The 57,671-nt window shown below is 69.7% G+C and carries 32 protein-coding genes and 4 pseudogenes (1 of these 36 running past the window's edge); 21 read left to right on the top strand and 15 right to left on the bottom strand.

The features are described from left to right. The 9 genes and pseudogenes from ABT092_RS20015 to ABT092_RS19975 form a co-directional block, all read left to right on the top strand. Positions 1-1,268, top strand: a pseudogene (locus ABT092_RS20015) (PHP domain-containing protein) (its annotated part extends 652 nt beyond the left edge of the window); the annotation flags it as partial. 142 nt (positions 1,269-1,410) lie between these two features. Further along, positions 1,411-2,854: pseudogene (locus tag ABT092_RS20010) on the top strand (NF041680 family putative transposase). A gap of 57 nt (positions 2,855-2,911) precedes the next feature. Continuing rightward, on the top strand, positions 2,912-4,498 hold the full coding sequence (locus tag ABT092_RS20005) for an integrase (RefSeq protein WP_351245629.1): 1,587 nt from the start codon (positions 2,912-2,914) through the stop codon (positions 4,496-4,498). Continuing rightward, positions 4,495-6,465 (top strand): hypothetical protein, encoded by a 1,971-nt coding sequence (locus tag ABT092_RS20000; protein ID WP_351245627.1) that lies wholly within the window; start codon positions 4,495-4,497, stop codon positions 6,463-6,465. The genes ABT092_RS20005 and ABT092_RS20000 overlap by 4 nt, the downstream gene beginning before the upstream one ends. Beyond that, a complete protein-coding gene (locus ABT092_RS19995) occupies positions 6,462-8,648 on the top strand; it encodes a site-specific integrase (protein WP_351245625.1) in 2,187 nt (728 codons plus the stop codon). The genes ABT092_RS20000 and ABT092_RS19995 overlap by 4 nt, the downstream gene beginning before the upstream one ends. Beyond that, a complete protein-coding gene (locus tag ABT092_RS19990; RefSeq protein ID WP_351245623.1) occupies positions 8,638-8,907 on the top strand; it encodes a hypothetical protein in 270 nt (89 codons plus the stop codon). The genes ABT092_RS19995 and ABT092_RS19990 overlap by 11 nt, the downstream gene beginning before the upstream one ends. A gap of 35 nt (positions 8,908-8,942) precedes the next feature. Continuing rightward, a complete protein-coding gene (locus ABT092_RS19985) occupies positions 8,943-9,098 on the top strand; it encodes a hypothetical protein (RefSeq protein ID WP_351245621.1) in 156 nt (51 codons plus the stop codon). 126 nt (positions 9,099-9,224) lie between these two features. Then, positions 9,225-10,325, top strand: a complete 1,101-nt coding sequence (locus tag ABT092_RS19980) for an ImmA/IrrE family metallo-endopeptidase (RefSeq protein ID WP_351245619.1) — start codon at positions 9,225-9,227, stop codon at positions 10,323-10,325. 10 nt (positions 10,326-10,335) lie between these two features. After that, on the top strand, positions 10,336-11,535 hold the full coding sequence (locus ABT092_RS19975; RefSeq protein ID WP_351245617.1) for a hypothetical protein: 1,200 nt from the start codon (positions 10,336-10,338) through the stop codon (positions 11,533-11,535). On the opposite strand, the gene ABT092_RS19970 is transcribed toward ABT092_RS19975, so the two are convergent. From ABT092_RS19970 to ABT092_RS19955, 4 genes and pseudogenes are all read right to left on the bottom strand, one after another. Then, positions 11,520-12,134, bottom strand: a complete 615-nt coding sequence (locus ABT092_RS19970) for a hypothetical protein (RefSeq protein ID WP_351245615.1) — start codon at positions 12,132-12,134, stop codon at positions 11,520-11,522. The genes ABT092_RS19975 and ABT092_RS19970 overlap by 16 nt on opposite strands. Before the next feature lie 51 nt (positions 12,135-12,185). Then, positions 12,186-12,476, bottom strand: a complete 291-nt coding sequence (locus ABT092_RS19965) for a hypothetical protein (protein ID WP_351245613.1) — start codon at positions 12,474-12,476, stop codon at positions 12,186-12,188. Positions 12,477-12,598: 122 nt separating this feature from the next. After that, the gene (locus ABT092_RS19960) at positions 12,599-13,573 is read right to left on the bottom strand and encodes a DNA polymerase Y family protein (RefSeq protein ID WP_351245611.1); all 975 of its coding nucleotides are present in this window, start codon (positions 13,571-13,573) and stop codon (positions 12,599-12,601) included. Positions 13,574-13,579: 6 nt separating this feature from the next. Then, a pseudogene (locus ABT092_RS19955) lies at positions 13,580-17,035 on the bottom strand (DNA polymerase III subunit alpha). A gap of 484 nt (positions 17,036-17,519) precedes the next feature. Here ABT092_RS19955 and ABT092_RS19950 point away from each other — a divergent pair. From ABT092_RS19950 to ABT092_RS19930, 5 genes are read left to right on the top strand one after another with little or no spacing between them, the layout of a single operon-like run. Further along, positions 17,520-20,570 (top strand): DEAD/DEAH box helicase family protein, encoded by a 3,051-nt coding sequence (locus ABT092_RS19950; RefSeq protein WP_351245609.1) that lies wholly within the window; start codon positions 17,520-17,522, stop codon positions 20,568-20,570. Then, on the top strand, positions 20,567-21,919 hold the full coding sequence (locus tag ABT092_RS19945) for a restriction endonuclease subunit S (protein ID WP_351245607.1): 1,353 nt from the start codon (positions 20,567-20,569) through the stop codon (positions 21,917-21,919). Before ABT092_RS19950 ends, ABT092_RS19945 begins: the two co-directional genes overlap by 4 nt. Beyond that, positions 21,916-23,415: a class I SAM-dependent DNA methyltransferase gene (locus tag ABT092_RS19940; RefSeq protein ID WP_351245605.1), complete on the top strand. Its 1,500-nt coding sequence runs from the start codon at positions 21,916-21,918 to the stop codon at positions 23,413-23,415. Before ABT092_RS19945 ends, ABT092_RS19940 begins: the two co-directional genes overlap by 4 nt. Continuing rightward, positions 23,399-25,090 carry an AAA family ATPase gene (locus ABT092_RS19935; protein WP_351245603.1) on the top strand — a complete coding sequence of 564 codons (1,692 nt, stop codon included), beginning with the start codon at positions 23,399-23,401 and terminating at the stop codon, positions 25,088-25,090. The genes ABT092_RS19940 and ABT092_RS19935 overlap by 17 nt, the downstream gene beginning before the upstream one ends. 5 nt (positions 25,091-25,095) lie before the next feature. Continuing rightward, the gene (locus ABT092_RS19930; protein WP_351245601.1) at positions 25,096-26,214 is read left to right on the top strand and encodes an HNH endonuclease family protein; all 1,119 of its coding nucleotides are present in this window, start codon (positions 25,096-25,098) and stop codon (positions 26,212-26,214) included. A 252-nt stretch (positions 26,215-26,466) separates the two neighbouring features. Here ABT092_RS19930 and ABT092_RS19925 read toward each other — a convergent pair whose 3' ends face one another. Beyond that, positions 26,467-30,495 (bottom strand): helix-turn-helix domain-containing protein, encoded by a 4,029-nt coding sequence (locus ABT092_RS19925; RefSeq protein ID WP_351245599.1) that lies wholly within the window; start codon positions 30,493-30,495, stop codon positions 26,467-26,469. A gap of 553 nt (positions 30,496-31,048) precedes the next feature. Here ABT092_RS19925 and ABT092_RS19920 point away from each other — a divergent pair. Further along, the gene (locus ABT092_RS19920) at positions 31,049-33,796 is read left to right on the top strand and encodes an AAA family ATPase (protein WP_351245597.1); all 2,748 of its coding nucleotides are present in this window, start codon (positions 31,049-31,051) and stop codon (positions 33,794-33,796) included. A 324-nt stretch (positions 33,797-34,120) separates the two neighbouring features. Here ABT092_RS19920 and ABT092_RS19915 read toward each other — a convergent pair whose 3' ends face one another. From ABT092_RS19915 to ABT092_RS19900, 4 genes are all read right to left on the bottom strand, one after another. After that, positions 34,121-34,510: a hypothetical protein gene (locus tag ABT092_RS19915; protein ID WP_129832995.1), complete on the bottom strand. Its 390-nt coding sequence runs from the start codon at positions 34,508-34,510 to the stop codon at positions 34,121-34,123. A gap of 465 nt (positions 34,511-34,975) precedes the next feature. Continuing rightward, the gene (locus ABT092_RS19910; RefSeq protein ID WP_351245595.1) at positions 34,976-35,272 is read right to left on the bottom strand and encodes a hypothetical protein; all 297 of its coding nucleotides are present in this window, start codon (positions 35,270-35,272) and stop codon (positions 34,976-34,978) included. Positions 35,273-35,570: 298 nt separating this feature from the next. Beyond that, the gene (locus tag ABT092_RS19905; RefSeq protein ID WP_351245593.1) at positions 35,571-36,002 is read right to left on the bottom strand and encodes a hypothetical protein; all 432 of its coding nucleotides are present in this window, start codon (positions 36,000-36,002) and stop codon (positions 35,571-35,573) included. Further along, on the bottom strand, positions 35,999-37,942 hold the full coding sequence (locus tag ABT092_RS19900) for a hypothetical protein (protein WP_351245592.1): 1,944 nt from the start codon (positions 37,940-37,942) through the stop codon (positions 35,999-36,001). Before ABT092_RS19900 ends, ABT092_RS19905 begins: the two co-directional genes overlap by 4 nt. A gap of 390 nt (positions 37,943-38,332) precedes the next feature. On the opposite strand from ABT092_RS19900, the pseudogene ABT092_RS19895 reads away from it, so the two are divergent. Both ABT092_RS19895 and ABT092_RS19890 read left to right on the top strand, forming a co-directional pair. Beyond that, positions 38,333-39,889, top strand: a pseudogene (locus ABT092_RS19895) (helix-hairpin-helix domain-containing protein); the annotation flags it as partial. Then, complete coding sequence (locus tag ABT092_RS19890; protein WP_351245591.1) at positions 39,886-40,917, top strand: DNA polymerase Y family protein; 1,032 nt, start codon at positions 39,886-39,888, stop codon at positions 40,915-40,917. The pseudogene ABT092_RS19895 and the gene ABT092_RS19890, both read left to right, overlap by 4 nt. 115 nt (positions 40,918-41,032) lie before the next feature. On the opposite strand, the gene ABT092_RS19885 is transcribed toward ABT092_RS19890, so the two are convergent. Both ABT092_RS19885 and ABT092_RS19880 read right to left on the bottom strand, forming a co-directional pair. Further along, positions 41,033-41,542 carry a flavin reductase family protein gene (locus ABT092_RS19885; protein WP_351245590.1) on the bottom strand — a complete coding sequence of 170 codons (510 nt, stop codon included), beginning with the start codon at positions 41,540-41,542 and terminating at the stop codon, positions 41,033-41,035. Then, positions 41,539-42,534: an LLM class oxidoreductase gene (locus tag ABT092_RS19880; RefSeq protein WP_351245588.1), complete on the bottom strand. Its 996-nt coding sequence runs from the start codon at positions 42,532-42,534 to the stop codon at positions 41,539-41,541. Before ABT092_RS19880 ends, ABT092_RS19885 begins: the two co-directional genes overlap by 4 nt. A gap of 90 nt (positions 42,535-42,624) precedes the next feature. On the opposite strand from ABT092_RS19880, the gene ABT092_RS19875 reads away from it, so the two are divergent. Then, positions 42,625-43,230 carry a TetR/AcrR family transcriptional regulator gene (locus tag ABT092_RS19875; protein WP_351245586.1) on the top strand — a complete coding sequence of 202 codons (606 nt, stop codon included), beginning with the start codon at positions 42,625-42,627 and terminating at the stop codon, positions 43,228-43,230. A gap of 55 nt (positions 43,231-43,285) precedes the next feature. Here ABT092_RS19875 and ABT092_RS19870 read toward each other — a convergent pair whose 3' ends face one another. After that, positions 43,286-44,017: a TioE family transcriptional regulator gene (locus ABT092_RS19870; RefSeq protein WP_351245584.1), complete on the bottom strand. Its 732-nt coding sequence runs from the start codon at positions 44,015-44,017 to the stop codon at positions 43,286-43,288. Positions 44,018-44,074: 57 nt separating this feature from the next. Here ABT092_RS19870 and ABT092_RS19865 point away from each other — a divergent pair, with 57 nt between their 5' ends. Continuing rightward, positions 44,075-45,280 carry an erythromycin esterase family protein gene (locus ABT092_RS19865; RefSeq protein WP_351245582.1) on the top strand — a complete coding sequence of 402 codons (1,206 nt, stop codon included), beginning with the start codon at positions 44,075-44,077 and terminating at the stop codon, positions 45,278-45,280. Between the two features lie 336 nt (positions 45,281-45,616). Here the strand turns inward: ABT092_RS19865 and ABT092_RS19860 are convergent, their stop codons facing one another. The 3 genes from ABT092_RS19860 to ABT092_RS19850 form a co-directional block, all read right to left on the bottom strand. After that, complete coding sequence (locus tag ABT092_RS19860; RefSeq protein ID WP_351245580.1) at positions 45,617-47,392, bottom strand: diflavin oxidoreductase; 1,776 nt, start codon at positions 47,390-47,392, stop codon at positions 45,617-45,619. Further along, positions 47,389-52,926, bottom strand: coding sequence for a glutamate synthase-related protein (locus ABT092_RS19855; RefSeq protein ID WP_351245578.1), 5,538 nt, complete (start codon positions 52,924-52,926; stop codon positions 47,389-47,391). Before ABT092_RS19855 ends, ABT092_RS19860 begins: the two co-directional genes overlap by 4 nt. A gap of 231 nt (positions 52,927-53,157) precedes the next feature. Next, positions 53,158-56,427 (bottom strand): S8 family serine peptidase, encoded by a 3,270-nt coding sequence (locus ABT092_RS19850; RefSeq protein ID WP_351245680.1) that lies wholly within the window; start codon positions 56,425-56,427, stop codon positions 53,158-53,160. A gap of 379 nt (positions 56,428-56,806) precedes the next feature. On the opposite strand from ABT092_RS19850, the gene ABT092_RS19845 reads away from it, so the two are divergent. Next, positions 56,807-57,130: a hypothetical protein gene (locus tag ABT092_RS19845; protein ID WP_351245576.1), complete on the top strand. Its 324-nt coding sequence runs from the start codon at positions 56,807-56,809 to the stop codon at positions 57,128-57,130. A gap of 46 nt (positions 57,131-57,176) precedes the next feature. Further along, the gene (locus ABT092_RS19840) at positions 57,177-57,542 is read left to right on the top strand and encodes a cupin domain-containing protein (protein ID WP_351245574.1); all 366 of its coding nucleotides are present in this window, start codon (positions 57,177-57,179) and stop codon (positions 57,540-57,542) included. Positions 57,543-57,671: the final 129 nt, after the last annotated feature.

The raw sequence follows: 57,671 nt of genomic DNA, 5'->3' as shown, positions 1-57,671 counted from the left end.
CGGTGCTGAGCAACGCCGTACGGTACGCCGACCCCGGGCAGGGGGCGGTGGCGGACGTGCTGGACTCCGCCCGCCGTCTGGTGCCGATCGACCCCCGGGGCACGCTCGACAGCGGCGAACGGTGGCTCAAGCCCGCCGACCGCATGGCCCGGATCGCCGGACGGGTGGCCGAGGCCGCCGGGCACCGGGCCGCCACCGCGCGCCGGCTCCTCGACGTGACGGAGGAGACCGCCACGGCCTGTCGCGTCGACCCCGAGGACGACCTGGGCCTCGGCCGGGTGCACTTCCCCGAACCTCAGCTCGTCGGGGCCGGGCGACGCACCCCCGAACGGGTGCTGCGCTCGCGCTGCGCCGCCGCGGTCCTCCGACACCGCTACGACCGCAAGCGCGGCTACTGGGAGCGCCTGGAGGACGAACTGCGCCTGATCGAACAGCGGGGCCTCGCCTCGTACTTCCTCACCGTGGCCCAGGTCGTCTCCGACACCAGGGAGCTGGGCATCAGGGTGGCGGCCCGGGGTTCCGGAGCGGGGTCCCTGGTCACCCACCTGCTCGGCATCGCCACCGCCGACCCGGTCGAGCACGGGCTGCTCATGGAGCGCTTCCTGTCCGTGTGGCGGGAGGAACTGCCCGACATCGACATCGACGTGGAGTCCGCCCGCCGCTCCGAGGTCTACCGGGCGATCCTGGACCGCTTCGGCCCCGAACGGGTGGCCGCGGTGTCCATGCCGGAGACCTACCGGGTACGGCACGCGGTGCGCGACGTGGGACTCGCCCTCGGCCTGGACCCGGCCGAGGTGGACCGCCTCGCGAAGTCCTTCCCCCACATCCGCGCCCGGGACGCGCGCACCGCCCTGCGGGAGCTCCCGGAACTGCGCGGCATCGACCCGGACGCGTACGGGCCGCGCCTGTGGGACCTGGTCGAGGGGCTCGACGCACTGCCGCGCGGCATCGCCATGCACCCGTGCGGCGTCCTGCTCTCCGACGCCACCCTGCTGCGCCGCACCCCCGTCGTGCCGACCAGCACCGGGGGCTTCCCCATGTCCCTGTTCGACAAGGAGGACGTGGAGGACCTCGGGCTGCTCAAGCTCGACGTCCTCGGCGTGCGGATGCAGTCCGCGATGGCCCACGCCGTCGCCGAGGTCGAGCGGACCTCCGGGCACCGCATCGACCTGGACGACCCCGCACAGGTGCCGCCGGACGACCCCGCGACGTACCGGCTCATCACCTCCGCGCAGACGCTGGGGTGCTTCCAGACCGAGTCGCCGGGCCTTCTCTACTGTCTGAGCTTGACGTTTAACCACGCAGGTCACTCGTCCTGCTGACCTGCGGGTCTTCCCGGGACGGCGGGGGCGGCCGTTCTCCACGCTTCGAGATGTCGAGTAACGAAGCACGAGAGAACGGCCGCTGCCCATGAGTCTGCCCGTCGATGCGCCCGGAAGCGAGGCCTTGGGTCTGCTGTCCCGCTTTCGGGTCGAGTTCTACGAGTGTCTGTACAAGCGGGCCGACGCGCTCTTCGAGCTCACCGACGCGGTGCTGTGCGCGGACGGGCCGGTGAGGACGTTGGTCGAGCTGTCGCTGGCCGGCGAGCACCGGCGAGGGCACGGTGCCCTGTACGCCGCCCTGGACCGGGGCTGGCTGGAGCCCGCGCGGCTGCGCCGCGTGCTGGCCGGCCTGCCGCTGCCGAGAGCGGCCGACGGGCGGATCGTGCTCGCCGTGGACGTGTCCCACTGGCTGCGGCCCGACGCGCCGACCAGCGACGAGCGGCTGTTCTGCCATGTCTACGGACGAGGTGACCGCAGCAGTGACCAGTTCGTGCCGGGCTGGCCGTACTCCTTCGTCGCCGCCCTGGAGACGGGCCGCACCTCCTGGGTCGCTCTCCTGGACGGTCCGCCTGGGCCGGGCGGACGATGCCACCCAGGCCACGGCCCGCCAACTCCGCGACGTCGTCGACCGGTTGGCCGCCGCGGGCCAGTGGCGGCCAGGCGATCCCGAGATCCTGATCGTCATGGACTCCGGCTACGACACCGCCTACCTCTCCCACGCCCTGAGTGACCTCCCGGTCGTGCTGGTCGGACGGCTGCGGTCGGACCGTGTCATGCTCCGCGATGCAGGCCCCGCCCGCTCCGGGCCCCGCGGCGGCCGGCCCCGCCGCCACGGCGGCGTCCTCACCCTCGCCAGGCCCGACACCTGGCACACCCCCGACCTCACCACCTCCACCGCGACCACCCGCTACGGCACCGCCGAGACGAAGGCCTGGGACCGGATGCACCCCCGGCTCACCCACCGCGGTCCCTGGCTGGAGCACGCCCACGAGGAACTGCCATTCCTGCACGGCACGTTGATCCGGCTGGAGGTCGGGCACCTGCCGGGCGACCGCGACCCGAAACCCGTCTGGCTGTGGTCCTCGGCCGACAGCGCCGCACCCGCTGACATCGACCGCTGGTGGCAGTCGTTTCTTCGCAGATTCGACCTGGAACACACCTTCCGCCTCATGAAACAGACCCTCGGCTGGACCGCACCGAAGATCCGCCACTCGGACACCGCTGACCTGTGGACCTGGCTGATCATCGCCGCCCACACCCAGCTCCGCCTCGCCCGCCCCCTCACCGAGGACCGCCGCCGGCCCTGGGAACGGCGCACCGAACCCCGCCGCCTCACCCCGGCCCGAGTCCGCCGCGGGTTTCGCAACCTCCGGGCGACCACGGCCCGTCCGGCCGCAGCACCGAAACCGTCCCGGCCAGGACCGGGACGGCCCCTCGGCTCGAAGAACCAGCACCGGGCCAGGCACCACGACGTCGGCAAGACCGTCAAACGCGCCGACTCGATCAAGAAACACAAAGCTCAGCAAGGATAAACGTCAAGCTGAGTCACTGTCGGTTTTTGACTCGGACATCGGCGCGGAGGAATCTGCATGGAGGAGCCCGAGGGCTCATGGGCTGTCGAGTTCTACGACCTCAGCCGGGACTTCCCTGTCCCTGCGAGCGACGTGGATCTGGGACAGCTGGGCGACGTACACGAAATAGCACGCGAGAACGGTGCTCGGGACGGCACGCCGATCATCTGGTCGAAGCGGCACGGCGCGGATCCGTGGATCAATCTCTTCTTCCGTGCTGACGAGATCGTATCCAAGCAGCGGACCACGTGGCGCCGGTACGCGTACGCGCTCGTCGTCTGGCTGAACTTCCTGGAGCAGCGGGGGCGGCTCTGGTACGAGGCGAGCAAGCGTGACTACACGGACTTCAAGCACTGGCGGATGGCTGACACCCGCAATTACTGGCGGGTGGAGGGGACGTCGTTCGACACCGACAGGGCGGGGCTGAAGAGGTTCTACGGGTGGGCCTGTGGCGAGTACGAGGTCTTCAATCCGATTCCTTCCCAGTCCGTCCAGTCCGGTGGCGGCTTCGGGCAGGGGACGGGGCGGCGGGATCCTTCCCGTCCGGCCGGAGCGCCTCGACGGCAGGTGAAGTGGCTGCTGCGCAAGGCTTTCGAGCAGTGGAAGGACGTGGGGCTGAGGGGCTACGGGTTCGACGGTCTGCGCCCGGAGAACTGGCACGGCTTCAACGAGGACCGCAACACGGCGTTCGTCGAGGGGCTGTGGGGTACGGGGCTGCGGCTTGAGGAGTGGGCGAGCGTCCTGGACGTCGAGCTGCCGCCGGCTCCTGTGACGAACAGGTACCCGAAGGCGTGGCTGTCGCAGTCCTGCGCCAAGGGGCGCCGCCATGGACGTAACTACCGGATTCCGCGGGCGGTTGTGAAAGCCGTGACAGGTTACATGGATCCGATGGAGGGCTCGCGGGCGGAGGCGATCGGGCGGGCGCAGCGGGCCGGCCGGTACGATCGGGTGCCGGGCCTGGTGATCGTGACCGGGCACAATTCCCGGTCGAGGACACTCAAAGTACGGACTCCGCACGGGGGTTCCGCGACCGTGTCTCTCGACGTCCAGGGGCCGGAGGAACGGCTGCGGTTGTTCCGGGAGACGCAGGACGGGCTGGAGCCGCTGGCCGTCTGGCTGAGTGTCGATGGCATGCCGCACAGGGCTCACAGCTGGGAGAACACGTTCGCCACCGCCAACTCCCGGGTCGCCCAGGCGTGGGCGCGCTCACGATGGCCCGGGTTCGATGACCTGGAGGCGAAGGAGCGGGAGAGACGGGCCGCCCAGTGCCCCCTGTGGGCCCGGCCGCACATGCTGCGGCACTCCTACGCGCTGGTCTGGTACTCGATCCTGAGCGCCGTGTGGGAGCAGCGCCTGCAGGGGTTCGGCGACATCTGGTACCAGTTGGCCACGATGCTCGGACATCGCAACCCGCAGACCACCAGGGACTGGTACCTGGCGCCCTTCACGGCGCTGGAAGTCGACTACTTGATGGCGTTGGTCGACGGTGACCAGCGGGAGGCCGTCGACATCCTGCTGGGGAGGATCGCCGCGGACAGTGAGCTGGTCCTGTCCCCGGTTCCTGAGGACGGGGAGCTGCTCGACGATCCGGAGGGCGACGCGTGAGCCGGAGGGGCCGTAAGGCGAGCGTTCCCCCCGGGAACTGGCATTCACCGGAGCGGCTCGTTGTCACGGAGGACGAGTGCAGCGTCTTCTTCGTCGAGGAGAAGGGACGGCGCAGCAAGGTCTACGACTTCACGAAACTACAGGTCGGTACCGGCATTCAGCGGTGGCTGGCCCGGTCGTTCGCGAGGGCCACCGGACCGGATTCCGGAGTCAATCGGGTCAGTGCTGCCGAGGGCCTTTGGAACGGTGTGCAGCTCCTGGCGAAGCATCTCGGGAAAGTTGACCCGCCGGTGCACCAGCCCGCGCACATCACTGCGGTCCACATCAAGGAGAGCTTGCTTGCCGTCCCACTGGGCTCCAAGAAGGGCCACACAGAGCGACTGCGGGCCATCTTCCGCGCTGACAGGGAACTGCCGGCCGAAGCGCGGAACGCGATCCTGCATGGGAGGCTGCCCGCGTACGAGTCGAAGGTGCAGCCGTACAGTCACGACGAACACCAGGAGCTCATGACCGCGGTTCGTCACGACATCCGCGTCGCCCGTGACCGGATCCAGGAGGGTCGGGAACTCCTGGCTGCGTACCGCCGTGGCGACCTCGGCCCACCGGGACGTTTCAACCATGCCGAGAAGCTCGGCCGCGCGCTGGACACCCTCGACCGGACCGGGGACGTGCCGCGGCGGGTGACGCCGTCGTCGCCGCAGGGCGGGATCCCCTCCTGGGTGCAGGCGTTGGGCGGGGTCTTTGGACTCGTGTCCCGGCTGACGCTGACGCGCACGGAGACAGTGGCGTTCTGCTTGATGCTCATCGATCTGACCAGCGAGAACTTCGGCACGATCGGAGAATGGCCAGCGGCGCACTTCCGTCCGGACGGTGGCCTTGGAGAGCCCGCAGTGGCTCTGGTGGACGAGGTGAAGCCCCGTCGCGGTCCGTCGCTGGAGTTCATGGTGAAGCCGTTGGAGGACGTGCCCGCATCGCTTGCCGACGTGCTGCAGACGGACGACGGCGACAAACATCTGTACCGCTCCGCCTTCCGCGTCTACCAACTGCTGCTGGACCTGACGGAGTTCGCAAGAAGCCTCGGTGGAGAGACGCACGCTTTCTGTTACCCGAAAGTCCGCGCTAAGGGAGGTCTCGCGTGGGGGCACGGCACCCATCGGAGCGGGATCGTGGCCTGGGCTGCAGGGCACGGCTTCAGCCCGGAGAAGAGAGCCGACCGTCCCGAGGGCGAGGGAGAGGGTGGGGCACCCGGCGAACTCCCCGACGATCATGCGGCGACCGGACAGGACGGAGGGAAGGAGGAGGCCGAAGAGCCAGAGGACCAGGGGCTGTCGGTCAATGTGCACCGGCTTCGGCGGGCGGCGCTGGAACGCGGGGGACGACCCGTGGCACACACCAGGGAGATGTACCAGAACTATCTGCGGACGAGCCGGCCGGCGGTCCAGCGCGGGCGCACGGTCATGCGCGAAGCGCTGGAGGAGGAGGTCGCCAAGGCGCGGGTGGTGCAGGAGATTCCTGTGCTGACGGACGCTTTCCTTGTGCACGCGGCCGAGGCTCCGGAGCAGGCCGCGGTTGATATCGGCGTGGACACGAAGACTCTCGCCCAGCTGATCTCGGGTGAGCAGGACACGGTGCTGGTGGGCTGTACGGCCCCGGAGGACAGCCCGTTCACGGGGCCCGGAAAGCCGTGCGGCGCCTCGTTCCTCGATGACTGCCTGCGCTGCGAGAACGCATGTGCGCTGCCCCACCAACTGCCGGTCCAGGTCGAGGCGCACGGTCGCCTCAAGCATCTGAAGCGCGACCTCGATCCGCGCCTGTGGGCCCACCTTCACGCCGAGACATTCGCTCGTCTGTCCAACCTGCTGGGGCACTACACCCTGGCCGAGCGCTCCAACGCCCGGGACCGCGTCACGGCCGCCGAGCGGACGCTCGTGGATGACCTCATCAGGGGAAGGATGGACCTGCGATGACCACCGTGTCGACGTCCGGCGCCTCGGCCGGGGCAGCCCTTCTGCCGGGACCGGACACTGTGGTCCTGGCTCACCGACCGCTCCGCGACTCTACGGACAAGGCCACGCTGTCCCGGTTCGGTGATCCGGTCTGGCGCCTGGGCCCGGGGCTGCTCGACGATCAGTTGTGCCCGGTCAGCGAGAACTGGCCGCGCCTGATGCCCGACTCCTTGCGGGAAGCCTTCATGACGTGCGCATGGGTCGCGCTGAACACCAACTGGCCCGCTCAGCTCCGGCCGGCACTGATCAACGAGCAGCCCGAGGTCCTGACGATCCACAAATGGATCATGTCCATGTCGGTGTTCGCCGCGTGGCTGGATGCCCGCGGGTTCACGCGCTTGTGCGATGTCAGCAGCCGCGATCTGGGCCTGTACAAGACCCACGTACTTGCCCTGGCCAACTCCGCCGAGGACAAGAGGCGCCTGCTGCACGCGGTCCGGGTCGTCTGGGGCTACCGGGAGGCGCTGCCCGAGGAACACCGCCTCCCGCGCCGCAGGCCCTGGGGTACCGCTTCGACGGATGACCTGGTCGGCGTCAAGCGGGTTCAGAGCCGGTACAACAAGACGCCGCGCATCGATCCCACCACCATGGATGCCTTGCTGGCGTGGGCGCTTCGGATGGTCGATGACTTGGGGCCCGACATTCGCGACGCGGCCCGGGAAGCACGGCTGCTCTTGGACGGGCGGCATCCGGCGACCCTGGCAGCACGCGACCGGTTCGGCTCCAGCCCCTTGAAGGAGCGCCTCAGGGTCTACGTAGCCGAGCTGCAACGCGCGGGCCGCGGACTGCCCGGCACGAAACGCCGCGAGCGCCACGGCGGTCAGCTCGGAGTAGATCACCAGCACATTGCCCGCATGGTGGCGACCGCCGGACCCTATGTGAAGCCGTATGACCGCCTGCTGCTGTCCATGGCCGAGGAGTACGGCCTTGAACTGGAATCCGACGCCTACTTCCTCGGCCCGATCACCGGCACCTTCCAGGGCGCCCCGTGGCGCGACCGCCCGATCGGCGTGCGTGAGATCAACCAGCTGGTGCGCTACCTGACGGCCGCCTGCTTCATCGTGATCTCCTACCTCTCCGGCATGCGCAGTGGCGAAGTCCTCCAGTTGCGCCGTGGGTGCCTGAGCGAGGACGAGCACGGCGGACTCGTCCTGGTCGGACGGCGGAGCAAAGGCTCCGAGCACGATCCCGCCCCCGACCCGGAGGAGACGGAGGAACGGCCGTGGGCCGTGGTCGGCGCGGTCGCCCCCGCCGTGAAGATGCTGGAGTCACTCTCCGGCGCCGAGTTGCTTTTCCCGCCGAGCCGGCAACGCACCACCACGGTCCGCTCACGACGGAAGCAGTCCAAGCCGTCGGGCACGATGAACGACGACATCCGGGAGTTCATGGCCTGGGTGAACACCCAGTTCTCCGGCCGGGACGATCCGGCCATTCCGCCCGACCCGACGAAGGACATCCACGCGGCACGCTTCCGCCGCACGCTTGCCTACTTCGTGGTGCGACGCCCGGGCGGCCTCGCAGCGGCGCAAGCGCAGTACGGGCATGTCCGGGCCAAGGTGACACTCGGTTACGCCGGAGACGCCGACACCAGCTGGATGGAGGACCTTGCCCTCGAGGAACTTGAGATGGTCAGCGAGCAGGTGGACGAGGACCTGCGGGCGCTCGACGAGGGTGAACATGTCAGCGGCCCGTCCGCACGGGAGTACCGGCACCGGGTCCGTAAGTCTGCGGCCGTGTTCGCGGGCCGCGTCGTCATTCAGGCCGACAACGCCCGACGTCTGCTGTCCAGCAAGCATCCCGACATCCATCACGGGCAGGGCATGACCTGCGTGTGGCGATACGAGACCGCAGGGTGCCGAGAGGAAAGGGAGGCGGCCGGAGTGGCTGTGCAGGGACCGGATGAGCCGCTCTGCCGCACCGCATGCGTCAACCTTGCCTACACCGACCGAGACATCGAGGACAAGAAGAGAGAGCTCGCCCGGCACGAGGCCGCCGCAGCCGACCCGCTGTCGCCGAGGCCACTGAGGGACCGGGAGGCGGCGAAGGCCGCCCAGGCGCGTGCGGTGATCACCGCACATGAACGGGGACGGCGCGGAAACCGCCGACAGGAACCCGCAGGAAAGGAGCGGCTCGATGGGGCGTAGACCTCGGGACCGGGACAGAGACGCCGCCGCGATCAAAGCGGCGGCCGAACGGCTGCTGGCTGGCACACCCCTGCGCTCGGCCTCCGGCAAGCTGACCGCCACCGAACTCATCGTCGAGTCGGGACTACGCCGGGACGTGGTCTACCCGCACCACCAGATCTGGTCGACGAGTTCCGGCTCCGAGCCAAGGCGCAAGACCGTGTCCCCACTGCGGCTCAGGAACTCGCGGAACGGTACACGGCCGCAGTCGAGGAACTGAAGGAGACGAAGCGACAGCTCGCAGAGGAACGACAGTTGACCGCGTTCCTGCGCAGGACCGTCGTAGAGCTCTCGGTCGAGGTGGAGAGCGTCCGCCTGGAGCAGGAGGACGCCCTCGACGCCACGGTGGTGCGCCTGCCCCGGCGACGCGGCCCAGGCCGCAGATTGCCATCGGCGACCCCGGAGAGCTGAACAGCCGCAGCCCCTATCCGACCTGCGTGAACGGACCCTTCCTCGCGCAACCGTCGGCCGCACCAAATGCGGAATATTTCGAGGTGTTATTCTGAGGTTCAGATTGAGGTCGGAGGAGGTGAAGTCATGGCCGGCAGGCAAGCTCATCCTGGGATGCTCGTCCTGCTGCGTGAGTCCCGCGGACTCACGCAGGTTGAGGTCTCCTCGGCCATGACCAAGGCCTCGCCCCTGGGCGCGACGGGGGTTTCGCAGGGATACGTGAGCCGGGCGGAGTCCGGGCGGCTCACCGTCGGCGACGGCCGGCTGGAGTGGTACGCGGCCGCGCTCGGCTACCCGGAAGGCTTGCTCTGCCTGGATCCGCAGTTGGGAGGGGTGGGCGTCGGGCTGATCCATCACCGCAAGAAGGCCGCCCTCTCCGCTCCCGCGTTGCGCCAGGTGCATGCTCAACTTGCCTTGACACGTATCCAGTTGTCGGGAATCGCATCGGCCGCGAAGACCTCTCGTGGGACGGGTTCTGCTTTTCTGCGGGTTCCGCTGGACACACTCACGACTCCGAAGGACGCGGCCCGAGAAGTACGCAAAGCGTGGAAGCTGGCCCCCGGACCGGTCCCGAACGTGATCGAGGCAGTCGAGAAGGCCGGCGCCCTGGTGACCGTCCGCGATCTCGGCAGCGACCTCCTGGACGCTGTCAGCCAGTGGGATGGCGTGGAACCCCCACTGTTCTTGGTCAACGGCCGGGCTCCCGGCGACCGTTGCCGGTTCAGTGTCGCCCATGAACTCGGCCATTTGATCATGCATGCGGAGCCCGGCAGCGGGCCCCAGCAGGAGAAGCAGGCCGATAGCTTCGCGGCGGAGCTTCTCATGCCGGCGGCGGACATCCGGAACGCCTTCAAGGCCGGCGTCGATCTACAACGGCTCATGGAGCTCAAGCGGACCTGGCGGGTGTCCATGAGCGCACTGTTGCGCCGCGCCCTGGACCTGAACGCGTTGACCGAGTGGCAGCACCGCACACTCGTCATCGAGATGTCCGCACTCGGCTATCGCACAGCCGAACCTGTCGAGATCCCCCGTGAACAGCCCCGGACCGTCCCCGCACTCGTACGGACATTGCTCGACGAGCACGGGCTTACTCTCGAATCGGCAGCAACCTGCGCCCGGTTGCTGCCTGAGGACTTCCAGCACTTGTACGTCGAAGGTCACCGCACGTCACCGTTGCCGTCGCATTGAAGGACCGTCCATGACCGACGCTTCCGCTGTCTCTCCCCGCCCCTCCGGATCCGACGCTGCGTCGGACGGCATCGGTCTTCTGCGCGGCCGCATGCTGATCCAGACCCGCCCCACCTTCGTCAAAAAGGTGTCGGAGCAGATCGCTCCCAGCCTCAGCGGATTGCTTCTGTGCGGCGACGGCGCCATGCGGACCGCGCAGCGGATGCGCCGGGACGAGGCGTACAACGGCGTCCTGCTCGCCGATCCCGCCTGCTACGAACAGGCAGTTGCCACCGAGGAGTCCCCGTTCCCCGAGAGTGAGGCGGAGGGGTTTTTCCTCAACGACCCGCTGGAGGTCTCCCTCTCCCGGCAACGCGCGGTCGGCGTCACCGCGCCGATCACCCCGACCGGATACATCCAGGCCGAGGACTCCGACGCGCTTCGTGCTGCCGTCCTCCGTATCAAGGAACTCGACGACCCTTCGGTGATCTTCGCGGTGCCGATCGACGTGGCCTGGCTCCGGAACGAGGAGTCGACGAAACAGCTGATCGGCTACCTCCAACTGACATCAGGCCCCAAGGCGATCATGCTGGGCGGGCAGATGGACCCACTCGCCAGGTACGCGAAGGCGGTCTCCCACCTGCGCATGCTGGTCACCCAGGTCCCGGACGCCGCCCTGGTCCGCGCCGACCTCGCCGCCTTCGGCGCACTGGCGGCCGGCGCGCTCTTCACCGCCTTCGGCGCGAGCGGCAGCCTCCGGCATGTCATCGCTCCTGGGGAGAAGGCACAGACCAGCAGGAAAGGGGGCGGCGGACCCACCGCACCGCACGTACTCCACCCCGAACTGATGGACTTCTACCTCGGGGACAATCTGGCGAAGAAATACGGCGGCACCTCCGCGCCGATCTGCGACTGCTACGCCTGCGAAGGCCGCTCCCTGGATGCCTTCACCAGCAACCACACGCCACTGCCCGCCCAGGCCGCGGCCCACAACATCGCCGTGCTCATGGGCTGGCTCCGCGATCTCTGTGCGATCCCCTCGGGGATCGCACAGGAACAGTGGTGGCACGACCGATGCCGCCGCGCCGTCGATCAGTACCCGCTGCTGAACGCCGCCCTGCGCCAGCCCGGCACGTTCAAGGTGCCCGAGCAGCTCAACCGGTGGGCTCTGGCCGCACCCGAATCCGCGCCTGTCCCGCTCGAAGCCCCGGAAGCTCAGCGCACCCGCTGATACAACTCCTCGACGAACCACCAGGCCGCCGCGGTGTGGCGCTGCGGCCGGTAGGTCTCGGGCTCCAGCACCATCTCGATCTCGTCGCCCGTGTCGATGAGAACCCCGATCCCGTAGAAGTCGGCCTCCGCCAGGACTTCGTCCAGGCGTGCAGGGCGGCGGCTGAGTAGCATGGCGCGACGGCAGAACGGGGCGAACCGTCCCGCTCTCTCCAGCCCCTGCCGCCAGCCAGAGGCCGGCACCACTGCGAGATCCACCTGCAAGGGGCGCACCGCGCGCCGCGTCACCGTTCTCCGGTCCCGGTCCGCCGCTCCGGCAGGAAGCGAGCGCAGCGCGCGCCTCTCATGCTGATCCAGTGAGCCAAGTGGGAGCGGCATGCCGACAGGAAGCGACAGCAGCGTCTCCAGCGGGTGCATTCGGTCCAGGCGCCCCGCACCACTTTGCCGCCGACGCTCGTCCTCGGCGGCGTCCAGGCGGTAGAAGAACACCGCCTCCACGCCCATGACCTGGGTGAACGCAGTCTTCCCGCCCGGTTCCACAAGCTGGGCAGGCACCGTTTTCACCGGGCCGCCGCGCACGGAACTCACCGAGGTCATCATGGCCTCCACCCTGCCTCACCCGGCCGCGACCGCAAACACCGGCCCCGTCGGCTATCCAACCTGTTCCGTTCCTGTCACCGCTGCCAAACGATGCAAGAGACCTGCCAGGTGCTGCCAGAGCTCGTCATCGTCGCTGCGCCGGTAGCGCTTACGTCGCTCGCCCGGATCCTGCGGAAGGCTCACGGCCAGCCCAGCCTGCACCAATACATGGATCGGTGCCTGATAGAGGCTGGCCGAGATCCCGTGGGAAGTTGCCAGATCTCCCATGGAGACACCCCGGTCGTCCGCCTGTGCCAGCGCCAGCAGCACTTCGGCCCGGTAGCGATTGCCGAAGAGACTCACCGAGAGCTCACGCAGCCCCTCGGGCCCACTTTGAAACATGATTCATGATTCGTTAATCACGTTTCCTCTGTCAACCCGCCGGGCCGACGGGTTCCGCGCCGGCCCGGCGGGCAGTACGGCACTCACCGCAGGCCCGCGGTGCTCGCGGGGCGTACCGCCCCCTGACCGAAGCGGGCCCGTGCCCGGTCGGCGGCGGCCTCGATGCGGCGGGTCTTGTCGTCGTCCGGGCCGAAGGTGAGCTGCCGGGAGACGGAGGCGGCGTCGCCGAGGTCGCTCGCGCGCAGGGTGAGGGAGCGGACACGGGCCCGCTGCAGCCCGAGCGTCAGGTGCAGGGCGTGGGCCCCCGCGCGGAGTTGGGGGCTGTGTGCGGTGGACTCGGGCAGGGTGCGGCTGCGGGTGGTCGTCGAACGGTCGGCGTACTGGACGGTCAGCGTCAGCGCACGGCAGGCCTGCCGCTCGCCGCGTAGGCGGGCGCCGAGCTGTTCGGCGAGATGGGTCAGGGCGGCGCGCTGCCGGGCGGCGTCGAGTTCGTCGCGTACGAAGTGGTGCTCGGCGCTGAGGGTGCGGGGCGGGGCGCCGGTGGTGACGCGGCCGGCGTCGATACCGGCCGCGCGCTCACGCAGCACCCGTCCCGTCGCCGTGCCCAGGATGCGCTGGAGCGTGAGCGGCGGCGTGGCGGCGATCTGGTCGGCGGTGTGCAGACCGTACGAGGACAGAGCGCGGGCGGTGGCAGGCCCCACGCCGGGCAGCGCGGCGGCGGGCAGGCCGGTGAGAAAGCGGGTGATGGTCTCCGGATCGTCCGGTACGGCACGGATGGCGCCGGGCTCCCCGCGGTGCGCGACGAGCCGGGCGAGCAGCGGGTTGGGGCCGATGCCGACCGTCACATCGAGGCCGAAGACGGCGGCCGCACGCATCCGGATCAGGCCCGCGAGCCCGGCTGCGTCCCGGCCGAAGTAGCGGGTGCTCCCCGACACATCGGCGAGCGCCGCGTCCGGCGGCAGCGCCTGCACGACAGGCGTGAACTCCCCCAGCGTGTGGATGAGTTGACGGTAGGTGACGTCGGGCTGCGGGTCGCCGAAGTGGACATAGAGGATCATCGGCGGTCACCCGGCGCTTCCGGGGCTCGCATGATGGAAGGACCTTCCGGTAAGGGTGTCGAGAGCGGTCAGGGCGGTGGCGGAGGGCGGGGTGCCGGGCGGCTGCAGGTCGGCCCAGGGGTGCAGGGCGTAGCCGGTGGACTGGGTAAGGGTGCGGCGCGGTCCCGTCGTGCGCCCGGCGGGTGCGGGGCGGGTGAGACGGTCGGCGACGGCGGCGGGGCCGCCCTCGCGGTACAGGCCGACCAGCTCGGCGAGGTCCCAGGCCGCGGTGCCGGTGATGCTGAAGGCGCGCGGCGGGCGGCGGGCGGCGGGCCACGCACGAGCAGCAGGCTGCTGTGGAACACCGTATGGGCGCAGCGCGCGTGGCTGTCCTCGAAGAACGCCAGGTCGGACAGGCCAGTGGGGTCGTCGAGGGTGGCGAAGATGACGCGCTTGCCGGAGCGGATCGGCGGGGTCTGGGTGGCGACCTTGACGCCCGCGACGAGCACGGTGGCGCCATGCCTGAGCCCCGACAGGTCGGCGGCGGGGGTCGCTCCGATGTCGGCGAGCAGGGAGCGGTGCTCGTCGAGGAGGTGACGGGAGATGTCCATGCCGAGCACGTCCAGCTCGGCGGCGAGCTGTTCGGAGGTGGACATGGCCGGCAGGCCCGTGACCGGGCCTGCGGTGCCGTCAGGACCGGTCGCCATGTCGTCGTTCTCCATGGGGAGTTGGCCTGCGGCCGAGCCGCCCTTGCCGCGTCCGGAACGGTGCAACTCGGCGACCTTCAGCAGGAGTTCGCGTCGCACGCCGAAGGAATCCATCGCCCCGACCTGCGCCAGGCATTCGGCCAGCGGGCGGCTGGGCCGGGCGCGCTGCCAGAAGTCCTCGAGCGAGGTGTACGGCTGCCCGGCGGTGATGCGCCCGCTCTCGGCCTCCGTGATGCCGCGCACCTGCGAAAGCCCGATCCGCACCCCCCCACTTACCAGACACCAGTTCGATTGCGTGTGCGGCCTGGGACTTGTTGATGTCGGGCAGCAGCAGCGGAACCCCGTGCCGCCGGGCATCCGCCGCCAGGACGCGCTTGTGGTACATCCCCGGGTCGTGCGTGAGCAGCCCGGCGAGGAGGGCCGCCATCCGGTGGGCCTTGAGCCAGCTCGACTGGTAGGCAGGCTGTGCGAAAGCGGCGGCGTGCGCCTTGGCGAACCCGAAGCTGCCGAAACCCTCCAAGATCTGCCACACATCCCGTACGGCCTGGACCGGATAACCGCGCTTACGCGCCTGGTCGGCGAACCACGCCCGCACCCGCCCCTGCCGCTCCGGGTCGGACAGAGCGCGCCGCGCCTCGTCCGCCGTGCCCCGGTCGCAGCCGGTCAGCGTCGCCATGATCGCGATGACCTGCTCGTGGAAGACCACCTGCCCCTCGGTCTCCTCGAGGATCGGCTTCAGGTCCGGGTGTGCGTAACGGATCCTGTTCTGGCCGTCGCGGGCCTTGATCAGCGGCTCCACCATGTTGGCCGCAACCGGTCCGGGCCGGAACAGGCTGATGTCGAGCGCCAGGTCGTCGAACGACCGCGGCCGCAGATTCCGCACCAGCTCTCTCTGTCCCGGACTCTCCAATTGGAAGGTCCCCAGGGTGTCCCCGGAGGTGATCATGTCGTACGTGGCCGGGTCGTCCGGCGGTACCTGTGCGGGATCGTCCAGGTCGAGGCGCTCGCCGGTGACTCGTTCGATCTCGGCGGCCGCGTGCGCGAGCGCCGACTGCATTCGTACGCCGATGACGTCGATCTTCGGGTGGCCGGTGTCCTCGATGTCCTCCTTGTCGAACTGGGACATGGCGATGTTCTCGACGGTGGTCGGCGCGACGGGGGTGCGCTGGAGCAGCCTGGCGTTGGAGACGAGCAGGCCGCACGGGTGCATCGCCGCCTCGTGCGGCAGCCCGTCGAGAGCTTCCACCAGCTCCCACAGCCGGCCGTGGTCCTCGGCGGCGACGTCGCGCAGCTCTGGCAGCTCGGCGAGCGCGGCTCGCACGTCCTTGGCCCGGATGTGCGGGAACGCCTTGCTGAGCCGAGCCGCCTCGTCCGGTGCCATGCCGCGGGCGCGGGCCACGTCCTCGATGGCGCCGCGTGCTCGGTAGGTCTTGTAGACCGCGAGCGTGGCTACCCGGTCGGCGCCGAGTCGCTCCCGTACCGCCTGATAGACCTCCAGGCGGCGGGCCGATTCCACGTCCAGGTCGATGTCGGGCAGTGCAGACCGCCGTGCAGACAGGAACCGCTCCATGAGCAGGCCGTGCGCCACCGGGTCGACCGGGCTGATGCCCAGGAGATGCGTGACGAGGGATCCCACCCCTGAGCCGCGGGCCGCGACCCGGATGCCGAGGCCTTGGGCTTGTGCCGCGACCTCGGCGACGGTCAGGAAATACCCGGCGAAACCGTGACCGGCAATGATCCTCAGCTCGTCCTCGAGCCGGTCCCAGCGCTCCACCTCCCGGTGGTAGCCGCAGTTCATCATGCCCGCCGCGCATTTCTCGGCGAGAACGCGGTCGGCGGTGTCCGCCTGCGCGCCCACCAGCTCGGTCTCGGGAAGATTCAGTCGGCCCAGGCCGAAGGCCTCGCCCGGGTCGACCGCGCAGGCCGCCGCCGTCTCCTCGGTCACCGCGAGCAGCCGCCGCGCCTCCAGGGCTCGGCCGCCCACCGCCTCGGCGATCCGCCCGGCGATCCGCTCCATCTCCCCGGCGTCCTTCAGCCACCGCTGCCCGCTGTCGAGACGGGACGCGTCCCGGCCGTCGATCGGCACCAGCGAACGGGCGGAGTCGAGGATGTCGGCGACCTCACCCTGATGCGGGTCGGCATAACGCACGGCGTTGCTCAACACGGCCTCCACTTGCTGCTCGGCGGCGAAGCCCGCTATTCGCGCGGCAAGGCGCAACGACCCCGGGCTCGTACCGGTCCGCCCGTGCCACGACACCTCAAGGCGGAGCGACCGGCTGAACCGCTCACGCCACGGATCCAGCAGCGCTGTGGCCTGGTCCGGGCGTCCCGACGCCAGCGCCTGCCCCACCTCGGAATCGGCTCCGAGTAGCACGAACACCTCGTCATCCGGACAGGCCAGGTCCTCCCAGGTGACGCCCTGGTCGGACGCCGCCGACACGAGACGGCACAGCTCGGCCCAGCCGCGCGCGGTCCGTGCCAAGAACACCGCGCGCAGTGGCGCCTCCGTCACGAACGCACCGCCTCTGGCGGGGGTCCGCTGCCGTGCCGCCGACGCCGCCCCGGACGAGGGCGCACCAGGCACAGCCAGATCAACGCCGAAAAGGGGCCGGATCCCGGCTCCCGCGCACGCCTTGGCGAAGCGCACCGCGCCCGCGAGTGAGTCCCGGTCGGTCAGCGCCAGGGCATCGAGGCCCCGCTCTGCCAGTGCCCGCGGGTGGCTGGCCCCGTAACGCAGTGAATAGCCGCTCGCTGCACGGAGATGCGTAAACGACATACACACCTCCTGTTGCTCATACCCCCCCTTTGTGCCATCTGTTCCAGTCGACCGTGTGGGTCACCCTAACTTCATATTCGCACATTCGTTCGAAAGGTGGAGTGTGTGATCGCGCCTGCGGTCGGCGCCGGCGATAACGGGGTCGGTTGAGGGTGATCTGGCTGCCAGGCGGCCATTCGTCCCGATAGTCATCGGCGAACACGGTCAGTCGCTGAAGGTCGACGGACGCCTCTGCGTGCTGCATCAGCAACATCGATAAGGGGCACCGTGAGCCGCGCCCGCCGGCCGACGCTCCAATCTTCGATCGGGGGCGTTATGTGGTGCGGGCCGGATGTAAAACGAGCGGGCAGGTCCGTCGGAGCTGGTGCGTAAATCACTCGTATCGGATCAAAGTGTCAGTGTTGTGCGCAGGGGCCGGACGGTAGGGTGAGAGCTGTTCTGTAGCGGATTCCGCGGCGCCGCAGTGCAGGTAGGGAGGGTCGGCGTGGCTCTGGAGCCGAGCGTGCTCGAAAGCCGGTTCACGGACCTGGCTGTCGCGTCAGCCAATTTCGGATTCCTGCTTCCCCACGAACCGCTTCTTGTTCTTCACGGCGCATCCTGTGAGGCCCGCACAGCAACCGCGCCCGCTGAAGCAGTGGCGGCGGCACGCCAGTTCGGTGAGGTTCTCGCCGCTGAGCTGGGCCGCCGGGGCGGGGTGCGCCTGCCCGCGGGCGATCAGCTGGCCCGTCTGGACCTCCTGTCCCGCGCTGGGATGCTTCCCCGGCCGGTTCGGGAGGCGTTCAACGACCTTCACCGCTTCGACGGCGGTGCGCATGATGAGTGGGAGGTAGCGGCGCATCTGGTCGGGCGCTGCTTCGCGCTGGCCGCCTGGCTCTTCCGCGCGGTGACCGGCGACTCGGAGCCGATGACCTTCGTCCACGCCTCAGCGTCCGATCTGCGGGTTCTGGCGCAGCGGGTCGCTGTGCTGGAAGAGGACCTGCCCCGGCTGCGCAGCGAATTCGACCAGCGCGCAGCTCCGGCGCCCCTGGCGGTCGCCGAGCGTGAACAGCTGATCGTCAGCGCGCGCGATGCGGCCTATGAGCCGCTGTGCGAAGCCGACATTGCTGCGGAAGTGCAGCGCAGGCTCGCCAAGGCGGGATGGGACGTTCTGGGAGTCGGCGAGGAGTCTCAGCTCAACCGTTCCCTGGGCTGCGTCTTGGTGCAGCCCCGCCTGGGCGGAGGACTCCGCGCGGACATGTTGCTGACCGTCGGCGGACAGGTGGTCGGGATCGTCGAGTGCAAACGGGACGGCACCGATCTCGACGAGGCCATGGAGCAGGCGGGCGCACTGGCGCAGGCCCCGGCGGGCTCCCTGCCGTGGCCCGTGTGGCGCTCGCCGCTGCCGTACCGGTATGTGAGCGACGGCCGGCGTCTGCTGTTCTGCGGCACCAATGACCCCGAATCCCACGCGCGCCTGATCAGCGGCTTCCATCAGCCCCGCACGCTGGCCCGCTGGCAGCGCGAGGCGGAGGCGGACGGTGGCGCGCCGACCTACCGGGCCCGCCAGGCCGCCTACCTGCAGTGGCAGAACGAGGGGTTCGACCAGCTGCGCCAGGCCCAGCGCAGGGCGGTGCGGGCCATCGAGCAGGCCCTCGCGGCCGGTCAGCGGCGCGCCCTGGTGCAGATGGCCACCGGCTCTGGGGCGAGCTTCACAGGGGTGTTCACCGCCTACCGACAGCTTCACTACGCGCGCGCGGGCCGGATCCTGTTCGTGACCGACCGCAAGGTCGCCGTGCATCAACTGATCCACCAGCTGCGCCAGTTCAGCATGCCGGACGGTGGGCGCCCTCTCGATGACGTGTACCCCGTCCATGAGCTGACCGCGCACGGCCTGGCCCCGTCGGCTTCCGTGGCCGTGGCCACGGTGCAGCGTCTGTCGGCCATGCTCTCCGACACGCAGGCGCCCGAGGACGGACCCGAGAACGTGTCGGCGTACGAGACCGCCGAACGGCAGGCGCATCCCGATGCCACACCCCTGGAAGTGACCTACTGCGAGGCGCTGCCCCCCGACGCGTTCGATCTCGTCATCGTCGACGACTGCCACCGCGCGCTGTACGGACAGCGGCGTGCCCTTCTTGAATACTTCGACGCTCCCATCGTCGGATTCAGCGCGACGCCGACCGCCACCGTGCTGGGATTCTTCAAGGGCAACCTGGTCAGCTCCTACAGCTATGTACAGGCCGTCGCCGACGGCGTCGCTGTGGACTGCTCCGTCTACGAGATCCGGGTCGCCAGCGAGCGGCAGCCAGCGTCCGCCACCCCAGTCGGCGCGGTTGGTGTTCAAGACCAGAGCTCGCGCCGCGCCCGCTACGAGGACCTGGACGAGGAGCTGACTTCCACCGCAGGGCAGGGCCCGGCCAGGGCTGTCCCGACCGAGCGCTTGGCGGCGGTGGTGACGGCTTTCCGTGACGCGCTGCCGACCCTGTTCCCTGACCGGATGCTGCAGGGCGGCGGGCCCGGCGTGGTCCCCAAGACCGTGGTGCTGGCGCAGGACGGACAGCATGCGGACGAGGTCGTAGAGCGCATCCGCGACGTGTTCGGCGCCGGGGACGACTTCTGCCGGCGGATCATGCACCGCGACGCTCATGCGGAGCACCTGCTGCGGGATTTCCGCACGACACCGCAGATCCGGATCGCGGTCGTGACGGATCTGATCTCCGGGATCAGCGACATGCGGGCGATCGAATGCCTGCTGATCCTGCGCGAGGTGCGCTCCGCCACCTACTACGAGCAACTGCTTGCCATGGGAACGCAGACCATCTCGTCCGCGGCACTGCGCGCCGTCACCCCGGGGGCGGTTGCCAAGACGCAGCTCGTGGTCGTCGACGCGGTGGGCGCTTCGCGTCACCTGCGGCCGCTGGTGAATGTGACGGATGCATCCGGGCAGGAGGGGAGGGCCGCCTTGGAGCACCTGCTGGACCGCGCCGCCAGCGGGCTGGTGACGGCGCAGGAGACGGCCGAACTGGCCATCAGACTCGCCCGGCTCATCCCCACGCTCAGTGACGCCGACGGTGCCGAGATCCGCAAGCTGGCAGGCCAGCCGCTGCAGGAGCTGGTGACCCGTCTCCTTGACTCGGTCGACTCGGACAACCAGGCATCCCTGCGCCGGGCAGGCGGCAAGAGAGCCGTCGACAACGAGCGGCGCACGGCCCTCTACCCGCTCACCGAGGAGCCCGAACTCCAAGAGGCGCTGCTGAACCTTTACGACCGGCCGGCCCCTATGTTGGTGACGGCATCCGAAAGGCGTCGCCGCCAAACGGAGACAGTGCGCCAGCGTCTGGTCGAGTTCGTTGAGCGGTCCGGACACTTCACCCCGGCCCAGCTGTGGTGGCTCGAGAAGATCGCGGACGTGGCGGCCGCCGAGGCCCACTTCGCCCCGGCGTATCTCGACAGCATTCCCTTCTCGGCGCGCGGCGGCACGGACGGCTTCCTCGACGCCTTCGGGCCCGACGCCGCGATCGATCTCCTGGACGAACTGCGCAGGGCTCTGGCGTGATGAATGAGGTGCCTGCTGGCTGGAGGATCGTCCGGCTGGCCGACGTGCTGAGCGAACCGCTGGTCAACGGTCGGTCCCTACGCCCCGGCGAGGGCGGATTGCCCGTGCTGCGCATGCCGGCACTGCGGGCAGCCACGGTGGACTTCACCCAGTCCAAGAGCAGCGACCGCAGTGGCAACGGCCACGCGATACTCGTGGCCGAACACGGGGATGTGCTGGTCGGACGGGTCAACGGCTCACACTCCCTGGTCGGCGAAGGCGCTCTGGTAGACGGCCCCCCGACCCCGACGGCCATTCCCGACTCCATGATCCGCGTGCGCGTACGCCCCGGCGCCCTCGATCCGCGCTACCTCGCACACCTGTGGAAGTCGCCGGTCATGCGGCGCCAGATCGAGGCACGCGCTCGCCAGGGCGGCGCAGCGATCTGGCGGATCAACCAGCGTGATCTGGCCGACGTCCTGCTGCCGCTGCCCCCTGTGGGGGAACAGCGCCGGATCGTCGGTCTGTTGGAGGACCACCTCGCCCGCATCGACGCCACCACGATCCGCACCCACAGCGCCCTCGATCAGGCCGATGTCCTTAGCCGCGCCCTGACCGCGCGGGCAGGGCGCGGCGCTCTCGCCGGCGCTGCTCGGGTTCCTGCGAACCTGCCCCGGGCGGCGGGCGTAGGGGACGGGACACTGCCCGGCCTTCCCGAACGCTGGCAGTGGACCCGCCTGCACGATGTCGCGGAGGTCTCCCGCGGCATCGCCTCGCCCGGCACGCAGGAGTGGAATCCCTCTGACGCGGACGTCTCCTGCCTGCGGGTCGCCAACGTGCAGCGAGGCCGCCTGGATCTGGACGATGTCCGCACGATCCGGCTGCCCTCATCACAGACCGAGGCGGCCCGGCTGCGGGCAGGCGATGTGGTGCTGACCGGCGGCGGATCGATCGACAGCCTGGGCCGCGGCTGGATCTGGGAGGAGCAGCTGCCCCACTGCGTTCCCCACAGCCACCTCTTCCGTGTCCGCATCTCCGCCCATCAGCTCCACCCCGTCCTGCTGGCCTGGCACGCCAACGGCTTCGGCCGTACGTGGTGCCAACGCAACGCCACCCACAGCGTGGGGCCGGCGTCCATCAGCCTGGCCAAGATCCGGCTCATGCCGGTGCCCGTCGCGCCCGTAGACGAGCAGGACCACCTGGTCGCGGTCGTCCAGGCACACACCGCAGCCCTGAACACGGCCCGTACGGCCGCCGAACGCGCTCTCGAGGTGGCCGGACGGCTACGGCGTAACCTCCTGGATCGCGCCTTCACCGGTCACCTGTCCCCTCCGCTTCCCCCGTCCGGGCAACAGGAGTTTGTGCTGTGAACCCCACCGTCTCCTCCCGCCCCGGATACGACCAGGCCCTGGTGGCCCGGTTGTGGAACTACGCCAACGTGCTGCGCGACAACGGCATCTCGGGCCTGGAGCTCATCGATCAGCTCTCCAGCCTGATCGTCCTCAAGCGCGCCCACGAACAACGCCAACGCCCCCTCAACGGGCAGGACATCCTCGGGTTCGACGCCTGGGTACAGCTCACCTCGACCGACCGCGACCACCTGATCCCGGCGTACGAACGGATCCTGGGCCTGCTCGCCGCCCGGCCCGGAACGCTCGGGCTGCTCTTCCGCCGGGCACAAAACCGCATCCCGGATGCGGCCCTCCTGCACCGCTTGATCGTCGACGTGGTGGACGGCTACCAGTGGTCCTCAGCTGGCATCGGCGACGTTTTCGAGGCGTTGCTGGCCCGCATGAGCACGGACGCGAAGACCGGCGCCGGCCAGTACTTCACGCCCCGACCGCTGATCGAGGCGATCGTGCAGTGCGTGCAGCCCGGCATCAACGACACCGTCGCCGACCCGGCCTGCGGCACCGGCGGTTTCCTGATGAAAGCCTTCGACTACCTGGTCGACCACTATCCTTCAGGTGTCACCGAGGCCCAGCGCAAGCGGCTCGACCAGGGCGCCTTCTTCGGCGTCGAACTCGTCGACGCCACCGCTCGGCTGGCCACGACGAACCTCGTCCTGCACGGCGTCACCCGGGCCGACGAGACCCCTCCGTGCATCACCGTCGGGGACGCGCTGGCCCGCCCACCGGGCAGGCGGGCGACGCTGGTGCTCACCACCCCTCCCTTCGGGCGCAGCTCCACCAGTGAGGAGACCTACCGGGAGGACTTCTGGACCCTCACCACCAACCGGCAGCTCAACTTCCTCCAGCACGTCCACAGCCTGCTGGAGACCGACGGCCGCGCCGCCGTCGTGATGCCCGACAGTGTGCTGTTCGAAGGCGGGCCGGGTGAGCTGATCCGGCGGCGCCTGCTGGCCGCGTGCGACGTACACACCCTGCTGCGGCTTCCCACCGGCATCTTCTACGCCCGCGGCCTCAAGGCCAGCGTCCTGTTCTTCGACAAGCCCGAACCGCGCCCCGACGGCAGCCCGTCCACGACCCGGCTGTGGGTGTACGACCTGCGCTCTTCGCACACGGCGACGGCCAAGCCCACGGCGCAGTCCGGCCCCGACTACGGCGACTTCGTGTCCGCCTACCGGCCCGGCCGGCCCCACAGCGAACGAGTCGAAACCCCCCGCTTCCGGTCCTTCACCGTCGACGACCTGCTCGCCCGGCACGCCGTCAACCTGGACCTGCAGGTCGCCGAACCCCCGCCCGGGCCCTTCGCGCTGGAAGAGCCCGAGGCCGACCTGCACCGCATGGCGCAGGAGATCACCGCTGAACTGAGCGCCGCCTTGGCCGAGTTCGCCTCCCTGACCGAAGCGCTGCGCCCCTACGGCGTGCACGCGGACGGCCCGGATCGTGAGGCGGAGCGGTGACGGCAACCAGAGGCGCGATGACCGGAGGGATGCCGTGCGGCTGCTGCGCCTGAGCCTTTCCTCCTACCGGGGCCTGCGCCAATTCGAGCTGGACCTCACTGGCGCCCTCGACGGCGGCCATGCCATCGCCACCCTGATCGGCCCCAACGGCGGCGGCAAGTCCCGGGCCCTGCACGCGCTCGCCGAGATCTTCGGGGCCCTGTACCGGCCCGGGCGCCGTGCGGCCTTCGCCTTTGAACTCGACTACGAGGTCCACGGCAGGACGGTCCGGGTCGTTCAGACCTCCACTGACGCCTCGCCCGAGCTGAGCGTGGACACCGCAACGGGCTGGCCGATACCCGTGGCCCGCGCAGTGTGGGCGCAGCATCTGCCCGATCACGTCTTCGGCTACCAGGCGCACGCCCAGGCTCCCTGGGCCAGCGAGTTCGACCAGCACCGCCGCTTCGCCGCACGCCGCGTAGGCCAGTGGCGCCGGCAGTGGATGAAGGACTTCGACGAGTGGCGCGCGCACCAGCCACCGGGCCAAGGGGAGCTGTGGACCGAGCAGTTCACGCTGCCCATCAGCTGCGCCCTGTACACGCCGGTGTTCCTGTGTACGCCTGCGCACCTGCCGTTGCTGCTCCTCGCGCAGACCACCCATTGGTCTGACTCGTTCGGCACCTATCTGCGCCGCCACTCCTACTTGCAGCGGGTGGCCTCCGCAGTCCTGCGGATCCGCGCGCCACGCGCTGCACGCGCCCCGCACCTGGCTGCCCTCCCGTACTGGGGCCTGGGCGGGCCCGCCCGCACCCTGTTCGCGGCCGCCTCCGAATCGGGGCGGTTTGGTCTCATCCCCGACGCTGACCCGGTGGACGGAGCCGGCAGCCCCGCCGACGGGTTCCAGATCGTCCTGGGCACCGCGGAAGATGTCCGCGCCTTCCGTAACCTCTTCGACAGCGATTTGTCGATGTTCGGCCTCCTCGCCACCTTGCTGGACGCCGGCTACCTCACCGTCGACGTCCGGCTGGACAAACCCGGCACGCTCACCGTCGGCCTGAACGACCTGAGCTCGGGGGAGCAGCAACTCCTCACCATTTTGGGCCTGCTCAGACTCCAGCGGGCACATGAGTCGCTGTTCCTGCTGGACGAACCCGACTCCCACTTCCACCCCGAGTGGAGCCGGCGCTGGTACTCCTCCGTACGCAGCGTGCTGGGACCGCATCAGCACTCGCAGTTCCTCACCGCCACCCACGAACCGCTCCTGGTGTCCAACATGACCCGCGAGCAGGTCCGCGTCGTCACCACCGACGTGGAGGGCCAGGCCACCGCGGTGATTCCGCGGGCAAACCCGCGCGGACAAGGCGCCGGCGGCCTGCTGACCACCGACCTTTTCGGCCTGCCCACCCAGCTCGACGAGCACACCCAGGATCTGATCGACCGCCAGTACGCGCTGCTCCCCGAGGCGGAAAGCGATCCGGTCAAACAGGCAGCACTGCGCGACGTCACCGCCCAGTTGGAGACGATGGACTTTCCCAACTCCGACCGTGATCCGCTCGTGGCGGCCTTCCTCGCCGAGCTCCACCGCAGACGCCTCGCGCTCCTCGATGCCTCCCACGGCCCCAATCCGCCCTCGCCCGAACGACTGCAGGCCCTGGTCGCCGAGCTGTTCCACGAGCGTTTCTCGTCGGTGATCTGACGCCGATGAGACACGTGGACATGCAAGGGCTCACCGCCCCGCTGGCCTGGGCAACCAGGGCCAAACGCACCCTCGATGCGGTCAGGGCCGCCGTCGCCGCCGGCACCGAGCGGGAATTCAATTCGCACTGGACCGAGGACGCCGTACGCGACCTGCTCCTCGGCCTCGTCGGCGTCAAGTGCTGGTACTGCGAGTCCCTCATCGTGCGCACGGACATCACCGTCGACCACTACCGGCCGAAATCCGAAGTACTCGACGTGCCCGGCCACCCGGGATACTGGTGGCTGGCCTACGAGGTGTCGAACTACCGCATCGCCTGCAAGCACTGCAACAGCGGCGGAGCCCGCTACAACGGCGTCCGGGAAGGCCGAGCCAAGGGCAGCCAGTTCCCGCTCATAGGCGGAACCCGCGCCCGTACCTCAGTCGACGACCTGAACCGCGAACAGCCGCTGCTCCTGGACCCGGCCCACCGCAGCGACCCCGACCTGCTCGGCTTCGACTCCGGCGGCTACGCCCGGCGCAGCAACACTCCCTACTCGTCGGCCGAAACGAACCGTGGCCTGTGCCGCGCCGACGAAACCATACGGATCCTGGCGCTCAACGACTCCCACCTCGTCCCGCTCCGCGCCCGCCTCATACGGGAGGTCACCGTACTCGCCCGCCACGGAGACCTGACCGACATCCAGCAGCTGGTCGACGACAAGGTGGGACCTGAGGCGCCGTACAGTACGGCAGCCGCCATGGCTCTGGCCCTGCACCGTGCCGTCGCCCAGCCGGCCGCCGCGCTCACCCCGGTCGCAACGACGCCCATACCTGCCGTCGACCCGGCGCGCTCACGAGTCGACCTGCACGACCTGCTGCAGCATCTGGACCCCGACGCCCTGAAGGCCGGCATCATCCTCACCGGCCGACACGAGAAGAAGGTCTACGGGGCAGTTCTGAAACCCGAGGGCCACATCGAAGTCTGGGGCCGCCCCTGGGGTACCCCGACCACCGCCGCCCGAGCCGCCACCGGCAGCAACAAGATCGACGGCTGGGACTTCTGGCGTCTGACCATCGCCGGTGTGGAGCAGACCCTCGCCAAGTTCCGCGCCACGCACTTCCCGCCCATCACACCGATGTGAGACAAGAGTACGAGCGGCACCTTCGTCCCCGGCTACGTTAACGGCCAGAGGCCTTCGACCGCGACCCGCGGCGATGTGGTCTGCGAAGGCCTGCGGCGAAGTGAACGCGGGGCGCCGCTCGGCAGGTTCTTGGAGCATGAACCCGAACCCGTGGTCTGCAGCCTGGGACGAATCGGCATCGCATAGATCCCCCCAATCGCATCAGCACTTACCGGATCTCCAGCGAATCACTCACAGTCTCGTTAGCGGTCGTTAATTAAGGTCGTCGGTGCTCGCGCGGTCGATGTTGCGTTGCGCGCTGTCCGCGAGTGCCTTGTAGAAGAGATCGACGGCAGAGCCGCGCGGCAGGCCGGCGCGGATGCGCTGGGCACGTTCGCTGATGTCGAGGTCTTCCTGGTATGGCTGGCCAGGAGTTCCGAACCGGAAGCCGGAGAGGACTGCGGAGTGCAGGCTTCCCCCAGTACGACGGAACAAGTCTTCCGACAGTCGGGACGCTGTCTTCAACAACACGGTCACGAAGTCCACCTGGTCCCACACAATGTTCTTGGGCATCTTGCTCAGGAGCGGGGCCGCGGCATGCGCGAGATCGCTGTCCCCTTCCTGGTAAGGCTCAAGGAGGAGGCTGAGGACCAATTCGTCTGCAGGACCGGCGATGGTCCAGAAAAGTTCCGGCGCGTGGAGTTCACGGCGCCATGCGTTCTCGCGGGGCTGTGCCAGCCAGTTCCGCACCGATCGCATCAGGTCAAGCCGTGCAGGACTGTCAGACATGGGGAGCGGAACACTCCACTGGTAAGGCAGGGGATCGAAGGACTTTCTGGCGGGGTCCTCCTCCCAGCGCTCGATCCGGGCGAGCAGGAGTCCGACTGCGGCTTGCGAGTCGGCCTTGGCGAGGTGAGCCACGAACTGCTGCACCGTGTGATCACTCAGTGTCGGAAGAGCGGTCAACTGGGCCAGGAAAAACGTGTGTTGGGTGTCCGTGAGTTGTTCCCAGGACAAGAGGCCGTCCATCGTGAATGCCCACCAGAGGTGATAGGGTACCGACCCCGACTCGCCGAACGGCACAGAGGTGAGCAGTTCCAGAGCCGTGTCCTTCGAGGTGTGCAGCATGGACACGGCCATGCCGATGACTCCAGCGCGCACTGCAGGGTCGGTGTGGTTGCTCAGAGCGCGGGCGAGTGCCAGTGCACCGGCCTCCTGCACCGAGGGGTCCGGGATGTACTTTTGGAGAGCCTGGGCGACGGCCCAGACCCCCACGGCCCCACCGTCGGCAACGAGGCGCCGACATATGTCCAGTGCGTGGGGCACGTTCTGTTCGAACGATGCGTGCAGCACTGAGGGCAGCATGACACGGGCAGCTTCATTCTCCGCGCGGGCCAGCCGGTCGAGAAGAGCGGGGACGAGGTCAGGGAATTCCTCCATAGTGTCTTCGAGTACTGCGGGAACTCCCTCTGAGTGACCGGCAAGGACCCTTTGGCCTGCTTCCACCAGCGATACGAGTAGCTCCGCCACTTGGTCGGCGGGCTGCTTCCTCAACTCGTCGGCAGTCTCGTGGCGTAGTGCCGCCCAGTGGTTTTGGACGTTCTCAAGCCATTCGGTGTCTTCGGAGCGGGGGACCAGGGATTCGTCGTAGGACCCTGTGTGGAGGAGGAGCGCCAGGTGGTGTTCCGTGTTGTCCGGCAATGCGTCGAGCACGGTCTGCGCCGTTTCACGCATCTGAGCGGTGCCGTGCTTTGCGGCCCAGCTCAGCGAGCGCCGGGTCGCGAGCGACACCAGAGGACGCGGCTGCTTCGCGGCAACCCGGGTGGCCAGTTCACGGAGGAACTCGATGGCTTGCGGCTCGAATTCTTCGCTTTGGTGGCGAAGGACTTCTTCGAGGGATGCGGCGGCCACGGCTGCCCGCTCTTCATGCCCGGACGTGTACTGGCCGAGCAGGATCTCGGCCGCGCGTTGCCTGATCGGCGCCACTATCTCCGCTGGGACCGGGTAACGGCTCAGGGTGAGGGTCCAGCCTTCCATCATTCGACCCTCCGCCGTGTTGGAAAACAGCGGATCGAGCAGTGCGAGGGGCATGCGGTTCGCGGGGTTCGGCGTGGCTTCTTCCGCCCAGTCCGACAACGCGTCGAGCAGGATCTCCTGATACGCCAGCGGCTTGCCCGGGACGTACGAGGCCAGGTCGAGGAGAACACGCAGTGGTGCGTCGGGGTTCTGGTTGAGCGGCCGTTCGTCGTCCCGGCCCATGGACCACAGAAGGTCGTACACGCTGCGCAGCTGGTCAAGATCGACGGCCACTGCCTCCAGGACACGCGGTGCTTCGCAGAGGACATCGGCCTGGCTGTACTTACCGGGCATCCACTCGATGCCGCTCGGCCGGTCGTCCTCGGCCGTCGGGTTGTCCAGGGCCCACCGGGTCAAGGCGAGTACGCGCTGGGGCTGGAAGGGAGCGATCTTCAACAGGAGACGCAGAAGTGCCTTACGGGTGTAAGCGCCACCTCGTTTGAACTCGTCTTCGACGACCACCCACAGGGGGTCGAGCAGACCCGCACGACGGGAGCCCCGGCCGTTCCACTGCCAGTCGACGCGGCCGGCGTTGAGGAGGGCGTTCGCCAGCGCGTCACCGTCGGCATGCTCGCGGACCTCCCTCAGGTATGGCGTGGGGGAGCCATCGTGCGGATTGACAGCCGCTTCGGCAAGAAGGACGTCGCCGAGCAGGTCGGGGGAAATGCGTACGGAGGCGCCGCGCCGTACCACGATGCCTGTGCCTTCCAGGCCCATGAGTCGAGGGCTGATCCGGGAGAACGGCATCTGCAGGATGCCGGACAGCGCGTTCTGAAATTGAGGGACGTCTGTGGCAACGGGTTGCAGGGCTGCTACGGCGTGCAGCAGTGCCCGATCGTCATCGGGCTGCTGAGACTGAGACAGGGCGGACTGGACGAACACGTCGAGAAGCAGCCGGTGCACGTCGGTACTGCTTTGCAAGGCACTAATGTCCAGCCTTCCTCGCCGTATGGCGGTCGCGGCATTCACGAGGAGCAACGGCGAGTCGGCGGCCACATGTGCCACCACACGGGCGGCATGTTCCTGCCCTTCTCCGAGGATCTCGGAGGCCAGCACTAGAGCCTCTTCGCTCCGCAGGACGGACAGTTCCCACCTCGGAACCTTGCTCTCGTCCACCTTGGCGGCGCGAAGTGCCTGCTGCACCACATGTCGCCCGTACGGCCGGGTTGCGATCACCAGGCGGGCGTGGGGGCGTGCACGAAGTACTCCGGTCACCACCATGGCGAGATCGTCCGACCGCTCGTGCGCGTCCTCGATCAGTATGAGCAGCCGATCGCTCGTCGGCAGATGCTCGAACTCGTCCAGAGTGAACGGGCCGGGCTGCAGTACGCGGATGGTCTTTCCGTGGCCGACACCGTGTTCGCGGGCGAGCTGGCAAAGCTGACGGCTCTTTCCCTGTCCCGCGACACCGGACAGGACGCCAATCTGTGACCCATCGCTGCCGGCAGCGAACGCGGTCATGGCCTCCAGCATGGCGGCCCGGCCCACGAGCGGGAACTCGTGGGAGTAGACGGGACTGGGCAGAGAGACCGGGAACGCCTCTTCCGCGGTCTGCCAGACGCTGGGGTTTCGTACCCCCAAAAATTCCTCCCGCATATCTGGGAAGAAGCGGTCAACCAGCGTGAGTGCCTGATCACGAGGGAGTTTGCTGACCTCCCGGGACAGGACGCGCGAGTCCCAGATCGCCCAATCGGCGAGTTCGTCGCAGGCGCTCACTACCGCGGCGGTCGCCCGCGTGGACAGGAAGAGGACACAGCGGTCGACGCGGGCTCGGGCACGGTCGAGTTCCGCCACTGCCTTCGCGAACGAAGCAGGCTGGAACTTCTCGTACTTCTTGCACTGGATGCCGATGCGTTCCCCATCGGCCGTGACCACGCGGATGTCAATGCCGTGCTGCTTGTCTCCGTGGACCCCGTACCGCAGGACCTCCTGGGCGTCCGGGTATAGCCACGAGGCCAACGCGTCGCAGAAAGCCTCGAACTGGTAGGCGTCGAGGCGGTTGAAGGGCAGTTCCTCCAGAAGGGAGCGGCGTGGAGGCGTGGTGGCAACGTCGATGCCCAGCGCCGCGCGCAGACGCTGGAGTCGTTCACCTCTCGGTGAGGTCTGTCCGCGTTCCCAGCGGCTCACCGTCTGCTGCCCCATGCCGAGCCGGCGGGCCAGTTCTGCCTGGTCCCACCCTCGTGCCTCGCGTGCGGCTCGGATCTCGGCAGCCGGAATGTCACCCATGAAGGAATCATACGCATCCGTCGCACGACCCTGCGTTTGATTCCTCTGCTACTGTGAGTGGAGCAACAAAACGGCCACTTGCCGGGCCGTTCGCCCGAATGCTTGCGCTCTCGGGGTGGGTGTCGGTGCGCGCTAGCACAGCCCTCTCCGGCCTGGCATGGTCCGGCTGAAGCGAGGGGGTGCCCATGGGAAGAACCGCTGTCCTTGTCGACGGCTTCAATCCTTGCCAGGGCGTGAAGACGCAGCGCGGGCGCCGTTACCTGTGGCTGGACGACGTCGCGGCAGCCGGTCGTCAGCAGACCTATCTGGAAGCACGTGCGCTGCCGTCCGTGCAGTGCCCACTGGATCAGCTACGAGGGGAAGGGTAGAGACGTCAACATCGCCGTCGGCCTCATGTAGAGATGGCGGCGTTGCCGACGGTCGACACCATGCTCCTTGTTAGCGCGGACAGTGACTGGTGCCAAGCCGTAGGCATCCAAGCCCGAACGGCATGAGTGCCTCGAAGGCGAAGACGACTCAGAACACGATCCTCCGGGGAAGTGGAGCGGGAGCGATGGCATCAGTAGAACAGCAAGTGAAGAGCGCTGACAGCGTGATCTGCGAAAACATCGCCAACCCGGTCGGTGACCGAGGATTCCTTTCGCAGAACGTGCTGGGACAGCTCCGGAATCTTGTCGAGGGGCTAATAGTCTGGGCACACCTCAACGACGGCTCGACCGAGTTCCACTACAACCAGGTCGGGCCGGCTCTGGATGCTGTTAAGGCGCTCGCCAAGTTCAGACTCCTGAGTAGATTCCATGGCTTGCTCCAGGCCAGCGTTTCGCACTATACGCTGGATCGCGATCCGTCCGAGCGATTGATGCTGAAGTACTACGAGTACCTACTCCGCGCCCGCGACCTGGCACAACAACAGCTCGGGATCGCGATCCTGAACAACCTCGAACACTTTCCGATCGACCTCGACCCCTCGTTGCGTGAATACTACGGGAAGATTGCGGCGCGTATCGAGCAGGTAAGAACGACTCCGTCCTCAAGCTCACGTCGCGAGCGGTATTACATTCACAGCTCGCGACCGTTCTTCATCGGCGGCCGCATCTATTACGAGGTGACGTTCTATCGCGCCCACAACCGGACGAGCAAGTTCGATCGCATTATTGGCTTTACCGACATCGACGTGACCGACAAATATGCGGCCAACCTGGGGTTGGTGAGCGACACGATCGAAGTGCTTGGACAGCGGATGCCGATCATGCTGATCCGCTCGTGGGAGGTGTCTATCCGTCCGTGTGAGTTCGACAACTTCGCGCGCTTCTTTCATATCTCGCACGACCGAGTCAGTACGTCACTCTCCGAATATCGCAACCTGATGCGTTACCTCACGACAGAGCGATCAAGTCTGCTTGATCTCATAGACATGCCCGATGTGACTTACGGCCAGGTCCGCTCCTGGGTACTCGACGGTGCGCAACGGAGTCCGCTGATCTTCCCTGTGCTTGACCGCGCGCGTGCACTCATCCGCGAGGACCGGCCAGGTGCTCGTTTGATGCGGTACCTAATGCTGCGAATGAACAATCGTGTCATCAAGGAGCAGTTTAATGCCGACGAGTGTGCTGGACTATCCGGCCTGCGCGTCTCCTGGAGTTCTAAGCCATTCGATACGATGCCGTTCTGCACGTCGCCACGCGGACACACCCCGCGCTTTGCGGATCTCGCCGAGAGCCTGGACGCTAGGAGCCGACCTCACGAGCTACTGGCAAGGCGAGTCAGGAACAATGTCGAGCAGCACGGTGTGATCTATACGTCGGCATCCGACCTGGAGGACCTCGGTGATGTCGACAGGCTGATCGCGCGCCACAACCAGTTGCTGCCAACCAACCCACGACACGCGCCACGGAAGCTGGCGTATGAAAACGGGCATGTGTTCATCGTCGGGTATGAGGACGACACGGTCGCGATAATAGATAAGCTCCAGAAGATTGCTGTCAGCGGCGTCCCCAACCACAGCAGGGACGTGCGGGCATGGATAAGTGCGAACCCTGGGGCCATCGATGACCCGCTGAAAGCTGAGTCTCTGACGGAGCTGTTCGAGCACTCGAAGGTCGCCCTCGTGTACGGTGCGGCAGGTACGGGAAAGTCGACGATGGTGAATCACATCGCGAACTACTTCTCGGGCAAACGGAAGCTGTTCCTGGCGCACACCAACCCGGCCGTCGATAACCTGAAGCGACGAGTGCAGGCTCCGAACACCGAGTTCAGTACGATCAGTAAGCACGTGTACGGCAGCACGTCGTTTGGCGTAACGTACGACGTACTTGTGATTGACGAGTGCAGCACTGTGGACAACGCAAGCCTACTCAAAGTGCTTGAGAGGACATCCTTCGACCTACTCGTACTCGTTGGTGACGTTTACCAGATTGAGTCCATCGACTTCGGCAACTGGTTCAGCATCATCCGTTCATACATCCCGGACGAGTCTGTCTTCGAACTCACAGAGCCCTTCAGGACGACCGATCAGGCGCTTCTCGCACTGTGGGACAGGGTGCGGAACCTGGATGACAGAATCGAAGAGTCGCTCTCCAAGAATGGTTACTCGACAGTGCTGGGGAACTCGCTTTTCCGGCATGAGAGCGACGACGAGATCGTGCTCTGCCTGAATTATGACGGCCTTTATGGCATCAACAATGTTAATCGATTCCTGCAGGCGAGCAATCCGAATCCAGCTGTAACCTGGAGCGAATCTACGTACAAGGTCGGCGATCCTGTGCTCTTCAACGAATCTGATCGGTTCCGTCCGGTCATCTTCAACAACCTGAAGGGAAAAATTGTCAAGATCGATCGCACGCGCGGCCGCATCACATTCGACGTGAATCTCGAACGGGATGTTACTGAAGCCGACGTTTTCGGCACAGATCTGCGCTGGGTAGAGGGATCGACCGTCCAGTTTGACGTCTTCGAGCGCGGCAACAGCGATGATGATGACGATACGGTCACCACCATGGTGCCGTTCCAGATCGCGTACGCCGTATCGATCCACAAGGCACAAGGCCTTGAGTACAAGTCGGTGAAGGTCGTCATCACGGATGCTAACGAGGAAAGCATCTCCCACAGCATCTTCTACACCGCGATCACGCGCGCTCGGGAGCGTCTCGAAGTGTTCTGGACTCCGGAGACGCAGCAACGAATCCTGTGCCGTCTGGCAATACGGGAGAACACGAAGGACGAGATTCTGATGAAGGTTCGCCGGGGCGTGATTCCTGTTGCGAAGCGACCGAGGCGTCAGAAGGCGCGTCAGCTGCCGTAGACGTCGGATCTGAGAGTTGCAGTTCGTGAGTTGGTGCCGTTTCTGGCTGAGGCTGGGGCCAGAGCTGTTGTCAGGCAGCTCTGGCGGTGGGCTTTGCACACTCTCCGAGCTTGATTACGGTCCTCAGGTGATCGTGCTTCGGCAGTTCTGCAACTCGGACCGCTGCGCTGGTCGGTGGCTGACCCGCTGCGATCAGTTGATCTTCCTGAATGGATGACCTGCGGAGAACGGATCTAGCGCCGGGCTGGCACCCGCTTGACCTTCCCACGGCATCGAGCGCCGGGGACCCGTCCACCAGTGGCACTACCCGCAGTACGCCCTCACTCAGCAGTCGTAGCTCTTGAGCGTCTTCGAGGCACCTGTGGCCGACTTCAGGTAGTCGTTCTCCGACTTCAAGCTCTCGTTCTCCGCCGTCGACTCCGCCAACTGCACGACCAGTCCGGCAGCCATGGACAGGAGCCCCTCGTGCTTCGTCCGGAGCTCCTCGTGCTCTTCCTGAAGCCCCTTGTACTTCCATGCGAGGACCCCGATGGTGGTGGCGGCCAGAGCGCTGGCGCCGACCTTAACCACAACCCTGGCTTTCCCGAACTTGCCTCCGGCTGGCCCGGCACCGTCCCTGCCGATGCAAACGTGGCCCGTCTGGTGCGAGTGCTGTTGAGCCTCGCCGAGACGGTCGCTCTGATACGAGCACGATCCGCATTGGTAATGGGTCATCAGTTGTTCCTCTCCCCCAGGAAGATGAGCTTGGCACAGGTCACGTGCCTCCGGCGATCACTTGGTCATCCTCCTTACGCCCACCGACGCTGAGGGAGGGACGCGCACCTACACGGCGTGCGCGCGCCCGCTGGTTGTGGGCGATGCCGTCAACGCTCCCAGGAGGGCCCATGGCGAGCCACGGGTAGCTCGTTCAGGTCTCTGGCCAGGGGGATGCGTCGGTTCCAGGCCGAGGGGGTCGAGGAGATGGATCTGGACGCTGCGGCTGATGACGATGATCGGCGGGTCGGTGGCGCCGACGAGGCGTAACCGCAGGCCGGAGAGATGGTACAGGGATCATCCGGCCGGGGGGCCGGACCTGCTGGTTGCCGGGACAGAGCCCAGGCATCTTCTGGTCGCTCCCGAGGGCCCGACGGGCCTGGCGCTCGATCAGGCAGGACACGAGCAGGGCCAGGCAGATCACCGTCACCCGTGCGGCGACCCTCTTGTTGTCCTGCATGAAGATGGGGGTGACGGCCAGGGGGCCTTGAAGTCGCCGTAGCGGCGCTTGACGGTGCCCTGGCCCTTGTGGCACCGCAATACCTCGGCGGCGTCGGCCTGTTCGGGGGTGAGGGTGGTCAGCTGCGCGTACCAGCCGTCGACGGCGGCTTCGGCCTGGAGGACGTCCTGGTCGAAGTGCCAGTCGAGGGTGGGCAGTCCGGTGGCGTTGGTGGTGATGGAGGTACGCAGGCAGCCAGTGACGCGGCGGATTTTGGCGATCACGCTGAGTTCGCCGTCGGCGACCTGCTCAACCGCTGATGAGTGATGGACAGATCGTCGCCCTCGGTAGGCAGCGGTGACCTGCCTTCATCCGGGACGCCGATGACCCTCTCGGCCGCGTCGCCGAAAAGACGGACGGTCGTCTCTCGGCCGTTGGCTTCGCGCCTCGCCCCCACGCCCGGAGATCTAGAAGTGGAGATGCCTAGTGCAACTGCGCGGGCCTGAACGCCTATGCTCGCTGTTCGACGAATCGACTGCGCGGCGGGCTGGGAGCTCACCCACCGCGCGTCTGCTGTGCTAACTAGGCCACCCGCCGTAGCCACCCATCCGCTCGAGGCCAGACCCGTGGGTTCATGGCGCCACGGAGGTTGAGCCGGTCTGCGGACCTTCCCTCGATGGCGTTGAGCGCGTCGCCCGGGGTGTGATCTTCGAGGTGGAGTACTCGCACGTGGGCGAAGACGGCCCGCTTGTGAGGATTCCGATGACGCTCACCCAGGCGGGCGCTGAGGTCGTCGTCGCGACTGGCCTGTCCGAGCCACCGGATGTGATTCTCAGCATCGGTGACCAGGTAGATACCTGTCACGACCCCCAGGTCGGTGAATACCTCGTAGTCGTGGAAGGGGACCGGTGTCGCATAGGTAGCCACCAGAAAGCGGCCAGCTGCCAGGGGCAGCGTCCCCATGGCCCGGCGCGTGAGCACGGGGCCCACCGGAAGAACCGTCCGCTGGGTCACCGACCGGCCTCCGCGTCGAAGAACACCGCGCACTCTGAGACGAAGTCTGCGGGGTCGCCCCCGCCGTGCTGAAGGACCTGCAGAACTGTTCCTACCCCCCGCAGGTCCTTCCGGGCGGCGGCCAGGGCGTCGCCCAGGACCTTGGTGACGGTGTCGGTGAGGTTGTCCGGCAGTGCGACAGCGTTGGCGTCGGTCGCGGCGTCGTCGAGTTCCTTGGCCGTGCTGAAGACGTCCGCGAAGGCCTTCACGAGTCCGTGCGTGACCGCCGCCTCGAAGGTGTCACGCGCTACGAGGAGCTTCTGCTGGGGCGTGGGCTCCGGCTGGCCCGGGTCGTCCGAGGGGCCCGGACGCGGCGCGCGCCGGCGAGCGGGCTTCTTCGGGAAGGCCTCGTCGAACCAGGCGCGTGACGCGCGAGTGCCGTCCAGCGGCCGGCCCTCCACATCGACCTGCCGGGGCTCGCTTCGGGTGTTTGCCGCGTGGGCGAGTTCCCGCATGAGACCGATGGTGCGCGTCGGCTGGACCTTCAGGGCGTCCCGCACACTGTTCATCGTCCGGCGGATGCGCCGAGTTTCGGCCTCGTCGTCGACCTCGTGGGTCTGCGCTCCGACGGAGCCACGGTCGGCCTCGACGATCTTGTGTTCGGCGAGCCAGTGCATGCCGCGCGTGATGATAAAGGTCTCCAGAGCCTTCTCGTCTCCGCGGCCGGCACTGGCGAGGAGGTCAGCCCAGGTCGCGTCGGGCGCGAAGGTCGTGCCGTCCTTGATGCTGCTGGGGCGGAGCAGCCCGTCGAGTACACGGGGGTTCCACCGGTGGCTGTAACCGTCGCTGACCACTACCGAGATCATGCGCATGCGGTTGTCCACATGCCGGCGGCCAGTCTGGCTGGGGGCAGGTTCTCCCAGGACCCTCCGGATGAGCCTGCGCCGCTCCGGCGAGCTCGGGAAGACGATGTCGTAGAGCGTGCGGTCCCGGCGGTCCCGGGCAGCGATGCGGTCCTCGCCGGCCTCCGGCATCGGATCCGGAGCCTCACCCGCGAGCCACGCTCTTTCCGGCTCCTCCAGTTCGCCGTAGTTCACGGCCTCTCGGAGGATTGCCCGGAGGTCAGAGGCCGCCTTCTCGGACAGCTTGTAGTCCAGGGGCGGGCGCCGGTGATCGACCCGGTTGGGGTCGAACACCGAATTGTGGAAGCCTTCGAGGTTCGTGGCACCCACGATGATCTGGATCGGGACGGTGGCTACGTTCTGGGCGCGCATGGCGATGGTGTGACCGGGGTGGTCCGGGTCGTCGAACGCGTCCTTCAGGATGGTCGCGAGGATCGGGATCCAGTAGGTGGGATCCGCGGACCGGGGGTCGTCCGTCCGCGAGATGCCCATGTGCGCGTAGGGGCGCAGTCCGAAGACGATGTCCCGGACCGAGAGCCCGAACAGCGCCAGGCGGGCCCTGGACCGGTTGGCGCCTTTGATGGCCGTCAGGTCGGGGACGGCTCGAATGCGGCTGCCAGTGTCCGTCTGTTCGCTGATCTGCCGCACGAACGGGGCGTGCAGCGTGACTTCCTTCTGCCCGTAGATCTCGATGTCCTCGACGAGGCGATAGCCCCGGTCACCGTCGGCCGTGTTGAGGGACGTGTCCATCAGGTCCAGCAGACGCGCCTGCCGGTTGAGATCCACGGGATCGGTGGTGGTGAGGAACGCGGCCGGCCTTCCGGCCGTACGGCCGGCCGTCAGGGCGGGCAGAACGTAGTCCGGCCGTGCGTCCGGACGGAGAGGAGAGTGGAAGTCGCTGCGGATGCGTTCGTTGTACTCGCCCGGGCTGCCAGCGAACCCGTGGGCTCGGACACTCAGGATCGTGAGCCCGCTGTCCTCTTGCAGCGTCTGCGGCTTCAGACGGTAAACGCCGTCCTGACGTTGCAGGTAATGCTTGGGCTGAGGTACGTACGCCATTGGGAGTCGGGGCTGAACCCGGCATTGAGCCTGAATGTATCCATTCATGGTAGCGGTCCGAAGCGGCCTGCCGGAAGGTCTGCGGACGAGCCCTACCGGAACAGGGGCGTCACCGTCTTTACCACCAGTGCGAGCGGGGTGTCCTGGGTGGCCAGCACCGCAGACGATCGTGGTGTGCTCGATGCCCTTCATTGCGGCGCACATGACGCGGCTGGTACGCGAGGCCGATCGTCGCGAGAAGTGACGCGTCGCTGTGCCGGGGGTTGAGGCCGATCAGCAGCACAGGGCGATGCAACCTACGCATCGTGATACGCAGTTACTGATCTCCCGCCTGTGGTCCTCAGAAAATCCGACACTACAAAACCCGACACCTCACTTGACCAATGAACGGGCCAACGCGACCTCATCGCGCGGCTCCGACCGGAGACCTTCCACGACTTGGTCGTCGACATCTCGCTGTTCCGCCCCGGGCCGGTGGCGGCCAACATGGTCGACCCGTTCATCGCCGCCCGGCACGGGCGCAAGGCCCCCGAGTACCCGCACCCGGACCTCGAACCCGCGCTGCGCGAAACCCGCGGCGTGGTCGTCTTCCACGAACAGGTCATCGAGATCCTGCACGTGATGACCGGGTGCAGCCGCGACTTCGGCGACCACACCCGGCGCGCCCTGGCCCGCCCCGACCAGGTCGGGCGGATCAGGGCGTGGTTCGCCGAGCGGGCGCACCGACGCGGTTACGACGAGGAGGTCGTCGAACGGACCTGGAAGATCGTCGAGGCGTTCGGCGCCTACGGGTTCTGCAAGGCGCACGCCGTCGCGTTCGCCGTGCCGTCGTACCAGTCGGCCTGGCTGAAGGCCCATCACCCGGCCGCCTTCTACACGGGGCTCCTCACCCACGACCCCGGCATGTACCCGAAACGGCTGCTGCTCGCGGACGCCCGACGCCGGGGCGTGCCGATCCTCCCGTTGGACGTGAACGCCTCGGACACCACCCATAGAATCGAACTGGTGCCCGATAGGGAGGGCGGGCGGGCCCCGGAACCGGGCGTGCGGCTCGCCCTCGCCGACGTACGCGGGATGAGCGACGCCGAGGCGGAACGCATCGTCGGGGGCCGGCCCTACTCCTCGCTCCAGGACTTCATCGCACGGGCCCGCCCCTCCCGTCCGGTCGCCGAACGCCTCGCGCAGGTCGGCGCGTTGGACGCCTTCGGGCGCAACCGACGCGATCTGATGCTGCACATCGCCGAGGCGCACCGGGCACCACGCCGTTCGACAGCCGACCAGTTGCCCTTGGTGGAGAACACGGGAGAACCCGTCCCCGCGGCCCCCGCCCGGCTCCCCGACCTGGACGAGGCGGAGCGACTGAGCGCCGAACTCGGGGTGCTCGGCATGGACGCCTCGCGCCATCTGATGCGCGACCACCAGGAGTTGCTCGACGAACTCGGCGTGGTGTCCGCCCGTCGCCTGAAGGACCTGCCGCACGGCCAGGTGGTCCTCGTCGCCGGCGCGAAGGGCGCCGTGCAGACCCCGCCGATCCGTTCCGGCAAGCGGGTCGTCTTCACCACGCTCGACGACGCCTCGGGGCTGGTGGACTGCGCGTTCTTCGAGGACAGCCACGACGCCTGCGCCCACACCGTCTTCCACTCCTGGCTGCTGTTGGTGCGGGGGGTGGTGCAGCGTCGCGGCGACGGCGGCGGCACGGCCCTGTCGGTGACCGGGTCGGCCGCCTGGGACCTCGCCGAACTCGCCGAACTGCGCCGCACAGGGGGCCTGTCGGCGGTCACCGAGCGCCTGACCGCCGAACGTCCGCCGGCAACCGCACCGACCGACCGCAGCATCCCCCTGGAGACCGGTTACGCCCTGCACCCGTGGGCGGACCTCCAACCGCCGGGCGCACCCGTCAAGCAGAGCCGGGCCCTGTGGCACCGGAGCCCGGGGAGCGCGGGATGAAGATCCTCCACATCCACTTCCACGACCTGGCGGACGAGCGGGTCCACCCCCGTCTGCTCGCCCTGTTGTCCGAGTTCACCCCCGTGGTGCAGGCGCTGCCGCCGGACGCCGCCCTGGCCGACGTCTCCGGCAGCCTGCGCTACTTCGGCACCGACGCCCCCGACCTCGCCGAACGCGTCCGGGCACGCGCCGGCGGTCTGCACGGAGTGCGCTCGACGATCGGGGTCGCCGCCAACCCGATGCTCGCCCGCATGCTCGTCGCGGACGGGCCGCCCTCGGCGGTGCGGGCACTGCCCGACGACCCGGACGCGGTCGCGGCCTTCCTCGCTCCGCTGCCCGCCGCCGCGCTGCCCGGCGTGGGGCCCGCCACCGTTCGCACCCTGTCCTCGTACGGCCTGGACAGCATCGGTCGGCTCGCCGCCGCACCGCTGGGCACCCTCCAGCGCGTCCTGGGGGCCACCGCGGGGCGCAGGATGCACGACGCGGCCCACGGGCTGGACCCCACTGCGGTGGTCCCCGGCGGACCGGCCCCCTCGATCCGTGTGGAACACCACTTCGCCCGGGACGAGTTGGACCGCGAGCGGCAACGCGCCGCCCTCCTCGGCCTCTCCGATCGGCTCGGTCTGCGGCTCCGCGGGGAATCCCGTGCCGCCCGCGCGCTCACCCTCACCGTCCGTTACGCGGACCGCACCACGACCACCCGGACCCGTTCCCTGCACGAGGCCACGGCGCACACACCGGCGCTGACCGCGCTCGCCTACGGGCTCCACGACCGCCTCGCCCTGCAACGCGCCCGGGTCCGCTCCTTCGCCCTGTGCGCGGACGACCTGCTGCCGGCGCGCCTCGCCCCGCGTCAGCTGGTGTTCGACCCGCTCGACGAACGGGCCCGGCAGGTCGAAGCCGCCGTCGACCGGGCCCGGAACAGGTTCGGCCCGGGTACGGTCCGCCCCGCTGCGGCGGTGCGGGGCCTCAGGCCCTCGGTCGGCGACCCCGCCCCGGGGCACGCACACCGACCGCTCCTCCGTTGACGGGACTTCGGGCGGCGTGCGCGACCCGGCCCCTTCCGTTCCGAGCAGCCGGGCGGCGGTGCGGGGCCCTCGCACCGCCGCCCGTCCCCCGCGGGTCAGCGTCCGCCGGCGGTCGTCACCCGACGGCCCCGCTCCGGTAGTGCCGGTGCACGTACACGAGCGGTTCGCGGGGGCCGTCCGAGAGCGGACGGACCGCGGTCACCTCGGCGACGACCAGCGTGTGGTCGGCCACTTCCACCTCGCGGGTCGCCCGGCAGGTCAGTACCGCGGCGCTTCCCACCAACTCCGGTCCCGCTCCGTGGGGAGACGGCCGGTGCGCCACCCCCGCGAACCCGCCGCCACCGGGCGGAAGGCTCCGCGCGAACCGCTCGGCGAGGGCGCGCTGCCCGGCGGTGAGGACGTTCACGGTGAAGACACCGGTCCGTCGGATGACCTCCTCGGTGCGGCCGGCCCGCTTCAGGGAGATCAACAGGGTGGGTGGATCGAGCGAGACCGACACCAGGGAGTTCACGGTCGTGCCGCGCGGTCCCCCCGCGTCCCGGGTGGTGACGACCGCGACGCCGGTCGCCCACTGCCGCATGGCGTCGCGGAACGCACCGGGGTCCGCGGTGCGGGACCGGGTCACCACGCGGACGCCAGGGGTTCCGCGGCGGCGAGGGCCGGGAAGTGCGGAACGACCTCTTCGGCGAGCTGCGCCACCACCTCCGCCGCGGGACGCCTGCCGTGTTGGACGCCGAGGGCACCGTGGTTGACGCCGGCGTCCCGCCAGCGGCCGAGCAGGTCGAGCAGCCCCTCGCTGCCGGTGCGCAGGACGAAGCCGCCGCGCAGCGGGGTGGGAGGGTGCCGCGGGTCCTCGTCCAGGTCGATCCACTCGTTGGTCACCGCCGGGCGGAACTCCCGACCGGGGACCGCGCTCCGCCATGCCTCGATCTTGCGTCCGAGGGCGCGGGGGCCGTCGGGGGTGGCGGTGGCACCCGGGTAGACGAGCCACCCGTCCGCGTACCGGGCGATCCACTCGGGGGACTGCTGGGAGGATCCGGTGACCAGGAGGGGGATCCGGCCGTGCACCGGCTGCGGCAGCAGGTGGGCGCCGTCCGCCCCGGCCGGCCGCTCGCCCTCCAGCAGGGCGCGGAAGGAGTCGACCGCCTCCCGGTACAGGGCTCCGCGCGCGGCGTGGTCCAGTCCGTAGGCGGGAAACTCCACCGGGCGGTCGCCGGACGCCGCGCCGAGCACCAGTCGCCCGCCGCTGAGGTGGTCCACCGAGGCCGCCTGCTTGGCCAGGTCGATCGGGTGCCGGAGCGGGAAGACCACACTGCCGGTCGCCAGGGAGATGCGGGAGGTGTGCGCGGCCAACCAGGTCAGCGCCGTCCACGGGTCGTACACCTGCCCCACGTCGCCGAAGGCCGGGTCGGCCAGCGGCACGTCCCGGACCCAGACGGCCGCGAACCCGCCGCGCTCAGCCTGCTGGACGACCTCCGTCTGGCCCCGCAGTCCCGCCATGTCGCCCGCGTAGGGCCGGAGCGGCAGGAACAGTCCCACGGTCAGCTCCCCCGGCGCGAACATGCGTCCGTGTCCGGGATGGCCGACCCAGGAGGAGGCGGGTGCTGCTGTTCTCATCAGATATCCGTCCGTCATCGTGGTTGGAACGTTCGATCCAGAGCATACGACAGTTCTGGATCGAACGTTCCAACCAGTACACTCGTGGTCATGACAGCCACCGCACCGCCCCACCGCTCCCCCGACGCCGACACCCGCCGGCGGATCGTCCGGGCCACGGCCGCCCTGCTCCAGCAGCAGGGCTACGAGAGCACCTCGGTCAAGCGCATCGCCGGCGCCGCACAGGCGTCACCCAGCTCCGTCTACCACTTCTTCCCCGGCGGGAAGCAGGAGCTCGCCATCGAAGCGATGCACCACGGCGCCCGCGAGTTCGGCGAGTTGCTCGCCCGGGGCCTCTCCTCCGCCCACGATCCCGCCGAGGCCACGGCTGCCTGCGCCCTGCTGCTCGCTGACGACCTCAAGCAGTCGGAGTGGAGCGACGGGTGCCCGATCGCGGTCACCGCCCTGGAGACCGTCGGCCGCGTCCCCGGCCTCCAGGAGGCGGCGACCCTGGCGCTCACCGGATGGCGGGACCTCGTGGCGGCCAAGCTGCTGGAGAGCGGCATCTCCCCGCACGCGGCGCGTTCCCTGGCCGGGACGGTCATCAGCATGCTGGAGGGAGCGGAGCTGCTGAGCCGCGTCACCGCGGACGACACCCCGCTCCGGGACGCGGCCGTCCACCTCGCGCAACTCGTCGACGCGGCGCCCCGGACCTGATCCGGCGCGCGGCCCCGCATCCCGCCGGGCGGGGGGACGCCCCCTCCCGCCGGCGTCAGCCGCGCTCGCGGAGGTACGCGTCGAGTTCCGCGGCCCCGGTGAGCATGTCCCGCCCGCGGGTGGACAACCGGCCGTGCCAGTCGTGCAGTGCGGACTGCAAGGGGTCCAGCCCGCCGGCGGCCCGGACCCGGTCGAGCAGCGGAGCGATCTGCCGCAGGAGGTAGCCGCCCCGCCGGAGTTGGTGGGCCAGCCGCGCGTCCCGCACGTCGGCCTCGTCGTAGATCCGGTACCCGGTCCGCGGGTCGCGGCGCGGACGCACCAGCCCGGCGTGCTCCCACTTGCGCAGGGTCGCCGGTCGCAGGCCCAACCGGCCCGCCAGTTCCCCGATGAACGCGGCGCGGGCCCCGGGCCCCGCGCCCGGTCCGGGCGTCGAGGCGGGCTCCAGGTCCCGCAGGGCGTCCGCCACGGCCCGGAGGGTCCGCCGGTCGTCGAGGAGTTGGGCGTGACTCTCGTCGATGAGTCGGAACGCCTCCGTCGCGGCGCCCCGGTTCACCGCCCGCATGATCTCCGTGGCCCTGCCGTGGCCGTGCCCGGGCACCAGGGCCAGGAACGCGCGCAGGGCGCTCGCGTGCAGCGGGGTGTATACGCGGTGCCCGTGCGGGGTGCGCTCGGCCGCCGGGAGGATGCCGGCCTCCTCGTAGTTCCTGACCGCCTGGGCGGACAGACCGTGCCCGCGCGCCAGGTCGATCGGCCTGAGTCGCCTACCGCTTTGAAGGTTTCTCCCCATGGGGCCGACGTTATCGTGCAAAGCCTCAACGGATGGTTCAGCGATACCGTCGAAGGCATGGATATCGACTTCGAGGACTCCGTCGGTGCCGTCGACGCTCCCGCCGTGGTGAAGCTGCTCCCGACCCGACCGCGGCTGCTCGCCCTGGGCGAACCCGTCCACGGCGAGCGTGCACCGCTCGACGTGCGCAACGAACTCTTCCGCGAACTCATCGAGCAGGAGGGCTACCGCACGGTCGCCGTCGAGAGCGACTGCCTGCGGGGACTGGTCGTGGACGACTACGTCACCTCGGGTCGGGGCACCCTCGACGCCGTCATGGCGCAGGGCTTCAGCCACGGCTTCGGCGCGTTCGCCGCCAACCGCGAGCTGGTGCGCTGGATGCGTGCCCACAACGAGGGCCGGCCCGCGTCCGAGCGGATCCGCTTCGCCGGCTTCGACGGTCCGTTGGAGATGACCGGCGCGGCGAGCCCCCGGCAGGCCCTCGCCGCACTCCACGCGTACCTCGCCGACCACGGCGACGCGGACCTGCTGCCCTGTACCGCGGACGCCCTCGACCGGCTGCTCGGTCCCGACGACCGGTGGACGGAGCCCGGGGCCATGCGGGACGCCTCACGCTCGGTGGGACGCTCCGCCGGAGCGACGGAGCTGCGGGTGCTCGCCGACGACCTGGTGGCGGTCCTCGACGCACAGGCACCCCGGCTGATCACGGCCGCCTCGCGGGAGGGCTGGGACCGGGCACGCCTGTACGGGCGCACCGCCACTGGGCTGCTGCGCTACCACTACTGGATGGCCGACCCCTCACCGAACCGGATGGGGCGGCTGCTCGGACTACGGGATTCGATCATGGCCGAGAACCTTCTGGCCCTCACCGAGCGGGGTCCGGTGTTGGCCTTCGCCCACAACGGCCACCTCGAACGGGGCGAGAGCAGGTGGCGCCTGCCCGACCGGCCGGAGCCGCTGAGGTGGTGGGGGGCGGGTGCGCTGGCGAGCGCACGGCTGGGCGCGGAGTACGCCTTCCTGGCCACCGCCCTGGGCACGATGCGGCACCGGGGGGTGGGGGCACCGGAGCCGGACAGCGTCGAGGGACTCCTGTACGCGCTCGACCGGGACCGCTGCCTCGTCGACGCCCCGGTGTTGGCCGCCGCCCTCGGCGCCGCGCGGATCGTCACCCGCACCTCGCCCCACTTCTACGCCCCGTTGGACCCGGATCGGCTGGCGGACCTCGACGGGATCCTGTTCCTCAAGGACGTGCCACGGTCCTGAGGACGGGCCGACGGGTTCGGCCTCCCGATGCGCGGCGTGCCGGCCGTCCCGTCCCGGACGACGACGGCCGACACGATCTCCTCGGGGTCGACGCGGAGCACGAACGAGCCCGGTCGGACGCCGGACGCCGCCCCGCGCAGGCTCCCGACCTGCGCGATCCGGGTCACCGGCCGGCCGGTGACCGCCTGGACGACGGGAACGGCATCGGGCGGTGGGGGCGAGCGCCGGCTCCTCGCCCCGACACGGCCGCACGGTGCCGTTCCGTCTACCGCGCCCCTCCTCCACGGCGCACGGTTCGTCGGCGCCGCGGGGCTCCGGCTGCCGACCCGGCGCGCCTCAGTACACGTCCCGCACGTAGCGCTTGGCGCGCCGCAGGTCCGCCAGGTACTGGGCGGCGTCCTCCTCGCCGCGCCCGCGCTCCCGGGCGATGACGCCGAGCAGCTCCGCCTCGACGTCCTTCGCCATGCGGGAGGCGTCGCCGCACACGTACACGTGCGCCCCCTCCTCCAGCCATCCGTACAACTCGCGCGACTGCTCGCGCATGCGCGACTGCACGTAGACCTTCTCCGCCTGGTCGCGCGAGAACGCCAGGTCGAGCCGGGTGAGCACGCCGCTCTCCCGCAACCGGGCGAGCTCGTCCTCGTACACGAAGTCGGTGCGGCGGTGTTGGTCGCCGAAGAAGAGCCAGTTGCGTCCGGCGGCGCCCCGAGCGGCCCGCTCGTGGAGGAAGCCGCGGAACGGGGCGATGCCGGTACCGGGGCCGATCATGACCATCGGGGCGTCGTCGTCCGCGGGAACGCCGAAGGAGGTGTTCGGCTGGAGGTAGACGCCGGCGGACGGCTCGTCGGTCCCCCCGCCCGCCCGGTCCGCGAGGTAGGTCGAGGCGACCCCCTCGTACCGGCGGTGCCCGGTGGTGTACCGGACCGAGGCGACGGTCAGGTGGATGCGGTCCGGGTGGGCGAGCGGACTCGACGAGATCGAGTACTGCCGGGCCTGCAACGGGCGCAGCAGCGGAAGCAGTTCGGGTAGCTCGGGGGCGGCCGGTCCGGCGTCCCGCAGCAGGTCGAGCACGTCCCGGCCCCACAGCCAGGAGTCGAGGGCGGCCCGGTCGCCGTGCCCGACGACCGCGGCGAGGTCACTGCTCGGCGCCCGTTCGACGAGTTCGGCGACGAGTTCCTTGGAGGGGGTGCGGACCTCGCGACCGGTGCGCAGCACCTCGACGAGCGGCTGCCCGTCGACGTCCTCGTCGCCGTGCGCGCCCAGGTGTTCGAGGAGGGCGCCGACCAGGGCGTCGTCGTTCACCGGGAGGACGGCGAGCGCATCGCCGGCGGTGTAGGTGATGCCGCTGTCGCCGAGTTCGAACTCGTAGTGGCGGATCTCCTTGGCGCTGTCCGGCGAGGACAGCAGCCTGTTCACGGCGAGCCGGGACCGGTACGGGGTGCGCTTGTTCCACGGGGAACGGGTCCGGGGGGTCGGGCCCGGGGCGGCGCTCGACGGAGCGGCGGGCGCGGGGGGCGCCGGGGCGCCGGTCTCGGCGGCGAGTCGGTCCAGGACCGCGGTCGTCCATGCCGCGGCGGGCTCCTCGAAGTCGACGTCGCAGTCCACGCGGTCGTGCACGCGGGTGGCGCCGAGTTGCTCCAGTCGGGTGTCGATGAGCTTCGCCGCCTGGCAGAAGTCGTCGTACCCGCGGTCGCCGAGTCCGAGGACCGCGTAGCGCAGTCCCTCCAGCCGCGGTGCCGCATCGGCGCTCAGCGCTTCCCAGAACAGCCCGGCGTTGTCGGGCATCTCCCCCTCGCCGTACGTCGAGGTGACGATCAGCAGGTGGGACATGGCGGCGAGGCGCTCGGGCGTGACGGCGTCGAGGGCGGCGGGGGCCGCGCCGAGGCCCCGGGCGCGGGCCCCGGAGACCAGTTCGTCGGCGAGGAACTCGGCGGTCCCGGTCTGTGTGCCGAACAGGACGTCCACGGTCGTGGTGGGTGCGTCGACCGCCCGGGCCTCCCGACGGCCGGCGGTGGCGATGCCGGCGAGGAAGCCGGCCAGCCACGACTCCTGTGCGGCGGAGAAGGGGGCGTCGGCCGGGATGAGGGTTCCGGTGGGGGCCATGAGGGTCATGCGGTCACCGCCTGGGTGGGGGTCTGCGGGGTCCGGCGCTCGGCGATGTCCGCCAGGGCCGCGGTCGCGAGCAGTTCGTCGAACCGGGCGGCCCGGACGCGGCCGGTGTTCTTGGCGTTCTGGTGGAGGATCCAGCCGTAGGTGCCGGGGGCGTCCATGCTGAAGTTGTTGCGGCTGCTCAGGGCGCGCTTGTAGTCGTCGAGGCGCTTGATGGCGATGAGCGTGGCGAGTTCGTCGTCGTCGAACCGCTCCAGGGTGCCGCGCAGGTACTTCACCACCCGCTGCTTGACGGCGAAGTCCTCGGTGAGCACCAGGTTGCGGACGGCCTCGGCGACCCGCGGGTCGTCCGGATCGCTCGCGCCGGGCACCCGGGCGAGCGCCAGGTCCTGGGCGACGGTGAGCACCGTGTACGAGGAGAGCAGCGAGAACATGTCGTCGCCGTCCCGGTCGCCGAGCGCGGGGGCGCGTCCGCCGAGCACGGTGCGGCGGTCGCGGTAGTCGACCTTGAAGGCGCGGAGCTTGTCCGTCGCGATGGAGGTGGCGAGTTCGTCGAGCAGTTCGCCGCGGGTGGCCGCGGCGAGGATCTCGGTGGCGTCCTGGTACAGCAGCAGCGCGCGGGGCATTCCGCAGTACACGTGGCGGCGTTCGTGCTCCCAGTCGGCGAGGAGCCGGGCCGCGAGCCGGGAGCCGGTGGCCTCCAGGTGCCACTGGAGGAGCAGGCGCACGGCTTCCTGGTGGAAGACCCCGTGCTCGGTGTCGGTCACCGGGAACACCAGGAGCGAGTCCGCGCTCACCCGCTCGCGCAGTTCGCCGGTGGGGTCGTACTGGTACAGGAAGCCGCCGCTCATGCCGTTGCCGAGGCCCTTGCCGAAGCCGCCGAGGTTGAGCACGGTACCGCCGGTCATGTACTCGCAGCCGAAGTCGCCGAGGCCCTCCACGACCGCGGTCGCGCCGGAGTTGCGCACCGCGAAGCGGTCGCCGGCCTCCCCCTGGACGAACGTCCGACCGCCGGTGGCGCCGAACAGGGCGAAGTTCCCGACGAGCACGTTGCCGCCGTGCTCGTCGGCGCCGCCGCCCGGAGCACGGACCACGATCCGGCCGCCGCTCTGGCTCTTGCCGACGCCGTCGTTGGCGGTGCCGGTGTGCTCCAGGGTGATGCCGTCGTTGCAGAACACTCCGTAGGACTGGCCTGCGGACCCGGTGGTGCGGACCAGGACGGCGTCGTCCACCAGCCGGCGGCGACCGCGGTCGTCGGTGGTGACGGCGGGCGCTCCGGCCAACTCCGCGGCGTCGAGAGGGTGGTTGAGCAGCCGCTCCACGTCGATGCCGAGCTGACCGCCGACCGACTTGTCGCTGTTGCCGAGGCGGATGCCGTCGACGAGGACGGACGGCTCGCGCCGCTCGACGAGGGCGGCCCGCACCCGCTCGATCAGGGCGTCGTCGGTGGTGAAGTCCTTCTCCAGGTACTCCGGTTCGGTCACCGTCTTCTCGGGGACCCGGGCGAGCAGCCGGCGGACGTCCAGTTGGCCGACGCCCGCCGGGTGGTCCAGGAGTTGGAGCAGGTCGGTACGGCCCCGGGCCGCGCGCAGCGAGCCCAGGCCGAGGCGGGCGAGGATCCCCCGCACGTCGTGGGCGACGTTGAGCAGGTACTGGGCCAGCGCCCGCGGGTCGCCCTCGAACGCCTCGGGGTTGGTGGTGAGTCCGGCGGGGCACTTCACGTTGCAGTTCTTCGCCATGACGCAGCCGAGCATCATCAGCGCGGTGGTGCCGAACTCGAAGCTGTCGGCCCCCAGCAGGGCCGAGGTGACGACGTCCCCGCCGGTCTGGTGCGCGCCGGAGCAGCGCAGGACGACCTTCTCGCGCAGCCCGTTCGCGAGGAGCGCCTGGTGCACCTCGGCGACCCCGATCTCCGCCGACCGGCCGGCGTACTTGAGGCTGGTGACGGCGGCTGCGCCGGTGCCGCCGGTGTTCCCGGCGACGTTGATCACGTCGGCGCCGGCCTTGGCGACGCCGACCGCGATGGTGCCGATGCCCTCCGAGGACACCAGCTTCACGATCACGCGCACCCGGGCGGCCTTGCAGTCGTGGATGAGCTGTGCGAGGTCCTCGATCGAGTAGGTGTCGTGGTGCGGCGGCGGTGAGACGAGTTCGATGCCCGGGGTCCCGCCGCGGGCTGCGGCGATGTCGACGGTGACCTTCGGCGCGGGTAGTTGACCGCCTTCGCCGGGCTTCGCCCCCTGACCGATCTTGATCTCCAGTTCCTGGAGCATCGGATCGGCGAGGTAGCCCGCCCAGATGCCGAACCTGCCGGACGCGAACTGCTTGATCCGGGAGCCGCGGATGGTGCCGTACCGGGAGTGGTGCTCACCGCCCTCGCCGCTGTTGGACAGGGCACCGACCATGTTCGCCCCGTGTGCGACGGCCTCGTGCGCGCTGGCCACAAGGGCGCCGTGGCTCATGGCGCCGGAGGCGAGCGCGGCGGTGATCCGGTGCGCGGGCTGCACCTCGTCGAGGGCGATGCTGTCGGGTGCGCCGTCGAGGAGGGCGAGCAGGCGCGCGGCGGTGCCGACGACGTGGACGGTGACGCCGCGGGCGTCGGCGTCGAGGGTCTCGACCTCGCCCGGGTACGTCAGGGCGAGGCCGGCCGCGAGCGCGGTGTGGCGCTCCGTGCCGTCCGCCCCGGGGGCGGTGAGGCGCAGCCGGAGGGTGGTCCCGTCGGGGGAATCGTGGGTGACTTCGGTGACGAGCCCCCGGACGGTGATGCTGGCGTTGCCGGTGGTGGAGAACCGGCCGAGTTCACGGGCGAAGTCCTCGGGGGTGCGCGGTCCCGTCAGGTCCGCGGGCAGCGCGAGCACGTCGCGCAGGGCGGCCGGGCGCCGGGCGCGCTCCTCGTGCGTCGCCCGGAGGAAGGCGCGGTATCCGGGGGTGATCCGGAAGGCGTCGATCTCGGCGTCGCCGAGTGCGTCGTACCCGGTGTTGCGGTAGGCGGTGTCGGTGATGCCGAACGCGTCGTCGAGTTGGCCGAGCGTGAGCAGGCGCAGCGCGTCCGCGTCGTTGGGCCGGCCGAACTCCGGGCGCTCCTCGGTCATGCCGCCGAAGCCGCGGACAGCCGTGGTGCCGAAGGAGTGCCCGGCGCCGTCCGAGCGTTCCTTGAAGAGGCCGAGCAGGGGGATCTGCTGTTCGCCCTGCACCGTGCGGGCCCGCTCGTGCCACTCCGTCGCGGCCTCGGCGATGCGGGCGAAGCCCACGCCGCCGACCGGGGCCCGGTGGTGCGGGAAGATCGTCGCGAACACGTCGTCGCGGGTGTCGAGGTAGTTCGGTTCGAAGAACTCGCCGCCGATGTAGCTCTCGGCGGTGCACAGCCCGACCCGGCCCATGGTCTTGGCGAGCGACTTCTCGGCCGCCTTGCGGAACCGTGCCAGGGCCCGGTCGGTTTCGGTGGTCTCCCCGGCGGGCGCCGGTGCGCTCGGGTACTTCTCCTCCGCGCGCAGTCGTGCGCTGAGGCTGTAGACCGCCGAGGCCCCGAAGCCGAGGGCGGTGGCGACGTGGTGCGAGGAGGCGAGTTGGCCGCTCTCCGCCACCAGCGAGACCCGCAGTCGCAGTCCCGTTTCGATGAGGCGCTGGTTCACCGCCGCGACGGCGAGGACGACCGGGAGCGGCGCCTTCGACGAGGAGACCGCCCGGTCGGTGAGGAGGGCGATGCCGCCCCGCTCCGCGGCGAACCGCTCGACGTCGTCGCAGAGCCGTCCGAGGGCGGTGCGCAGGGCGTCGGCGTTCGCGGTCACGTCGCCGGGCGCGGGGGCGTAGAGCAGGTCGAACCGTTCCAGGGGCACGATCTGTTGGTCACGCAGTCGGACCATGTCGAGGTGGCCGAGCACGGGCGAGGACAGCACGAGTTGCCGGCCGTTGGTGTGGCCGGTGCCGTCCGGCTTGGGGCCGAGTGCGACCCGCATGCTCATGCCGTCCGCTTCGCGGATGCTGTCCAGCGGGGGGTTGGTCACCTGGGCGAAGCGCTGGGAGAAGTACTTCGCCATGCCGCCCTCGGTGTCGCTGAGCGCGTTGATGGCGTTGCCGTACCCCATCGCCGAGATCCGCTCCGCCCCGTTGGCGAGCATCGGATCGAGCATGAACCGGAAGCTCTCCTGGTTCAGCGAGTAGGCCACGTAGCGGCCGGCGGTCGTCAGGTCCCCGTCGTAGCCGAGGGTAGTGGTGGTCCGGTCGTAGTCGGGGGCGGGGAGGTCGTCGAGGTTCACCCGCGCCGCGGCCAGCAGCTCGGAGTAGGGGCGGCGGGCGGCGAGCGCGTCGAGCACCTGCGCGGTGCGCAGCCGACGGCCGGTGCGGTGGTCGACGACGAGCATGCCGCCGGCCTCGATGCGGCCCCGGTGCACGACCTCCTCGTCCGGGAAGGCGACCTGGCCGGCCTCGGAGGCCACCATGAGGTACTCGGCGGTCTCGACGGTCCGCAGCGGTCGCAGGCCGAGCCGGTCCAGACGGGCTCCGACGACGTCCCCGTCGCTGAAGATCACGGCGGCCGGGCCGTCGTTCTTCTCCTCGTACAGCGAGAAGTACTCCAGCATGTCGCGCACCGCGACGGGCAGGGTCCGGTCGTTCTCCCACGCGGGCGGCATCAGCGACACCACGGCCTCGACGAGGTCCAGGCCGTCGTCGAACACCCTGCTCTGGAGGGTCTGGTCGAGCCGGCTGGAGTCGGACTGGCCCGGGGGGCGCACGATGCTGCGGGTGCGGGCGCGGGCGAGCGCCTCGTCGGACAGGCGGTTCTTGCGGTCGGTGTTCAGCTCTCCGTTGTGCGCCATGAGCCGGAAGGGCTGTGCCATGGTCGGGTGCGGTTCGGTGTTGGTGGAGAACCGGGTGTGGAAGTACAGCGAGCGCACCGAGTGCCGGGGATCGCACAGGTCGCGGAAGTACCCGATGACCTCACCGGAGTTGAGCCGCCCCTTGAGCACCTGGGTCCGTGCGCTCAGCGACAGGGGGTAGAGCCCCGCGTAGGCGTCGTCCGCGTAGGCGGCGGCCTCGACCGCCAGGAGGCAGCGGTGGGCGGCGGCGTCCACGTCGCTGCGCTCCCAGCCCTCGGGCGCCCTGAACACCCATTGCACGATGGGGAGTTGGTACTGCTCGGCGGCGGCCCGGGCCACTGCGTGGTCCACCGGGACCTCGCGCACCACCAGTACCTCGAAGCCCTGTTCGGCGATGCTCCGAGCCACCAGGTCCAGTGCGCCGGCGCGGCGGTCGGCGTCGACGGGGACGAAGCAGTTCGCGACGCCGAAGTGTCCGGCGCGCAGTTCCTCACCGGTGATCGCGCCGAAGAACTCCACCGACAGGTCGATGCTCACGCCCGCCCCGTCGCCCACGCCTTCGGCCGATGTGCCTCCGCGGTGCGGGATGGTGCGCAGCGCCTCGTCGCCCTTGCGGATGACTTCGTGGTGGGGGGTCCCGTCGAGGCGGGTGATGAAGCCCACGCCGCAGGCACTGTGGTCGCGGGCAGGGTCGTACAGACCGAAGGCAGAGTCGTTCACATGGGTCCCGTCAGCGAGAAACCGGCAGCGGACGGCCAGGCTGCGTCGGTGGAGCGCTCGCCGCGGGCGGGCCGTGTGACGGCCGAGCCCCGAGTGGTGCGATTGAGCACGGTAAGGCGTACCTAAACGTCACCGCAAGTGGGGGCCGGCTTCCGTTGTGGAAGCCGGCCCCCGGGGCGGCTCGGCCGGTGCACCCGTCACACGGGCCGCCGGGGCGTGTTCGACGGGGGGCTACCTACCGAGGAAGGCGTCGTGGAGCGTGACCGTCGACCGGTTGCCCCGGGTGTCGGTGACCACGGCCCGCAGCGACACCGCCCTGCCCCCCGCAGGTGCCCGCACGATGACCTCGTCCGCGCTGACCGGGGCGGACTGCCACTTCTTGCCGTCGTAGGACACCGAGACCCGGAGCTTCTTCAGGCCGGCGCCGGCCGCCGCGCCCTGCACCACGACCGGAACGCGCACCCTGCCGCCCGCGGGGACCGTGGAGTCCAGTGCGAGCTCCGGTCGGAAGCGGACCGTGGACACCGGCAGCATCGTCGGGACGTCGGTGCGGGCCGAGGTGAAGGTCCACGAGGCGTCGATCCGGGTGCCGGCACGGTGGAGGGCGGGGTTGCGCCGGACCGTGGTGGACACCGTGTACGCGGCGGCCTCCGGGGGCAGCGCGAACGTCCGCGCGTCGACGGCCGCGTCCTCCTGCGCGTACAGCACGCCGTTGCGGTGGATGGTGGTGCTCGCGCTGGTGTACCGGGCGAAGCCGAGGTGCCCCGCACCGTCACCGGCGAGCGTCAGCGAGCCGTACACCTGGTCGCCGTCGCGCACGATTCCGCTGCCGGCGTCCATCTGCGGGCCCAGCACACCGGCGTGGAAGTCCTCGGTGCGCGTGCTGCCCGCCGCGTACCGGCGCGAGACGGTGCCGTAGGCCGCGTCGAAGGACCGGAACCCCTGGGCGTCCGGCTCCCCCAGCACCCCCGCCTCGATCTGCCAGGCCGCCCCGTCGTCCGTGGACAGGTGCACGTTGCGGGTGCCCGGCGCCGGCTGCACCCGGAAGGCCGAGACCACGCCGGAACCGCCGGGCAGTTCGCCGTGCGCGGCGAGGGCGCCCTCTACTCCGGGCCCCGAGGCGCCGATGCCCGCCTTCACCAGGGCGAGGTCCCCGGCCGCGAAGGTCCGGTGGTACCCGTCGGCGAGGCGCTGCACCGGGCCGCCGGTGAGGACGTAGTACTCGTCGGCGCCCCGTGCCCAGTGACCGGACCAGGACTGCCGGAGCGTTCCGTCGATCCGCTGCGGACCCTGGTAGGCGGTGCGGAGGTTGTCGAAGCTGGTGAACTCGCCGCCCTGGAGGAAGGCCGTCCCGTTCGTCTCCAGCACGTACAGCATGCCCGCCCGCGTCGGACGCGCGGCCGGGTCCGGCACCGTGATCGTCACCGGCTTGGTGGTGCGGGCGTCGAGGGTGACGGTCGTGGGGCCGGTCACGGAGAACTGCGGGTTGTCGATCAGATCGGCTCCCTTGGCCGGAGCGGCGGGATCGACCAGCAGGTTGGCCGCGAGGGCGTAGGTGCCGCGCGGCATCCGTATCGTGGTGGAGCCGGACGAGAGGTCGGGCAGGAAACGGCGGTCGGTGGCGGCGCCCGCGTAGCCCAGCAGTTCCGCCTGCCAGCCGGTGCCCGGAGCGCCGTCGCGCCCGAAGGTCTCGAAGGTGACGTCGTACGACTCGCCCTCGCGTTCCACCGCGGCCGCGGTCCGGACGGTCTGGCCGCCCCCGGAGGCGACGACGGTCGTCGTGTACGAGCCGTCGACGGCACCGCCGATCCGGGTGTCGGCCGTCAGCTCCACGGCGGCGGTGCCGCCCGCCGGAACCGTGATGCGCGGGGTCCCGAGGGTGAAGAAGCCGGCGGGGGCCGGCTGTCCGTCGCCCCCGGTGGGCGCCGCCAACGCCAGGTCCAGCACCACGTCGGTGGTGCCGCCGTTGCGGTACGTCACCTGCCGGGTGACGGGCGTGTCGTCCTGGTGGGGCCACTGTTGGACGCCCAGGTCGATCGAGCCGGGCTCGGCGACGACCGTCTGGTCGATCGCCCGGTCGACCGCGATGCGACCCGCGCCCTGGTGGAACACCGAGGAGGCACCGCCTTGGGCGGAGGCCGTCAGCACCGCCTTGAGCCGGGCGCCCGTCCAGGTGGGGTTCTTCTGCTTCAGGAGCGCCGCGGCGCCCGCGACGTGCGGGGTCGCCATGGACGTGCCGTCCTTGCTGACGTACCCGGGCGGGTTCTGTCCGCCGGTGCCCTCGGCGGCCGCCGCCGTGATCGCCACGCCCGGCGCGGTGACGTCCGGCTTGATCGCGTGGTCGCCGGTGCGCGGCCCCACCGCGGAGAAGTCGGCGATCAGATCGTTGTCGTCGACCGCACCGACGGTCAGCGCGGCGTCGGCGCTGCCCGGGGAGGCCACCGTGGACCGGCCCGGGCCGCTGTTGCCGGCGGCGACCGCGAACAGGACGCCCTTCTCCGCGGAGAGCTTGTTGATCTGGGCTTCGGTCGGGTCGATGCCCGGGGTGTCGGGGCTGCCCAGGCTCATGTTGACGATGTCGGCGCCCTGGGCCACGGCCCAGTCGACCCCGGCCAGGATGCCCGAGTCCTCCCCCTCGCCCCGGTCGTCCAGCACCTTGGCGCTGATCAGCTGGGCTCCGGGGGCCACCCCCTTGAACCTGCCGTCCTTCGCCCCGCTGCCGGCGGCGACGGAGGCCACGTGCGTTCCGTGCCCGTCCCGGTCCCGGGCGTCCGGGGACCTGCTGAAGTTCCGCTCCGCCACCACCCGTCCCGCGAGGTCCGGATGGGTGGCGTCGATCCCGGTGTCCACGACGGCGATCTTCACCCCGGTGCCGTCGTACGAGCGGGCCCAGGCGGACGGCGCGCCGATCCGCCCGGTGCTGCGGTCGAGCGACGCCTTGCGCACCCCGTCCAGCCAGATCCGGGCGATGCCGGAGGTCCTGGCCACCGAACCGTCGCGGGTCGGACGGGTCAGGGCGTCCCACAACGCCCCGGTGCTGTCGGTGGCGCTGGTGACGGCGTCCGCGTCGAGGGCGGAGAGGGTCCGGCGGACGGTGGTGCCCTCGGCGGACCGCACCCCCGCACGGGCGGCGTCGGCGGCGCCGCCCCGGTAGCCGACGATCACCTTGAGTCCCGCCCGGTGGGCCCTGCGGGTCTCCGGCCTCGTCAGTTCGGTGACGTCGAACAGCCGCCGGTCCAAGGTGCCGTCCGCGATCAACCGCCGGGCGTCCCGCGGCACCACGTAGGTGCGGCCGTCGTGGACCTGGGTGAAGAAGGGCATGTCCTCCCGGCCGTCGGCCCGTTGGATGCCGCCGACACGGCCCCGCGCGTCCACGCGGACCCGGTCGCCGGTGATCAGGGTGACGGTGCGGACGGTTCCGGCCCCGTCGGCGAGGCGGTTCGCCGGCGCCGACGGCCCCGGTCCCGGGCCGGCCCCGTCCGCCGACGCCGGGCCGGTCATGCCCGCCGTCAGGGCCACGACGCACCCGGCGGCAACAACGGCCGGGCACGCCCTCTTTGCTGGTGTGCGCAAGATTCCCCCTGCTCAGGAGTGCAGGGGGCGGGCGGGGGCCCGCCCCCTAGGGGCGCCTCTCGATGGGTCTACGCCCCGGTAACCCGCGCAGTATGCCCCGGCCGTTTCGACGCACTCAATGATCGTTGTGTAACAGCGTTCCGGGGCAGGCGAGTTGTGGCGATCACCGTCGTTGCGACGAGGACGCATCCGCTGCGGACGCGGGCGCACGGGCTACCCTCGGACGGATGATGACGGCCGTTCCCCCACCGCCCCGGACGAGCCGCCCGGGCCCGGCCGCGGCACGCTCCGATCCGAGGAAGGCGCCTTGACGAACCCTGCGAGCCCCCGCCCGCCCGCCGACGCCCTCGACGAGGACCGACTGGTCGAGATCGGCCGCGCCCTCTTCGTCGGCCGCGCGGAGGCACCGGCGCTGACCACCGTCCGACTTCCCGAGGGCCTGGGCATCTGCCTGGTGCACGCCGTCCGCGGGGGCGGCAAGGTCTACGTCGCTCCCGACGGGAGCGTTCTCTTCGTGGGCTCGTCCCTCGACTTCGACGCCGGCCTGGCCACGTTCCGGGCCGGGGCGCGCACTCTTCGCGAGGCGTCGGGCTCCGAGCGTCACCTGGGCCTTCGCCGGGCACCGGACTAGGCTGGTAGAGGACTCGGGGCCGCTCCACTCCGGGAGGCGAGTGACCATGGCTGGGCTGGTGATCCGTAACTTCGACGCTGCGGACGAAACACGGCCGTTCGAGGAGGGCAAGGGCAGGTTGGACCTGCTGCACACGGCCGGCGGCCCCGTCGGCCTGGCCGTCTTCGAACCGGGCTGGCGCTGGTCGGAGCACGTCAAACCGCTGGCGGGGACCGACAGCTGCCGGTCGGCCCACACCGGCTACGTGGTCAGTGGCCGTCTCAAGATCGTCATGGACGACGGGGAGAGCGCCGAAGTCGCAGCGGGCGACTTCATCGAGGTGTCGCCCGGTCACGACGCCTGGGTGGTCGGCGACGAAGCCTGCGTGACGCTGGACTGGACCGGATACGGGGACTACGCCAAGCCCGCTTGAGCCCGGCCCCGCCGCCGCGCGGAAGCCTCCCGCGGGATGCTCCTATGGATGTCAAGCGGCTTCAGTGAGGTCGCTTTGAGTGGTTTGCGGGTTGATGTCGGTGGTCCGGATCGACCGCATCAGGACGCG

Source organism: Streptomyces sp. NPDC002490 (assembly GCF_040296045.1).
Classification (GTDB): Bacteria; Actinomycetota; Actinomycetes; order Streptomycetales; family Streptomycetaceae; genus Streptomyces.
This window is presented reverse-complemented; position numbering and strand designations above follow the sequence as displayed.

Excerpts from the sequence above, each read along its gene's own strand:
- ABT092_RS20005 (WP_351245629.1), top strand. The coding sequence starts at position 2,912 with ATGGAGGAGCCCGAGGGCTCATGGGCTGTCGAGTTCTACGACCTCAGC.
- ABT092_RS19995 (WP_351245625.1), top strand. The coding sequence starts at position 6,462 with ATGACCACCGTGTCGACGTCCGGCGCCTCGGCCGGGGCAGCCCTTCTG.
- ABT092_RS19990 (WP_351245623.1), top strand. The coding sequence starts at position 8,638 with ATGGGGCGTAGACCTCGGGACCGGGACAGAGACGCCGCCGCGATCAAA.
- ABT092_RS19980 (WP_351245619.1), top strand. The coding sequence starts at position 9,225 with ATGGCCGGCAGGCAAGCTCATCCTGGGATGCTCGTCCTGCTGCGTGAG.
- ABT092_RS19975 (WP_351245617.1), top strand. The coding sequence starts at position 10,336 with ATGACCGACGCTTCCGCTGTCTCTCCCCGCCCCTCCGGATCCGACGCT.
- ABT092_RS19970 (WP_351245615.1), bottom strand. The coding sequence starts at position 12,134 with ATGATGACCTCGGTGAGTTCCGTGCGCGGCGGCCCGGTGAAAACGGTG.
- ABT092_RS19960 (WP_351245611.1), bottom strand. The coding sequence starts at position 13,573 with ATGATCCTCTATGTCCACTTCGGCGACCCGCAGCCCGACGTCACCTAC.
- ABT092_RS19930 (WP_351245601.1), top strand. The coding sequence starts at position 25,096 with ATGAGACACGTGGACATGCAAGGGCTCACCGCCCCGCTGGCCTGGGCA.
- ABT092_RS19925 (WP_351245599.1), bottom strand. The coding sequence starts at position 30,495 with ATGGGTGACATTCCGGCTGCCGAGATCCGAGCCGCACGCGAGGCACGA.
- ABT092_RS19920 (WP_351245597.1), top strand. The coding sequence starts at position 31,049 with ATGGCATCAGTAGAACAGCAAGTGAAGAGCGCTGACAGCGTGATCTGC.
- ABT092_RS19915 (WP_129832995.1), bottom strand. The coding sequence starts at position 34,510 with ATGACCCATTACCAATGCGGATCGTGCTCGTATCAGAGCGACCGTCTC.
- ABT092_RS19900 (WP_351245592.1), bottom strand. The coding sequence starts at position 37,942 with ATGGCGTACGTACCTCAGCCCAAGCATTACCTGCAACGTCAGGACGGC.
- ABT092_RS19890 (WP_351245591.1), top strand. The coding sequence starts at position 39,886 with ATGAAGATCCTCCACATCCACTTCCACGACCTGGCGGACGAGCGGGTC.
- ABT092_RS19880 (WP_351245588.1), bottom strand. The coding sequence starts at position 42,534 with ATGAGAACAGCAGCACCCGCCTCCTCCTGGGTCGGCCATCCCGGACAC.
- ABT092_RS19875 (WP_351245586.1), top strand. The coding sequence starts at position 42,625 with ATGACAGCCACCGCACCGCCCCACCGCTCCCCCGACGCCGACACCCGC.
- ABT092_RS19870 (WP_351245584.1), bottom strand. The coding sequence starts at position 44,017 with ATGGGGAGAAACCTTCAAAGCGGTAGGCGACTCAGGCCGATCGACCTG.
- ABT092_RS19865 (WP_351245582.1), top strand. The coding sequence starts at position 44,075 with ATGGATATCGACTTCGAGGACTCCGTCGGTGCCGTCGACGCTCCCGCC.
- ABT092_RS19860 (WP_351245580.1), bottom strand. The coding sequence starts at position 47,392 with ATGACCCTCATGGCCCCCACCGGAACCCTCATCCCGGCCGACGCCCCC.
- ABT092_RS19850 (WP_351245680.1), bottom strand. The coding sequence starts at position 56,427 with ATGACCGGCCCGGCGTCGGCGGACGGGGCCGGCCCGGGACCGGGGCCG.
- ABT092_RS19840 (WP_351245574.1), top strand. The coding sequence starts at position 57,177 with ATGGCTGGGCTGGTGATCCGTAACTTCGACGCTGCGGACGAAACACGG.